At 60.0% G+C, this 56,765-nt stretch carries 54 protein-coding genes and 1 tRNA gene; 14 read left to right on the top strand and 41 right to left on the bottom strand.

All coding sequences use genetic code 11. The features are described 5' to 3' along the window. Nucleotides 1-200: 200 nt before the first annotated feature. Nucleotides 201-638, bottom strand: a complete 438-nt coding sequence (locus tag Q8O29_RS17690) for a universal stress protein (protein ID WP_305565188.1) — start codon at nt 636-638, stop codon at nt 201-203. A 169-nt stretch (nt 639-807) separates the two neighbouring features. Here Q8O29_RS17690 and Q8O29_RS17685 point away from each other — a divergent pair, with 169 nt between their 5' ends. Continuing rightward, nucleotides 808-1,887, top strand: a complete 1,080-nt coding sequence (locus Q8O29_RS17685) for a lipocalin-like domain-containing protein (RefSeq protein ID WP_305565186.1) — start codon at nt 808-810, stop codon at nt 1,885-1,887. Between the two features lie 62 nt (nt 1,888-1,949). Here Q8O29_RS17685 and Q8O29_RS17680 read toward each other — a convergent pair whose 3' ends face one another. Both Q8O29_RS17680 and Q8O29_RS17675 read right to left on the bottom strand, forming a co-directional pair. Further along, nucleotides 1,950-3,383 (bottom strand): UvrD-helicase domain-containing protein, encoded by a 1,434-nt coding sequence (locus Q8O29_RS17680; protein WP_305565184.1) that lies wholly within the window; start codon nt 3,381-3,383, stop codon nt 1,950-1,952. Then, nucleotides 3,376-5,082: an ATP-dependent endonuclease gene (locus Q8O29_RS17675; RefSeq protein WP_305565182.1), complete on the bottom strand. Its 1,707-nt coding sequence runs from the start codon at nt 5,080-5,082 to the stop codon at nt 3,376-3,378. Before Q8O29_RS17675 ends, Q8O29_RS17680 begins: the two co-directional genes overlap by 8 nt. 143 nt (nt 5,083-5,225) lie before the next feature. Here Q8O29_RS17675 and Q8O29_RS17670 point away from each other — a divergent pair, with 143 nt between their 5' ends. Next, the gene (locus Q8O29_RS17670) at nt 5,226-5,459 is read left to right on the top strand and encodes a hypothetical protein (RefSeq protein ID WP_305565180.1); all 234 of its coding nucleotides are present in this window, start codon (nt 5,226-5,228) and stop codon (nt 5,457-5,459) included. A gap of 423 nt (nt 5,460-5,882) precedes the next feature. Here the strand turns inward: Q8O29_RS17670 and Q8O29_RS17665 are convergent, their stop codons facing one another. The 12 genes from Q8O29_RS17665 to Q8O29_RS17610 all read right to left on the bottom strand — a co-directional run bounded on the left by Q8O29_RS17665 (nt 5,883) and on the right by Q8O29_RS17610 (nt 16,349). Beyond that, nucleotides 5,883-6,161 (bottom strand): hypothetical protein, encoded by a 279-nt coding sequence (locus tag Q8O29_RS17665; protein WP_305565178.1) that lies wholly within the window; start codon nt 6,159-6,161, stop codon nt 5,883-5,885. A gap of 283 nt (nt 6,162-6,444) precedes the next feature. After that, on the bottom strand, nt 6,445-7,725 hold the full coding sequence (locus Q8O29_RS17660) for a TRAP transporter large permease subunit (protein ID WP_305565176.1): 1,281 nt from the start codon (nt 7,723-7,725) through the stop codon (nt 6,445-6,447). Further along, a complete protein-coding gene (locus tag Q8O29_RS17655) occupies nt 7,722-8,291 on the bottom strand; it encodes a TRAP transporter small permease (RefSeq protein WP_305565174.1) in 570 nt (189 codons plus the stop codon). The genes Q8O29_RS17660 and Q8O29_RS17655 overlap by 4 nt, the downstream gene beginning before the upstream one ends. A gap of 83 nt (nt 8,292-8,374) precedes the next feature. Then, nucleotides 8,375-9,241 carry a sugar phosphate isomerase/epimerase gene (locus Q8O29_RS17650; RefSeq protein ID WP_305565172.1) on the bottom strand — a complete coding sequence of 289 codons (867 nt, stop codon included), beginning with the start codon at nt 9,239-9,241 and terminating at the stop codon, nt 8,375-8,377. Nucleotides 9,242-9,256: 15 nt separating this feature from the next. Further along, complete coding sequence (locus Q8O29_RS17645) at nt 9,257-10,138, bottom strand: VOC family protein (RefSeq protein ID WP_305565170.1); 882 nt, start codon at nt 10,136-10,138, stop codon at nt 9,257-9,259. Further along, nucleotides 10,125-11,030, bottom strand: coding sequence for a shikimate dehydrogenase (locus Q8O29_RS17640; protein ID WP_305565168.1), 906 nt, complete (start codon nt 11,028-11,030; stop codon nt 10,125-10,127). The genes Q8O29_RS17645 and Q8O29_RS17640 overlap by 14 nt, the downstream gene beginning before the upstream one ends. Nucleotides 11,031-11,061: 31 nt before the next feature. After that, nucleotides 11,062-12,072, bottom strand: a complete 1,011-nt coding sequence (locus Q8O29_RS17635; protein WP_305565166.1) for a TRAP transporter substrate-binding protein — start codon at nt 12,070-12,072, stop codon at nt 11,062-11,064. Nucleotides 12,073-12,178: 106 nt separating this feature from the next. Next, nucleotides 12,179-12,880, bottom strand: coding sequence for a TetR/AcrR family transcriptional regulator (locus Q8O29_RS17630; protein ID WP_305565164.1), 702 nt, complete (start codon nt 12,878-12,880; stop codon nt 12,179-12,181). A gap of 56 nt (nt 12,881-12,936) precedes the next feature. After that, nucleotides 12,937-13,434, bottom strand: a complete 498-nt coding sequence (locus tag Q8O29_RS17625) for a thioesterase family protein (protein WP_305565162.1) — start codon at nt 13,432-13,434, stop codon at nt 12,937-12,939. Between the two features lie 219 nt (nt 13,435-13,653). Beyond that, complete coding sequence (locus Q8O29_RS17620; protein WP_305565160.1) at nt 13,654-14,613, bottom strand: tripartite tricarboxylate transporter substrate binding protein; 960 nt, start codon at nt 14,611-14,613, stop codon at nt 13,654-13,656. A 48-nt stretch (nt 14,614-14,661) separates the two neighbouring features. Next, the gene (locus tag Q8O29_RS17615) at nt 14,662-14,964 is read right to left on the bottom strand and encodes a hypothetical protein (RefSeq protein ID WP_305565158.1); all 303 of its coding nucleotides are present in this window, start codon (nt 14,962-14,964) and stop codon (nt 14,662-14,664) included. A gap of 5 nt (nt 14,965-14,969) precedes the next feature. After that, entirely contained in the window at nt 14,970-16,349 is a 1,380-nt protein-coding gene (locus Q8O29_RS17610; protein ID WP_371134269.1) for an acyclic terpene utilization AtuA family protein, read from the bottom strand. Nucleotides 16,350-16,732: 383 nt separating this feature from the next. Between Q8O29_RS17610 and Q8O29_RS17605 the strand changes: the two genes are divergently transcribed. Further along, nucleotides 16,733-18,517: an ABC transporter transmembrane domain-containing protein gene (locus tag Q8O29_RS17605; protein WP_305565154.1), complete on the top strand. Its 1,785-nt coding sequence runs from the start codon at nt 16,733-16,735 to the stop codon at nt 18,515-18,517. 180 nt (nt 18,518-18,697) lie between these two features. Then, nucleotides 18,698-20,008 carry a Glu/Leu/Phe/Val dehydrogenase gene (locus Q8O29_RS17600; RefSeq protein WP_305565152.1) on the top strand — a complete coding sequence of 437 codons (1,311 nt, stop codon included), beginning with the start codon at nt 18,698-18,700 and terminating at the stop codon, nt 20,006-20,008. 122 nt (nt 20,009-20,130) lie between these two features. Here the strand turns inward: Q8O29_RS17600 and Q8O29_RS17595 are convergent, their stop codons facing one another. The 25 genes from Q8O29_RS17595 to Q8O29_RS17475 form a co-directional block, all read right to left on the bottom strand. Further along, nucleotides 20,131-20,631: a DUF1178 family protein gene (locus tag Q8O29_RS17595; protein WP_305565150.1), complete on the bottom strand. Its 501-nt coding sequence runs from the start codon at nt 20,629-20,631 to the stop codon at nt 20,131-20,133. A gap of 7 nt (nt 20,632-20,638) precedes the next feature. Beyond that, the gene (locus tag Q8O29_RS17590; protein ID WP_305565148.1) at nt 20,639-21,271 is read right to left on the bottom strand and encodes an NUDIX domain-containing protein; all 633 of its coding nucleotides are present in this window, start codon (nt 21,269-21,271) and stop codon (nt 20,639-20,641) included. Between the two features lie 2 nt (nt 21,272-21,273). Further along, nucleotides 21,274-21,573, bottom strand: coding sequence for a DUF2818 family protein (locus Q8O29_RS17585; protein WP_305565146.1), 300 nt, complete (start codon nt 21,571-21,573; stop codon nt 21,274-21,276). Between the two features lie 5 nt (nt 21,574-21,578). Beyond that, a complete protein-coding gene (nuoN, locus tag Q8O29_RS17580; RefSeq protein WP_305565144.1) occupies nt 21,579-23,081 on the bottom strand; it encodes an NADH-quinone oxidoreductase subunit NuoN in 1,503 nt (500 codons plus the stop codon). 23 nt (nt 23,082-23,104) lie between these two features. Beyond that, entirely contained in the window at nt 23,105-24,580 is a 1,476-nt protein-coding gene (locus Q8O29_RS17575) for an NADH-quinone oxidoreductase subunit M (protein ID WP_305565142.1), read from the bottom strand. A gap of 19 nt (nt 24,581-24,599) precedes the next feature. Then, the gene (gene nuoL / locus Q8O29_RS17570) at nt 24,600-26,648 is read right to left on the bottom strand and encodes an NADH-quinone oxidoreductase subunit L (protein ID WP_305565140.1); all 2,049 of its coding nucleotides are present in this window, start codon (nt 26,646-26,648) and stop codon (nt 24,600-24,602) included. Between the two features lie 93 nt (nt 26,649-26,741). Next, nucleotides 26,742-27,050, bottom strand: coding sequence for an NADH-quinone oxidoreductase subunit NuoK (gene nuoK, locus Q8O29_RS17565; RefSeq protein WP_188709032.1), 309 nt, complete (start codon nt 27,048-27,050; stop codon nt 26,742-26,744). Continuing rightward, nucleotides 27,047-27,694: an NADH-quinone oxidoreductase subunit J gene (locus Q8O29_RS17560; protein WP_305565137.1), complete on the bottom strand. Its 648-nt coding sequence runs from the start codon at nt 27,692-27,694 to the stop codon at nt 27,047-27,049. The genes nuoK and Q8O29_RS17560 overlap by 4 nt, the downstream gene beginning before the upstream one ends. Nucleotides 27,695-27,735: 41 nt before the next feature. After that, complete coding sequence (nuoI, locus tag Q8O29_RS17555; RefSeq protein WP_305565135.1) at nt 27,736-28,233, bottom strand: NADH-quinone oxidoreductase subunit NuoI; 498 nt, start codon at nt 28,231-28,233, stop codon at nt 27,736-27,738. A 139-nt stretch (nt 28,234-28,372) separates the two neighbouring features. Further along, entirely contained in the window at nt 28,373-29,446 is a 1,074-nt protein-coding gene (gene nuoH, locus Q8O29_RS17550) for an NADH-quinone oxidoreductase subunit NuoH (RefSeq protein WP_305565133.1), read from the bottom strand. Next, nucleotides 29,443-31,581, bottom strand: coding sequence for an NADH-quinone oxidoreductase subunit NuoG (gene nuoG / locus Q8O29_RS17545; protein ID WP_305565131.1), 2,139 nt, complete (start codon nt 31,579-31,581; stop codon nt 29,443-29,445). The genes nuoH and nuoG overlap by 4 nt, the downstream gene beginning before the upstream one ends. 5 nt (nt 31,582-31,586) lie before the next feature. Further along, nucleotides 31,587-33,008 carry an NADH-quinone oxidoreductase subunit NuoF gene (gene nuoF / locus Q8O29_RS17540; RefSeq protein WP_305565129.1) on the bottom strand — a complete coding sequence of 474 codons (1,422 nt, stop codon included), beginning with the start codon at nt 33,006-33,008 and terminating at the stop codon, nt 31,587-31,589. Nucleotides 33,009-33,011: 3 nt separating this feature from the next. Then, the gene (gene nuoE, locus Q8O29_RS17535; RefSeq protein ID WP_305565190.1) at nt 33,012-33,533 is read right to left on the bottom strand and encodes an NADH-quinone oxidoreductase subunit NuoE; all 522 of its coding nucleotides are present in this window, start codon (nt 33,531-33,533) and stop codon (nt 33,012-33,014) included. A gap of 18 nt (nt 33,534-33,551) precedes the next feature. Next, on the bottom strand, nt 33,552-34,805 hold the full coding sequence (locus Q8O29_RS17530) for an NADH-quinone oxidoreductase subunit D (RefSeq protein WP_305565128.1): 1,254 nt from the start codon (nt 34,803-34,805) through the stop codon (nt 33,552-33,554). Between the two features lie 204 nt (nt 34,806-35,009). Next, nucleotides 35,010-35,615 carry an NADH-quinone oxidoreductase subunit C gene (locus Q8O29_RS17525; RefSeq protein WP_305565126.1) on the bottom strand — a complete coding sequence of 202 codons (606 nt, stop codon included), beginning with the start codon at nt 35,613-35,615 and terminating at the stop codon, nt 35,010-35,012. An 8-nt stretch (nt 35,616-35,623) separates the two neighbouring features. Further along, a complete protein-coding gene (locus Q8O29_RS17520) occupies nt 35,624-36,103 on the bottom strand; it encodes an NADH-quinone oxidoreductase subunit B family protein (protein WP_305565124.1) in 480 nt (159 codons plus the stop codon). Nucleotides 36,104-36,165: 62 nt separating this feature from the next. Continuing rightward, nucleotides 36,166-36,525, bottom strand: a complete 360-nt coding sequence (locus tag Q8O29_RS17515) for an NADH-quinone oxidoreductase subunit A (RefSeq protein WP_305565122.1) — start codon at nt 36,523-36,525, stop codon at nt 36,166-36,168. Nucleotides 36,526-36,620: 95 nt separating this feature from the next. Continuing rightward, nucleotides 36,621-36,705 (bottom strand) — tRNA-Leu (locus tag Q8O29_RS17510). Nucleotides 36,706-36,819: 114 nt separating this feature from the next. Then, entirely contained in the window at nt 36,820-37,236 is a 417-nt protein-coding gene (secG, locus tag Q8O29_RS17505) for a preprotein translocase subunit SecG (protein WP_305565120.1), read from the bottom strand. Between the two features lie 33 nt (nt 37,237-37,269). Further along, nucleotides 37,270-38,028 (bottom strand): triose-phosphate isomerase, encoded by a 759-nt coding sequence (gene tpiA / locus Q8O29_RS17500; protein ID WP_305565118.1) that lies wholly within the window; start codon nt 38,026-38,028, stop codon nt 37,270-37,272. A 19-nt stretch (nt 38,029-38,047) separates the two neighbouring features. After that, on the bottom strand, nt 38,048-39,034 hold the full coding sequence (locus Q8O29_RS17495; protein ID WP_305565117.1) for an NAD(P)H-quinone oxidoreductase: 987 nt from the start codon (nt 39,032-39,034) through the stop codon (nt 38,048-38,050). Nucleotides 39,035-39,106: 72 nt separating this feature from the next. Then, nucleotides 39,107-41,224, bottom strand: coding sequence for a polyribonucleotide nucleotidyltransferase (gene pnp, locus Q8O29_RS17490; RefSeq protein WP_305565115.1), 2,118 nt, complete (start codon nt 41,222-41,224; stop codon nt 39,107-39,109). A 211-nt stretch (nt 41,225-41,435) separates the two neighbouring features. Continuing rightward, complete coding sequence (gene rpsO / locus Q8O29_RS17485; protein WP_188709046.1) at nt 41,436-41,702, bottom strand: 30S ribosomal protein S15; 267 nt, start codon at nt 41,700-41,702, stop codon at nt 41,436-41,438. 141 nt (nt 41,703-41,843) lie between these two features. Beyond that, nucleotides 41,844-43,025, bottom strand: coding sequence for a pyridoxal phosphate-dependent aminotransferase (locus Q8O29_RS17480; RefSeq protein WP_305565112.1), 1,182 nt, complete (start codon nt 43,023-43,025; stop codon nt 41,844-41,846). 139 nt (nt 43,026-43,164) lie between these two features. After that, nucleotides 43,165-44,451 (bottom strand): branched-chain amino acid ABC transporter substrate-binding protein, encoded by a 1,287-nt coding sequence (locus Q8O29_RS17475; protein WP_305565110.1) that lies wholly within the window; start codon nt 44,449-44,451, stop codon nt 43,165-43,167. Nucleotides 44,452-44,567: 116 nt separating this feature from the next. Here Q8O29_RS17475 and Q8O29_RS17470 point away from each other — a divergent pair, with 116 nt between their 5' ends. Then, nucleotides 44,568-44,969 (top strand): Hsp20/alpha crystallin family protein, encoded by a 402-nt coding sequence (locus tag Q8O29_RS17470; protein ID WP_305565108.1) that lies wholly within the window; start codon nt 44,568-44,570, stop codon nt 44,967-44,969. 23 nt (nt 44,970-44,992) lie between these two features. Here Q8O29_RS17470 and tsaD read toward each other — a convergent pair whose 3' ends face one another. Beyond that, entirely contained in the window at nt 44,993-46,030 is a 1,038-nt protein-coding gene (tsaD, locus tag Q8O29_RS17465) for a tRNA (adenosine(37)-N6)-threonylcarbamoyltransferase complex transferase subunit TsaD (RefSeq protein WP_305565106.1), read from the bottom strand. A 161-nt stretch (nt 46,031-46,191) separates the two neighbouring features. On the opposite strand from tsaD, the gene Q8O29_RS17460 reads away from it, so the two are divergent. The 9 genes from Q8O29_RS17460 (at nt 46,192) to Q8O29_RS17420 (ending at nt 56,452) form a co-directional block, all read left to right on the top strand. Continuing rightward, nucleotides 46,192-46,824, top strand: coding sequence for an ANTAR domain-containing response regulator (locus Q8O29_RS17460; protein WP_305565104.1), 633 nt, complete (start codon nt 46,192-46,194; stop codon nt 46,822-46,824). Nucleotides 46,825-47,184: 360 nt separating this feature from the next. Next, nucleotides 47,185-48,429, top strand: coding sequence for a CmpA/NrtA family ABC transporter substrate-binding protein (locus Q8O29_RS17455; protein WP_305565102.1), 1,245 nt, complete (start codon nt 47,185-47,187; stop codon nt 48,427-48,429). A 25-nt stretch (nt 48,430-48,454) separates the two neighbouring features. After that, nucleotides 48,455-49,417, top strand: a complete 963-nt coding sequence (ntrB, locus tag Q8O29_RS17450) for a nitrate ABC transporter permease (protein WP_305565100.1) — start codon at nt 48,455-48,457, stop codon at nt 49,415-49,417. Between the two features lie 158 nt (nt 49,418-49,575). Then, nucleotides 49,576-50,388, top strand: a complete 813-nt coding sequence (locus tag Q8O29_RS17445; RefSeq protein ID WP_305565098.1) for an ABC transporter ATP-binding protein — start codon at nt 49,576-49,578, stop codon at nt 50,386-50,388. A 111-nt stretch (nt 50,389-50,499) separates the two neighbouring features. Further along, complete coding sequence (locus Q8O29_RS17440) at nt 50,500-52,632, top strand: ATP-binding protein (protein WP_305565096.1); 2,133 nt, start codon at nt 50,500-50,502, stop codon at nt 52,630-52,632. Nucleotides 52,633-52,783: 151 nt separating this feature from the next. Continuing rightward, entirely contained in the window at nt 52,784-53,158 is a 375-nt protein-coding gene (locus tag Q8O29_RS17435; protein WP_305565094.1) for a response regulator transcription factor, read from the top strand. Nucleotides 53,159-53,167: 9 nt separating this feature from the next. Further along, nucleotides 53,168-53,626 (top strand): chemotaxis protein CheX, encoded by a 459-nt coding sequence (locus Q8O29_RS17430; protein ID WP_305565092.1) that lies wholly within the window; start codon nt 53,168-53,170, stop codon nt 53,624-53,626. Between the two features lie 152 nt (nt 53,627-53,778). Beyond that, nucleotides 53,779-54,996, top strand: coding sequence for a nitrate/nitrite transporter (locus Q8O29_RS17425; protein WP_305565090.1), 1,218 nt, complete (start codon nt 53,779-53,781; stop codon nt 54,994-54,996). A gap of 340 nt (nt 54,997-55,336) precedes the next feature. Continuing rightward, nucleotides 55,337-56,452 carry a response regulator gene (locus Q8O29_RS17420; protein WP_305565088.1) on the top strand — a complete coding sequence of 372 codons (1,116 nt, stop codon included), beginning with the start codon at nt 55,337-55,339 and terminating at the stop codon, nt 56,450-56,452. The last annotated feature ends 313 nt before the right edge of the window (nt 56,453-56,765 follow it).

Raw genomic sequence — 56,765 nt, 5'->3', positions numbered from 1 at the left:
TCTCGATCCTGCCAATTCCTTGAGCATCGCTTCCTGCGCCTGAGAAAGAATCAGTGCCGCACGTCCAGATTTCCTTGCCATAATCCGCCTCCGTCAAGAGTTGCAAATGAATTATGGCAATTATCTGCTATTATGTAACTTTATTGTTGGAACGAACTACTGGGAGCCTGTCGAAGCCTGCACCGCACTTGTCAACAAGCTCAGTGGGTAATGACGACCAGCACACTGCAGGGTGCGCTTTCAATCAGTGATTTCGACACCGAGCCACGCCACCAGCGTGCGGCCCAGCCGTCCAGGTGCCGGTGACCGACCACAATCAGATCGGCGCCGATCTTGCCGGCGTACTTGGCAATCTCGTCAACAGTTTCACCGAGCAGCACCTCGCCCGTGGCCTGGTGGCCGGAAACCGCGAGCTGGCTCAGACCCTCGTCGAGGATGTTTTTGTACTTTTCCTTCTCGGCTTCGGCCAGGCTGCGGTCGTAGACACCGCCCTCCACACCAATCAGGTCCATGTACAGCGGCGTGACAGCAATCAGTGTCAGCGAGGCCTGGCTCCACTGCGCCAGGTCGCGGCAATCGAGCAGGGCCTTCTGCCCGGATTTGGAACCGTCGTAAGCCAGCAATATGTTCTTGTACATGGTGTTGATCTCCAGGGTGGGCACCAGCGTATGCGGTGAAAAGATGCTTCAAAGGATAGACGCTCCATGGCCGGTGTGCAAGGCGGGATAGTCCTCGGGACCCTCTGCCTGACTCCCGCCGAGCGCGGCGGGAGTCAGGCAGAGGGTCCCAAACTGCGAGAATCTGCTCATGCACGCCTTGCTGCCGTCCGCCCTTCGCCGCCACCTGCTGCTGGCCGGCGGCGCTGCGGGCCTGCTCAGCGCCGCCGGCAGCGCACTGGCCCTGCCTGCAAAGCCATTGCAGTTTCCGCGCGATTTTGGTGCACACCCGGACTTTCGCACCGAGTGGTGGTACATCACCGGTTTTGCCAGCGCCGGTACGCGTACTTTTGGTTTCCAACTGACTTTCTTCCGCTCGCGCGTGGACGGCACGCAGGCCATGACCTCGAAGTTCGCCGCCAAACAACTGATTTTTGCGCACGCCGCCATCACCGATGTGCGGGGCAACAAGCTCTGGCACGACCAGCGCATCGCGCGCGAGGGTTTCGACATTGCCAGCGCCAGCATGCAAGCCATGGCCCTCAAGCTGCGCGACTGGACACTGCAAAGTCAGGGCACAACCCACACGGCCCGGCTGCCAGCGGCCGACTTTGCGCTGAACCTGCAATTCACCGACACCCAGCCGGTGCTGCTGCAAGGCCAACAGGGCCTGTCGCGCAAAGGGCCGGACGACAAACAGGCGAGTTATTACTACAGCCGTCCGCAGCTTGCCACGCGTGGCAGCCTGCAGCTCAAAGGCCAGACCTTTGAAGTCAGCGGCAAGGCCTGGCTGGACCACGAGTGGAGCCAGGAACTGCTGCACCCGAGCGCCGTGGGCTGGGACTGGATAGGCATGAACCTCGACGACGGCAGCGCACTGACCGCCTTCCGCCTGCGCGACAAGGACGGCAATGCGCTGTGGGACGGCGGCTCATTCCGTCCGGCCAAAGGGGATGTTTCCCCTTTCAGCCGCGGCGAAGTGATCTTCAAGCCGCAACGCCGCTGGAAAAGCCCGCTGAGCCAGGCCAGCTACCCGGTTGAGTGGACAGTCCGCACACCCGCCGGCATCTACACCGTGCGCGCCGTCATCGACAATCAGGAGCTCGACAGCCGCCAATCAACCGGCGCGATTTACTGGGAAGGCCTGAGCGAGCTGATAGACAGCAACGGTAAACGTGTGGGGCGCGGGTATCTGGAGATGACGGGGTATGCGGCGGTGTTGAGGTTGTGATGGGGTCTCCATCGGCTGATAACGGCAATATGTACTTATCGATAGTTAATTAAATTCGCTATTCAAACGACTGGGAGTGGCTTGCCCGTCAAAATGATAGTGAGGGACTTTGACCCCCGAGTCATTGCCACATAGAGATCCTTAGCGCCCAGCGAATCGGCATCCAGAATCACCGCATGGTCGTATTCCAGACCTTTCACAAGCAAGGTAGTGCCTATGAGTTTTCTATGGCTAATTGGCCCCCCCGTATGCCTCATCTCACGCTGATACAGATGTGCCGACTGAACGAGAGTCGCCCCTTCACCGTCTATGTGCAACTTCAAGACGTTCAAGAAGCGGTAGAGCAAATCTCGCCGGTAGGCTGAAGTCTCAGGGTTGGCTTTCAGCATCAAAACGAAGGCTCTGAGGTTCTTGCTCGTCGGAGCAGAGAGATACAGATTGGCCGCCTCAAGCAGCAAAGGGTATTTCGTCGCCTTCGTTTCCTTGGCGATATTGCCAAGCTTGGTGCCTGCCGTCAGAGTCTTATCAACCGCAGTGAAGCACTTTTTGGCAAAGTCCAACACAAGAAGGAAGCGACCCTTGGCTGTCGTCGCCACATCAAGCTTCTTGACGAACGTGAAGAGAGCCTTTCCCTCCACCTCTTCAATGGAAGAAAACCGTCCAGCCATCGTTCTTGCAAGAAGATGCGTCTTGTTCTTTGATTCCTGATCACCGCCATGCAGAGCGATGACGGAAGCGTTGTTCCCCAACAGATCGCAAAGAGACGAATACTGCTTGTTAGCCAAATACTGCGGATCGGTGTAGGTGCGCTTGACGCTGGCAGGCACACCATTGATGAGGTCAATCTTTTGGCCTTGTTCCAAGCTCTCTCTCACAGCCTTCAGCCAAGCACCAAGCTTTGGCTCTCCGGCATTGTCCCAGCGCCACGGCTTTTCCAACTGACCCAGGCATTTGAAGTGCGGATACACGTTGACGTGCCAGTCCACCGGCTTGCCGTCGTCAAATTCAAAAATGGCCTGCATCGGATCACCGAGGATGCGGCTTGGTAGAAAGTGGGCCAAAGCACACACAAGGGCATGCTGAAGGTCAGAGCAGTCCTGGTACTCGTCGACATACACGCCAGCGTAGGTGGATTTCAGGACATGGCCGATGAACTCTTTGCCAAGCAACACTGAACAACACTCGTAGAGCTTCGCCCATTGCTTGCTCGTTGGGTTCTCAATCTTCCAACCCGAAGTCTTCGGGTAGGCTAGGCACAGACGAAGGGACCAACTGGCAATCGTATCGATCTGGTACTTGGACGATGGCACACCGAGGGTACTCATCTTCGTCTTGATTGAATTCACGCCGGCAAACGTGTGGGTCAAGATCAACTGACGATGGTTGGCAGCTTTCACCGCCATGGCAATCAAGTGCGTCTTGCCATATCCAGCAGGAGCTATGACATATCCCTTGGTCGTGCATTCGCCCAATTTGATTGCAAGTCCCTCAGACATTTTCCGCCCAAGTCCAGAGTTTCCCCAGCTTTACGCCTATGTCTTTCTTGGCAAAATCTGCGCTCGCAAAGGCCGGAATCAACGTCTTGAACCACTGATCACCTCTGGTTGTATCCTTGAACCAACCTGCCGTCTTGGCCGCCAAGCCAATGTCTATTCGCAGCTTTTGGCTCTCTACCCACTGACCGATATCCTTATCCAAGTCGGCCATGAATCGTGAACGCACCTGGTCGTACGCTGCGAAGCTCAAAACGTCTTGCGCAAGCTTGACGCTTGCTATCACGCTAGGCCATGGCAAGTCCTGAAATACTCTTTCTTCCAAAGACAGCTTCCCGTCCCAGACAGTTACGGGAATTCCAAGGGCAACGAGATCGGCTACGTCAGCCGGTGAGAACTGGTCGTCGGCGTCAGCGTCGGCCAGCACCGCCACCTCATAGCAGAGCGACTTGAATGCTTTTGCCAATGCTTTGACCTTGCTGCCGCCCGCCGCATTGAGCAGTGAAAGGCCGTGGTATGAGAACGAATCTTTGCCCTTCCCTATCTGGTAGTCGTCAAAGCCTCTCAGGAAGCCGACTTCCGTGGCCCCCTCACAAACGAGGACCTTTTTTGCCAAAAACGCTTCAGTGCTGGACCGAATCTTCCCTTGAACCTCGTGTTCCTTGAGGCTCTCCGAGGCAGCCGAAATGATCTGAACTACACCTGCCTTGTTATGGACGATATAAAGCTCCTTGACGGTGAGCTCTCGCAGAACGACGGGCGAATGCGTGGTGAGGAAATACTGCCCACGCTTGTCTTCTCGCACATGCTTGAGAAGCCTGGAAATGCGATGAGGCTCCAGCCCGAACTCAACCTCATCAAAGAGGGTTATGTGACCTTCTTCGAGTCCCATTTTTTGAATGCCGCACAGGAGCATTCTCCGCGATCCCAACCCCAACTGACGCAAGGGAATGTCGCCGTCATGAAGAGCCAATCCACCAACTTTCAGGTTGATAGAACTTAAGTCTAGATGAGCCTTGTAAGTATCCAGCACGGGAACACCAAGAAGCTTCGCTATCCCCTGCGACTTCTCGGCAGCGGCGTCGAAGTTCTTCAGAGTGACAGGGCGGTCAACATCAAGGGATATTCGGGCCGTTCTGGAAGCATTTGCCAGAAGTTCATTCAAGCTTTGGGCTTCGGTGAGCTTGGCTAACGCCGTTCCAGTAGCCCATGAAAGTTGCCTTTCACTATAGGCACCAATCAATCCAACACTGACCTTGTCTCTGTCGGGTTGCTTGAACGGCACTCCTTCAGGATTGCGATCACAGAAAGCAACCCATTTAGGTTCTAGTTCTTTCCCAACAGTAAATCGTATCGTCAGAATGGGTTCGAGGTCGTCATCCGGCTCATCTGTGAGCTTAAGCGTCTTTGTGTCCCACCCCCGCAGACAATTCCCATATTTATTCAAAGAGCAGAACTCTTCAATCAGCTCACCAATTGATATTTCAATCACGATGGTGTTTTCGATTTTGCATTGGAAAAAATCGGCGTCGTTAAGTGTGAGATTCCAGTGAGGATAGAAAGCATACCGAATCGCTTCCAGAATGGTGGACTTGGAAGAATCGCCTTTACCGATCAAGCAAAAAATATCTGCCGTTGGCAGACTCCATTCAAGCTCCTTGACTCCGCGAAAGTTCTTGATTGATATTTTTCTGATTTTCATGGCCCGAGTCCTCCTGATGTCTATTTGTGATTGAGTTCAACCTATTCCTAAAGCCCAGAAGCGATTATTCTCTCAAACTGCCAGTCGTACCACCTTCATATGAGGATCATCCCCGACTGGTTCGCAACTACGGAGAAGCTCAAATGGCAAAGACCGATCAAGAGTATGTGGATATGGCGAAGACGCTAGCTGACTGCGACAACCTGATTGGAAACGCCATAGGGGTTGACAACGGCCAACTTGCCCTGTTGGCGCGGAAGAAGAAGATCGTCCTTCAAGCCGCCCAGCACGGCTCAACGAGCCAAGTTGACGTCGAAGCGTGGAACGGGATCTACGCCATCGAGGAATACCGTCGGTCGCAAGGAAAGCAACATTGACGCGCCAACTACACCCGCAGAGTCATTGACAACCGAAACGGTGACATCGTCGCAACGGTGGACGATACCGTATGCAGAGCCCAACCGACCGACGGCTTCCAAGAGATGATCGATGCCGGACTGGACGAATTTTTGTGGGAGAGGCTAGTGCTGCGTTTCCCGGAAAAATTTTCGGCACGCGCTATCGAGCAAGCTCGAGCTAGGTTATCCGAATAGCCCGGGCACCAGAAAAAGTAGCTGCAATGTAGTCCTCGCCGACCAGCAACCCGCCGGTTCCGATGGCCTCTTTGGCCTCAAATCAGTCGTCACCGCTAACAATCGATAACTACATATAGCCGATAGTGAGTTTGGCCGGTTCGCCGGTCCGGCTAGCAGGCGCGCCGCTTATGCGGCTGTATCCACCCGCGTGCCAGATTTTTTGCGCTATTTGCGCGGCGCACAAAACACATGTGTTTTGACAGTGGCAGCCCAGTTCTTGCCCATGTCTGTAAATTTGCATTCCGATTCCTGATACGACATGATCGCCTCGCGGGTGCGACAGGCGCGGATCGCCTTCTTTTCGGCCAGTCCGCGCGCGTTGTCACAGGCCATAGCTTTGGAAGGTGCCATCTGGACCGTTTCGTCCTTTACGCCCTTGTCGGCCCAAACAGCTGGGGATACCAGGCCCAGCAACACCACCAACCCCATGAACAGACGCTTCATACAGCCATGCTTTCAAAAATGGGGACTGCGATGGTCTTGGATGAAGTGGCTTGTCGCAGTCCCACCGTGGCCACCAGAATGGGCGGGTGACGGCAAGTCATTGTTGCTGCAAGCTGTGCCGGCCAAAAATCGCCCGAACCGGTGATTGCACGGTGCGCCCTGCTGTGTTAGCCAGGCTTTGCACCACGCGGCAACACCAACACACGCATGCCGTGGCAGCGTGGTGTGCCTGGAAGAAAAGCCCACACCCTTTGGACCCAAAGCCCAGGCAAGTTCAGCGACCCTAGCCGCTGAACCACTTCGCCGGCACGGTGACCAGCCAGGGAAAGGCCACCATCAGAAACATCACCGCAAACTCGGCCGCCATAAAGGGCAACACGCCACGGGTGACGTCGTCCATCTTCATCTTGCCAACACCGGCCACCACGTTGAGCACCGTGCCAACAGGCGGGGTCACCAAGCCTATGGAGTTGTTGATGATGAACATGACGCCGAAGTAAACCGGGTCAATGCCGGCCTCTCTGACCACAGGCATCAGCACCGGCGTCAGGATCAGGATGGTTGGCGTCATGTCCATGGCCGTGCCCACCACCATGACCAGCACCATGATTGCTGCCATCAGCAGGATAGGCCTGTCCATGACGGGCTTGAGCAAGTCCACAATCATGCCTGGCAGGTTGGCAACCGTGATCAGCCAGGCGCTGACCATGGCGGCGGCGATGAGAAACATCACAATCGCGCTGGTTTTGGCCGATGCTACAAATACCGCATACAGCTGCTTCCACGTCAGTTCACGGTAGATCACGGTGGATACAAAAAGCGCATACACCGCGGCAACCACGGCCGCCTCGGTCGGTGTGAATATGCCCATGCGCAAACCGACCAGAATGATCACCGGCAACACCAGGGCCCAGGTGGCCTGGCGGAAAGCGGTGGCAACTTCTGCCAATGATTTGCGTGGCGGCGGCACAATCGCCTCGCTTCTGACCAGCCATGCCCAGGTGACCCAGAGGGCGCCACCAATGAGCAGGCCGGGCACGATGGCCGCCATGAAAAGTTTGGAGATGGACACATTGGCGGCCACACCAAAAATCACCAGCCCGATGCTGGGCGGGATCACTGGCCCGATCACACCCACAGCAGCAATCAGGCCGCCGGCTCTGGCCTTGTCATGGCCGGCCTTGACCATCATGGGCAGCAGCAACGCGGTCAGGGCGGCCGCATCTGCCACCGCAGAACCCGACAGTGCCGACAGCAGGCAGCCCGCCATGATGGTCACGTAGCCCAGCCCGCCCTTGACGTGGCCGACCAGCGCCAGCGCCAGGTTGACAATGCGGCGCGACAGGCCGCCCACATTCATGATCTCGCCGGCCAGCATGAAGAAGGGCACAGCCAGCAAGGGGAAGCTGTCTGCACCGCCTATCAGGTTCTGCGCCAGAATCTGCGCGTCAAACAAGTCCAGGTGCCACATCAGGGCCAGGCCACTGGCCAGCAAGGCAAACGCAATCGGGATGCCAATGGCCATGGCCAACAGCAGGGAGCCGATAAAAACAACAATGGTCATGGTGCAGCGCCCCCTTTGACGGGTGCTGCGGCACTGGCCAGCAACTGCTGCAGTTGCACGGCCTCTTCGGACTCCTGGATCATGACCAGTTCGTCGTCAGACAGCTGGCCCGTGACGATGCGCCACAGGTCAAACAGCAGCAGGGGCATGGCCAGCACCGCAAACACACAACCCACGGACGACACAATCGCCATGGAAAAGCCGGTGGTCGGTGCCGATACATCCCAGTTGATCCGGGACTGGTCAAGGCTTCCCTTGAACAGCAGGATGACGATGCCCATCATGACCAGGTGCCCCACCACCAGGCAGAGCTTTTTTCCCCAGGCCGGCAAACGGCTGACCACCAGGTCCACGCCCAGGTGGCCGTGCTCACGCAGTGCAACAATGGCACCCAGAAAGGTGCCCCAGATAAACAGCCAGCGCGAGACCTCTTCCGACACGGTGATGCCGGAGTTGAAGCCATAACGCAGCACCACATTGCCAAAGACCAGAACCACCATCAGGGCCAGGCCCAGGGCAATGAGGAACTCCAGAAACTTGCTGATCCGGTCAATGATGTGTGTCACGCTGTCTCCTGGTTGGCGCGGCTGACCTGGCGCTGGTGGCTGCACGCTTCATGGCTTGTGTCGATCATGATGGACATGATGCCTCAGTACGCCGGCAGCGGCGTGGGCAGGTGCAGCACGTCTTCAGCCAGCCACAAGGCGCTGCGGCGCGCGCGCTCGGCCACCAGCGGCAGCGGCAGTTGCTGGTAGTCGTCGTTGAAAACTTCAAAGCTGTAGTCACCTCGGTAGCCGGTGCGCTGCAGCCGCAACACCAGGTCGGCGAGCTGCTCACTGTGCACGCCCTCCCCCGGAAACACGCGGAAGGTGCGGGCCGTGGTCATGCGGTCTTCAAACGTGGGGGTTTCGTGCCACATGAAATCCGACAGCTGCACCAGAAAAATGCGCGCCGGGTCGATGTCGGCGATGGCGTCCAGCGGCGTCTTGGCAGCAAAGATATGAAATGAATCCAGGCCCACGCCGAGATTCGGGCAATCGGCGCGCTCCACGATGTCCCAGGCGCTGGTGTACTCGTTGATCACGCGGCCCCAGGACAGGCCTTCGTAGGCAATGCGGATGTCATGCGGCAGCGCCAGCATGGCCAGTTTGCGCAGGTCGCGCGCCAGTTCGTCAGGCGCATCGGTGGCATGGGCAGAAGTGGATGAACAGGCCAGCAGGACGCGGCTTCCGAGCGCCGCGCACATCTGCAGCATGGCTTTGGCAATGTCCACCTTGTAGGCATGCAGGTGGCCCGACAGGCCCTCGAAGTCGCGCAGCACCTGAAAACCCGTGGGCCGCAACCCGCTTTGCCGGACCGCATCAACCGCAGCCTCCCAGCCTTGCGGATGGCCCACGAGGTCGCGAGCATTGAGCATGACCTGCGAGAAACCCGCGCGGCGGATGGCAGCCAGCTTGGCCTCCAGCGGCCCGGCCAGCGTGATGGTGTCCATCCCAAAACCATCGGTGAGTTTCATATCGGCCCGGCTGGCTCAGGCGCTGCGGCGCACCAGCTCGAACGTGACCGAGCCAAGCAAGGTCTGCGTCAGCGCGCCGTGGTCCTCGGGATGCAGTTTTTCTGATTCGACAAACGCCACCCCGCGGGCACGCAAGACGGCAACCGCGGCATGCACGTCGGGCGCACCCAGGCCGATACGGCGCAGGGATTCGGGTGTGCTGTCGGCTTCCATCATCGGATCAGGCTCGACCAGTTGCCACATGAACTGGCCGCAAGGGCTGCGCAAGAGCTTGCCCTTGGGCATGATGCCGAAGCGCTCCTGATCGGGGATGGGCACAAAACCAAACATCTCGCGGTAGAACGCGGTCCACTCGTCGCTGCGGTACAGGTTGATGTACTGGACCAGGCCGAAGTAGTCGAGACCGGCAAGCGCCGGCGGAGAGGAATCCACCGTGGGAATGGGCCTGAAGTCGATGTCGTAAATCGAAAAATCCTCATGCCGATCCACAAAGTAAAAGCGGCAGCCACCCGGGCCATGGATCGCCGGAATGTTGAGCTCCATCGCCTGCGCATGGGCGGGCACATCCCAGGCGCCCCGCTCTACGCACTGCGCGTGGGCTTTGCGCGCATCGCGGACCCGGAAGGCAACCGCCGACAGGGCCGGGTGGCCACCTTCCGATGCGCTCACGCGCGCATCGTCCGGGTGCGCGTTGACCAGCAGGTTCATCGCGCCCTGGCGGTAAAGGATGACCTCGCGCGAGCGGTGGCGCGCCACCGGCCTGAAGCCCATCAGCTCAAGAACCTCCCCCAGGGCCTGCGGCCTGGGCGTCGCGTATTCGATGAATTCGATGCCGGAAAACCCCAGCGGGTTGGGCAACTCGGGCAGCGCCTCGCGGCCGGCATCAAGCGGGTTCATGCGCAGCCCTGATTTTGTCGGGCGCCACCAGTTGGCGGAAGTGCGCCTCCATGCGCTGGGGGCTGGCCTGTCGGCCGGTCAACAGCTCAAAAGCACCGATGGCCTGGCCCACCGCCATGGTGCCGCCATCGACCACCTGGCATCCGCAGGCGCGCGCCTGGCGCAGCAATTCGGTCTCCAGCGGGAAGTACACAATTTCAGCCACCCACAGGTCGGGCCGCAGCAGCCGGGCCGACAGCGGCATGCCGGGCAACTTGTCCATGCCGGTGGGCGTGGCGTGGATCAGGCCAGATGCGCCTTTGAGCGCGCCTTCGGCATCCGGCACCGCCTGGCTGCGCGCGCCGTACATGGTGTTCAGCGCAGCCGCCAGTTTGCCGGCGCGGGAGGTGTCCGGGTCAACAATGAGGAGTTCGCCCGCCCCCATGCGTAACACCGCATGCGCAATGGCCGAACCGGCACCGCCCGCACCAAGCAGGACTACCCGGCTCAGCCCGGCCTCAGGCAACGCACGCTGGAAACCCCAGCGCCAGCCCGAGCCATCGGTGTTGTGGCCGATCAGGCGGCCGTCCCGCAACACCACGGTGTTGACGGCGCCCATGGCCGCAGCCTCTGGTGACAGCTCATCCAGGTAAGGCAAGACAGCCTGCTTGCAGGGATAGGTCACATTCAATCCGGCAAAACCCATCGCCCGGGCCGCTTCGAGAACCTGCGGCAGCATGGCAATGGCGCGCGCCGGCTCATGCAGATCGATCAGTTGGTAATGAAGACGTATCCCATGGTGGCGGGCCTCGGCCTCCTGCATCACCGGCGTGAGCGAGCGCCTGATGCCGGTGCCGATGAGGCCAGCCAGCATGCGGGTCTCTGGCGGTTCGGTGAAATCGACAGCGCCCATGGGTACCTCAGCGGCGACCGTTGCCCCCACTTTACTTGCGCAGCTTGGCCAGTTCGCCCATCAGGTCCTTGACGGTGCTTTCGCCGACGCTGGCCGCGTATTTGTCGATCACCGGCTTCATCTTTTCGCGCAGCTTGGCTTGCTCGGCGGGCGCCAGCTCGCTCACCAGCATGCCGGCTTTCTTCAGCTGGTCCAGCTGCGACGCTGCCAGCTCGCGCGATACCGCGCGCTGGTATTTGCCGGCCTCAAGGGCCGCATCCTGCAGTATCTGTTTTTCAGCAGCGCTCATGGTGTCCCAGACCTTCTTGCTCAAGATCACCGACTGCGGGTTGTACTGGTGGTTGGTGAGGGCCAGGTGTTTCTGGACTTCAGCGAAGCGGTTGGACAGGATGACGCTAATTGGGTTTTCCTGCCCGTCCACGGCTTTTTGCTCAAGCGCGGCATACAGCTCCGGAAAGGCCAGTGGTGTCGGGTTGGCGTCGAGTGCCTTGACCCAGTCGATGTTGATCGGATTCGGGATCACGCGCAACTTCAGGCCGGCGAGGTCTTCCACCTTGACAATCGGCCGACGGCTGTTGGTCACGTTGCGGAAACCGAGCTCCCAGTAGGCCAGCCCGACGATGCCTTTTTCAGCCAGCTTGGCATGCAGTGACGAGCCGAAAGGCCCGTCCACAATGGCATCGGCTTCGCGCGCCGTGGTGAACAGAAAGGGAAAGTCGTACACCGCAAACTCTTTGACCTGCGCCGCGAGGATGCCCGAGTTGAGGATGGTCATCTCGACCGTGCCGCCCTGTACGGCCGACACAGTCTGCGCGTCCCCGCCCAGGACGCCGCCGGGAAACAGATTGAGTTTGATTTTGCCGCCGGATTTGGCGGCCACAATTTCGGCCAGTTTTTCTGCGCCCATCACGGCCGGATGGCCCTTGGGGTTCTGCAAACCAACTTTGAGCGTGCGCTCTTTGATGTCTTGCGCTGCAGCGAGGCCGCTGCCAGCAACAAAGGTGACGATGACGGCCAGAGCCTTGATAAAGGTGTGTTTCATGCGGAGTCTCCTGTGGCGATGTGCCTGTTTGAGACCAAAATGTACTAACTAGTTAGTTTGGTGTCATCGGGGTTTCCCCTCGGGCCTTGAAAACAGGCCCCGGCCCTCAGGCGTTGACGAAGCGCACCACCATTTCGGCGATGTTGGCGCGGCGCGCGGCGACGGCGGCGCGGGACTCGAGGTCGCGCTTGAATATCAGCGAGAAAGTATGGTGATTGGACACGTTGAAAAAACTCAGTGCGCTGATCGACATGTGCAGATCGACCGGGTCCACCCCGGCACGAAAAACCCCCTGGGCGACCCCGCGTTCATACACCTCGCTGACCGCCTTGATGGCAGGCACGTTGAGCTGCTGAATGGTTTTGCTTTGCGCGAGGAACTCGCCGCGGTGGATGTTCTCGTTCATCACCAGGCGGATGAAATCCGGGTTGGCCAGCTGGTAATCGACCGTGAACTCCACCAGCTTTCGCAGGGCCAGCTCCGGCTCCAGGTCCTCCAGATGAAGCTGTGTCTCGATCGCCCGGATCCGGCTGTAGGCCTGCTCCAGTACGGCGATGTACAAGCCCTCTTTGCTACCAAAATAGTAGTAAATCATGCGCTTGCTGGTGCGGGTGGTTTCAGCAATCACATCGATCCGGCCACCAGCCAGGCCTTTTTCTGCAAACTCCCGCGTGGCCATGTCAATGATGTCCGCGCTGGTTCGCTGCGGATCGTTGGTCCGGTCCGGCGCCCGACGGGCTCGACCAGCTGGCACGGTCGCTTTTGCAGGGGAAGCTGCCCGTGTGCCGGATTTTTTGTTGCTGGTCATGCCCGAAGTTTAGAAGAAGTCCTTGTGCAGGCGGCGATGCCGCCCTGGACGGGTCATCACAAGGCAGCCAGGGTGTCCTCCCAGCGCTGAATCCACTGAGGCTGCTCGCCAGAAAAAGCGCCAAGCAACAGGCCGGGCGTTACCGTCACCGGCCCGTTTTTGAGCTTCATCTTCACCAGCACTTCGGCGTGCCGGGCCTCCCCGACAAAAAAGCCGTGGCTGAACCAGGCGCACCGGTTGTCTGCAAACACCACCTGGGTCTCTACCCTCACCCGCATGAACAGGCGTATGGGCTGGCTGAACTTGACCATCTGCGCAGCGTTGACAAAGCTGTAGCCGCTGGCCAGTGTTTTCTGGATGAGCCCGGTCTGCAGCATGTAATCGACCTGCGCCGACTCGGCGAGTTGCAGGTATTTGTCGCTTTTGAGTGTGGCGATGCCGGTGTCAAAAGGCGTGATGAAGAAGCGGGCCGATGTGCGCGCCTGCGGCAGCGCCGTGTTGTAGCGCCACAGCGCAAACAGAATGGTCAAGAAATTTCTGAGCAGACCTGACATCAACAGCTCCTGCGCCGGGGTGGCGCTGACCCGTCAAGTATCTCCCGCCCCGGGCCCGGTGTCTGAATTTATATGGAATTCAGGCCTCCAGCCCTTACGCTATTTGCAGCAACAGCTATCAAATACATAGCAAACTGGAGGCCGGGTCCGGCTGATCAGGCCCCGCTGACCGTTAGGGTTCTGACACGCGGCCCGCAGCCGCCTTGTCAGTCGGCTTGCTTATTGCGGCTCAATCTTCGCGTCGCGGATGGCCTTGGCCCACTTCACGGTTTCCATCGCGTTGCGCTGGGCCAGTGCTTCAGGCGTGCCGGGCTCCACCGCAAAACCGATGGCCGAAAATTTTTCCTGGATGTCTTTGCTTTGCGCGGCGGCATTGACGGCCTGGTTGAGCTTGGCGACGATGTCGGGCGGTGTGCCAGCCGGTGCAAACACCGCAAAGTAGGCGATCAGCTCGTAGTCTTTCAGGCCCAGGGCTTCGTTGACGGTGGGCAGCTCGGGGATGGCCGGTGAGCGTTTGGTCGATGTCACGGCCAGGCCACGAATCTTGCCACCTTTGACCTGGGGCAACATGACGGCAAAGTCGGCGGTGAACATCATCACCTGGCCGCCAATGAGGTCGGTCATGGCGGCAGGGCCGCTTTTGTAGGGCACGCTGGTGAACGAAATGCCCGTCATGCTGGCCAGCATTTCAGAAGAGACAAGCTGCGAGGTGCTGGCACTGGCTGAGGTGATGTGGCCTGCCTTGGTTTTACCCAGGGCCACCAGCTCACGCAGGTTTTTGGCGGGCACGTCGTTGTTGACGGCGACGATCAGCGGCACCGAGCCTATGTAACCCACCGGTGTGAAAGCGGTGTCCTGGTTGTAGGGCAGCGTTTTCATCAGGCTTTTAAGGGCAGCGTTGGTGCTGTTGGTGCCGATGAGAATGGTGTAACCGTCAGGTGCCGACTTGGCCACCGCGTCTGCCCCCAGCATGCCGTTGACGCCGGGCTTGTTCTCCACCACAACGGTCTGACCCAGGGTCTCCGTCATCTTGGCTGCAAAAGCACGGCCAATCTGGTCGGTGGCGCTGCCCGCAGCAAACGGCACGATGGCCTTGATCGGCTTGTTCGGGAAGGCCTGGCCAAAAGCGGTGAAAGAAAGGCTGGCCAGGGCCAGGAAAAGAATCGACTTGCACTTCATGGTGTTGTCTCCTGTATAAAAATTATAAAAACCGAAACCAACTTGCACTCATTCGACCGACATGCCGAGAATGGCCGAACTCAGGCATTTGCCGTGCGCGTCCAGCGCCAGCGACCGGGTAACGCCGCCGCCCAGCGCGTCGTGCAAAACAAAGTTTAAGGCACCCAGCTGGGGCAGCACATAACGGTCGACATCGCCTTTGACGATGTCGCCATAGTATTGGCGCACACGCTCGGCCGTGATGCAGCGTTCAATGGCGGCGAAGTCCTTCAGGTCGAAGGCAATGACAGAAATGGTGGACCGGTTTCCCTTGTCTCCGGTGCGGGAGTGGGCAATGTCGCGCAGCAGCATGTGTTTCAAAGCTCCATCGTTGTCACGCTGGTCCGGACAAGATCGCGCGGCACCAGCACCGACACCGCAGCAATCACCTCACGGACCGACTTGGTGACACCGCCACCACTGGCCGGACCGTTGAGGTACATCGCCTCTACCTCGTTGGCCACACGTTCCGCCTCTTTGCGGGTGGTCACACGCATGGCCACACGGGCCCGGACTTCGTAGGGCTCATAACCAGCGGCCAGGCTTGGGCCATGAATCGCATTCACGCCAATCAGCTCATAACGGCTGTCCAGCGCCTGAATGCCTGAGGCGTCCAGCCGCTGGCGTAGCACGTCCAGTGCAAGCTGGCCGCGCGCCTGCGCACCCAGGCCAGCGTAGGAGATTTGCCCCTCGCCGATAAAGCCGTCGCGGTGGCCCACGGTGACTTTCAGGCTGGCCGGGCGCTGGCGGCCCGTGGCGCCTTCAACACGCACCCTGTTGGGCGCCACCTGGGTCAGCGTGACGCCTGAAAAATCTGCCGCCACGTCGGGTTGCAGGTAGCTGGCGGGGTCTTCAATCTCATACAAAAGCTGCGCCGTGCAGGTGGCGACGGTGACACAACCGCCCGAACCTTCCACTTTGGTAATGATGGCGTGCCCTTCTGCCGACACTTCTGCGAAGGGAAAGCCCAGATTGGCCAGGTCGGGCACGTCGCGGTAACCCGGGTCGGCAAAATACCCACCGGTGACTTGCCCCGCGCACTCCAGCAGATGGCCGATAACGGTGCCCTGCCCCATTTTTTGCCAGTCCGACATGGACCAGCCAAACTCGTGGATGAGCGGAGCAAGAAACAGGGCGGGGTCGGCCACACGACCGGTGATGACCACATCCGCACCCCGTTGAAGTGCTTCTACCAGCGCCTCGGCGCCGATGTAGGCATTGGCTGAAAGCACCGAGCTGCCCAGCGACTGCAGCGCTGCGCCGCTTTCCATGATGGTCAACGCCTGCTCATGGATGAGCGGCAACACATCGTCTCCGTGAACCACCGCCACCTTCAGGCGGGCCAGGCCCAGCTCGCGCGCGATTTTGATGACTTCTTCGCCGGCTGCCTGGGGGTTGGCAGCGCCCATGTTGGTGATGATCTTCACGCCCTTGCTGGCGCATGAAAGCAGCACTGCCTCCATGCGGTCCCGGAGCAAGGGGTCAAAGCCAAGACGGGCGTCCTGGCTGCGCTCAAGCTGCGCCAGGGCGATGGTGCGCTCTGCCAGGCACTCGAACACCAGATAGTCGAGATCGCCCTTGTCTGCCAACTCGACGGCGGGCGGAATGCGGTCACCCGAATAGCCGGCGCCGGCGCCGATGCGAATGGTTTTGGGGGAGGTGTCGGTCACGGATGTCCTGGCTTGCAAGTTCAACATGGCAGCGTCGCCAAGGACGAACTATGAAGGAAGCAGAGCTAGCTGTAAATTCAATCTTGAATGGCCCGCCGTTGTTGCGGGCGACGACAGTGGCTCAGGCGACATGGCTCTCGGATCGAGTCCGGGATGACAAATGCTGGACGGTGACATGAACTGCTCTGTCATTGCGGGCAGAGCCTGTCCCGGACTCGATCCGGAAACCCGCAATCCATGCTCGTAGGCCCATTCAGGCGCGAGGTGCCGCAGACCCCGACTATTGAGCGTTTCAAAATTCATGACATTCAGAACGCTCAATCCCTCACCCCGACCCTCTCCCAGAGGGCGAGGGTGAAAACGGACCAATTCACTGTCGTGTATTTGAAAAAAATCAATAAACTCCCTCCATGGCTACTTCCTCCCCCTCTGACGCGCCCAAGGGCGCGCCCCGCTCACTGTCAGGCCTGCTGCCTTTTCTGCGCCCTTACCGCGGCAGGATTGTGCTGGCCGGGTTCTTTCTTGTCATGGCCGCCGTGGCCACGCTGGTGTTTCCGCTGGCCTTGCGCAGCCTGATTGATGGGGGCCTGAATGCGGCAGACAAGGGGGCGCAGGTGTTGGCGCTGCGCGAGCACTTCGTCGCCCTGTTCGCGGTGGCGGTGGCACTGGCGCTGTTTTCTGCCGGTCGCTTTTACATGGTTAGCTGGTTGGGCGAACGCGTGACGGCCGACCTGCGCAATGCGGTCTACGGCCATGTGGTACGCCAGAGCCCGGAGTTTTTTGAAACCACGCAGACCGGCGAGGTGCTGTCGCGCCTGACCGGCGACACCACGCTGGTGCAGACCGTGGTCGGTTCGTCGCTGAGCATGGGCCTGCGCAATGCAGTCATGGGCGTGGGCGCGCTCGGCATGCTGGTCTACACCAACCCCTACCTGATGGTCCAGGTGCTGGGCGTGCTGGTGTTGATCGTGCTGCCCTCGGTGTGGTTTGGCCGGCGCGTGCGCAAGCTTTCGCGCGCCAGCCAGGACCGGGTTGCCGACTCCAGCGCGATTGCCGCCGAGGTGCTTAACGCCATTCCGGTGGTGCAAAGCTACACCGCCGAGGCACGCGAGTCGGCGCGTTTTGATGCCTCGACCCAGGACGCCTTCGACACCGCCGTGCGGCGCACGCGCGCACGCTCGGTGCTGATTGCCTTCATCATCATCGCCACATCGGGCGCGCTGCTCTGGGGGCTGTACCAGGGCACGCAGGCCGTGATGCGCGGTGACATCACGGCCGGCCACCTGGGCCAGACCGTGGTTTACGTGATCATCCTGGCCGGCGCGACCGCAGTGCTCGGCGAGGTCTATGGCGATCTGCTGCGCGCCGCAGGTGCCACCGAACGCCTGATGGAGCTGCTGGAGACACGTTCTCCCGTCACTTCACCATCAAATCCAGCTCTAGCCCCCGCCGTGCTTGCGGGAAGTGCTATCAAATTCGAAGCGGTCGACTTTCATTACCCATCGCGCCCGCTGCAGGCGGCGCTTAGCGGTTTTTCGCTGGAGGTGGCACCGGGCGAAACCGTGGCGATTGTCGGGCCCAGCGGCGCGGGCAAAAGCACTGTGTTCCAGCTGCTGCTGCGTTTTTACGACCCGGCCTCGGGCCGCATTGAACTCGACGGTGTGCGAACCGCCGACATGGCGCTGCACGAGCTACGCCAGCGCATCGGCATCGTGCCGCAGGACGCGGTGATTTTTTCAAGCAGCGCGCTGGAGAACATTCGTTACGGCAAGCCGCAAGCCAGCGACGACGAGGTCAGGGCTGCGGCAAGTGCTGCGTTTGCGCATGAGTTCATCATGGCCCTGCCCGAAGGCTACGACACTTTTCTGGGCGAGCGCGGGGTGCGCCTGTCCGGTGGCCAGCGCCAGCGTATTGCAATTGCCCGCGCCATGCTGAAAAACCCGCCGCTGCTGCTGCTGGACGAAGCCACCAGCGCACTCGACGCCGAAAGCGAACGCATGGTGCAGGCGGCGCTGGAGTCGGCGATGAAGGGCCGTACCACGCTGGTGATTGCACATCGGCTGGCCACGGTGCAGCAAGCCAATCGCATCCTGGTGCTGGACCATGGCCGGCTGGTGGAGCAGGGCACCCATGCCGAACTGGTCGAGCGTGGCGGCATTTACGCCCGGCTGGCGGCGCTGCAGTTCAATGCCTGAGGCTCCGGCCGTCATGCCGGACTTGATCCGTGATTCATACCGCATGAACCACGGCTCTAAGCCTCCACCCTAAAACCCCTGTTATGCGTTTGTCGCATAAAGAAACGCCAAGCTGGCCTTGGACAGCGGCACGCCACACGCCTAAGCTCTGCGCATTGACCTTTCCACAAGGAGTTTTTCATGTTGCCAGCTTCCGGCCCCAATGCCGCCCCCGGCACCCATTGCCAGCCCTCATACCTGCAGGCCGACCAGCTCGGTCCCTGGGGCAACTACCTGCAACAGGTCGACCGCGTGATACCGCACCTGGGCAGCTTGGCGCGCTGGGCCGAAACGCTCAAGCGCCCCAAGCGCATCCTGATTGTGGATGTGCCCATCCACCTGGATGACGGCACGGTGGCGCACTTTGAAGGCTACAGGGTGCAGCACAACGTCTCACGCGGGCCCGGCAAGGGTGGCGTGCGTTTTCACCAGGACGTGACACTGTCCGAAGTGATGGCCTTGTCGGCCTGGATGTCGATCAAGAACGCGGCGGTCAACGTGCCTTACGGTGGCGCCAAAGGCGGCATTCGCGTTGATCCGAAGAAACTGTCGCGCGGCGAGCTGGAGCGCATGACGCGCCGCTACACCAGCGAGATCGGCATCATCATCGGCCCCAACAAAGACATCCCCGCACCCGACGTCAACACCAACGAGCAGATCATGGCCTGGATGATGGACACCTACTCGATGAACACCGGCTCTACTGCCACCGGCGTGGTCACCGGCAAACCGGTCGATCTGGGCGGCTCGCTGGGGCGGCGCGAAGCGACCGGGCGCGGTGTATTCACTGTGGGCGCAGAAGCAGCCAAACACATTGGGCTGGACATTGCTGCCTCCCGGGTGGCGGTGCAGGGCTTTGGCAATGTGGGCGGCGTGACCGGCAAGCTGTTTGCAGAGGCCGGTGCACGCATTGTGGCGGTGCAGGACCACGGTGGCACGATTTACCGCGAGGCCGGGCTGGACGTGCCTTCGCTGCTCAAGCATGTGGCGGAGACCGGCAGTGTGGCCGGCTTTGCGCAGGCCGAGAAAATTGCCGATGACAAGTTCTGGGAAGTCGATTGCGAGATCCTGATCCCCGCCGCGCTGGAGCAACAGATCACCAAAGACAACGCCGGCCGTATCAAGGCCCGCATGATCATTGAAGGCGCCAACGGCCCGACCACGCCCGAAGCCGACGACATTTTGCAGGAACGCAACATACTGGTGCTGCCCGACGTGATTGCCAATGCCGGCGGCGTGACGGTCAGCTATTTTGAATGGGTGCAGGATTTCTCAAGCTTCTTCTGGGACGAGGCCGAAATCAACGCGCGCCTGGTGCGCATCATGAAAGAAGCCTTCGCCGGTGTCTGGCAGGTGTCGCAGGACAACAAGGTCAGCCTGCGCACGGCGACGTTTATTGTGGCTTGCAAGCGCATCTTGCATACGCGTGAGTTGCGCGGCCTCTACCCCTGATCAGTTGAGCATTACTCCCCGGCTCCATTTCAGCAGGGGCCGCGGAACCGGCTTTGCCGGGCCGCAGGCGCAGCGGCCCCCGCTGGGGGCAGGGAGCTACGCGCAGTGAGCGACCGTGGGGGTCATTGAAGCGTCTCTTTCACGGCCGCAGGCAGCGGCAAGGGCATCACCTCAATGCCCTCCTCGATCAGTTCCATCGCTTGGGTCCGGCTGGCTTGGCCGCGGATGCTGCGCTGCTCGGCATCCCCGTAATGCATGGCGCGTGCCTCGTCGGCAAAGCGTTCGCCCACGTCTTCGGTGTTGGCCATGACCTGGCGCAAGGCCTGCAGAAACTCCGCCTGCCTGACGGAACCGTCGACAACCGGAGTGGCGTCGTGCGCTGAACTGATGGCAGCACTTGCGGCAGGTACCGAGAGCTCGCGCGAAGCGGAGGCTGCTGGCGACGCCTCAGCCACTGCGCCCAAATTGAGGCGGGGCGCACTCGGCATTTTCTGGATGGCGGGGTCGGCGCACAAGGGGCAGGTCACCAGGCCTCGAGCGAGTTGGCCCTGAAAATCATCTTCCGAGCCAAACCAGCCTTCAAAGGCGTGCTGGTACGAACACTGGAGATTGAGGACTTTCATGCCCTGATTATCGGGCCCTGTCCGGGCCAGCGCTGTCCTGCCAGTCCAGAACCCATGCACCCGACAAGACGTTTTGCAGCCAGAGCGCACCCGTCAGGGTCTTGCCGTCGGTGACACGGCCATCGCTGCACCATTGCAGCAACTCGGCCGGACTGGCCGTGAACACGTCGAGGAATTCGCCTGCATCAAGCTGGCGCTTACCGGCGGTCAGGTCCCTGGCAAACCAGATGTCGATAAACTCGGTGGAGTAGGAAATCACCGGGTGCATCACGCCAGCGCGGGCCCAACGGCGCGCGGTGTAGCCGGTTTCTTCCAGCAACTCACGTTGCGCACAGGCCAACGAGTCTTCGCCGACATCGAGCTTGCCCGCAGGCAATTCGACCATCACGGCATGCACGGGGTAGCGGTACTGGCGTTCGAGCACCAGGCGGCCGTCATCGAGCTGGGCGATGATCATTACCGCGCCGGGATGGCGCACATACTCGCGAGAAGCTTTCCTGCCGTTTGGCAAACGCACGGTGTCGCGAAAGGCATGCAGAAAATGCCCCTTGAGCAGTTCGTGGCTGGTGAGCGTGTGCTCCTGGAGGTGAGCGTCGTCTGCCTTGCCGGGAGGCGCCGAGGGCGAGTCAGCCGGCACCATGCTCAGCGGTGTTTGAAGAGGTGGCGGTAGACAAAGCCCGGAAAGGCGAAGGTGATAAACAACGTGCCAGTGATCGCATAAAACTCCCAGCCCTGCGGCGCGATCTGCCCAGCCCGCTGCTCCAGAAACAAGCCGATGCCGCCGACCACGAAGTACCAAAACACCATTTCGGCCACTCGCACCGCGAGCATCTTGGGTCCGGTCAGGGGAAATACCGCAAGCAGCCGGTTGCTGATAAAAGGCAGATTGGCGGCCAGCAAAGCCAGCGCCACCACCAGCCAGACTGAAAAAGTTTGCGTCATACGGTTCAAGTCCCCAGGGATTTAACGACACTGGCGATCGCTTGGGTGCACAAGGTCATCAGCCCACCGGGCATGAGGCCGAGCAGCAGCACCAGCGCACCATTGATGGACAGCACCACGCGGGCATCTGCCGGTGCATCAATGGCGGTCGGCATGCCGGTGTTGGGCGCATCAAAATACATCACCTTGACCACACGCAGGTAATAGAAGGCGCCGACCAGCGACATCATCACGGCAAACACGGCGAGCACGACGTACAGGGTTTGCTGCGAGGACACCAGCGCCTGCAGGACGCCCAGTTTGGCATAGAAGCCGACGACGGGCGGCACGCCGGCCAGCGAGAACATGCAGACGGCCATGACACCGGCAAACAGCGGGCTGCGCTGGTTCAGGCCGGCCAGGTCGGTGATTTCCTCGGATTCATGGCCAACCCGCGCGAGCAGCAAAATAATGCCGAAGACCGCAAGGGTGGTCAGCACGTAAGTGATGACATAAAACATGGCCGCGCCGTAGGCGGATTCGGCATTGAGCTGGTTGCCGTTGACCACACCGGCCAGCAAGGCCAGCAGCAGAAACCCCATCTGCGAGATGGTGGAAAAAGCCAGCATGCGCTTGAGGTTGGACTGCGCAATGGCCGCCAGGTTACCCACCAACAGCGAGCCTATCGCAAGGATGGCGAGCATCTGCTGCCAGTCGATGGCCAGTGGCAGCATGCCCTGCACCAGCAGACGGATACAGATGGCGAAGGCCGCGAGCTGCGGCGCGGCGCCGATCAGCAGGGTGATGGCGGTGGGTGCGCCCTGGTAAACGTCGGGCAGCCACATGTGGAAAGGCACGGCGCCGAGCTTGAAGGCCAGGCCGGCCACAATGAAGACCAGGCCGAACACCAGCACCGAGTGTTTCACCTGGCGGCTGGCAATGGCCTTGTAAACCTCGCCCACGTCCAGCGAGCCGGTGGCGCCGTACATCATCGACAGGCCATACAGCAGGAAGCCCGATGCCAGTGCACCGAGTACAAAATACTTCATCGCCGCCTCGGTCGCCGTGGCATTGTCGCGGCGCAGCGCCACCAGCGCGTAGCTGCACAGCGTCATCAACTCCAGGCCCATGTAGATCACCAGGAAGTTGTGGCCGGAGATCATCACGAACATGCCCAACAGCGCAAACATGGCCAGCGTGAACAGCTCGCCGCCGCGCAGCATCTGCCGATCTGCGGCATAGGGGCGCGCATACACCAGAGTGACCATCATGGCAATCGATGCGAAACACTTCAACCAGTTAGCCATGGGGTCGCTCACCACCATGTTACCGAAGCCGTAAACCGTGTTGCCGCCGATGGCATACGCCGCCGTCAGCGCGGCCACCACGGCCAGCGTCAACAGGGTCAGCACATAGGTCAGCGTGCGCTGCGGGCTTTTGACGCCCAGGTCCACCAGCAAGATGACACAAGCCATCGTCAACAGAACGATTTCCGGGTAAACCGCGATCCAACTGAGTTTGTCAATCATCTGAATTCTTAGGGAAGGGTTGCTTAGGGGAGCTTGGAGACAGCGACATGCTTGAGCAGGCTGGCCACCGAGCTGTCCATCACATCGGTGAAGGGCTTGGGATAAATGCCCATGACCATCACGGCTATCGCCAGCAGGGACAGCATCAGGAACTCGCGGCCGTTGATGTCGGTCAGGCCCTTGACGTCGTCATTGGTGACAGGCCCGAGGTACACCCGCTTGAACATCCACAGCGTGTAAGCCGCACCAAAAATCAGGGCGGTCGACGCACCCAGGCCGATCCAGAAATTGAACTTGATGGCACCCAGGATGACCATCCACTCGCCGACAAAACCGGCCGTGGCCGGCAGGCCGCAGTTGGCCATGGCAAACAGCAGCGCAAACGCGGTGAACTTGGGCATGGTGTTGACGACGCCGCCGTAACTCGCAATCTCGCGCGAGTGCACGCGGTCGTACAACACGCCGATGCACAAAAACATGGCGCCTGAGACAAAAGCGTGCGCGATCATCTGCACGATGCCGCCGGACACGCCGAGGTCGTTGAAGATGAAAAAGCCCAGCGTCACAAAACCCATGTGGGCCACCGAAGAATAGGCCACCAGCTTTTTCATGTCCTGCTGGACCATGGCGACCAGGCCCACATAAATCACCGCGATCAGCGACAGCGCAATCATCAACCAAGCCCATTCACGCGCGGCATCGGGTGCAATCGGCATCGAAAAGCGCAGGAAGCCGTAAGCGCCCAGCTTGAGCATGATGGCCGCCAGCACGGCGGAGCCGCCGGTAGGCGCTTCCACGTGCACATCGGGCAACCAGGTGTGCACGGGCCACATCGGCACCTTGACGGCAAAAGCGGCAAAAAAAGCGAAGAACAGGAAAGTCTGCGCCGAAGCACTCAGCGGCAGGGTGTACCAGGTGGTCAGATCAAAGCTGCCGCCAGACTTAACGTACAGAAAGATCAGCGCGATCAGCATTAGCAAGGAGCCAAGCAGCGTGTAAAGGAAAAACTTGAAGGCGGCGTAAATCTTCTTCGGGCCGCCCCAGATACCGATGATCAGGTACATCGGGATCAGCGTCGCCTCGAAAAACACATAAAACAACATGCCGTCGAGTGCGACAAACACGCCGATCATCAGTCCGCTGAGGATCAGAAAGGCCGCCATGTACTGGTTCACGCGGCTGGTGATGGACTCCCAGCTCGCGATGATGACGACCACGTTGATGAAGGCCGTCAGCAGCACAAACCACATCGAGATGCCGTCCACGCCGAGGTGGTAGTTGATGTCAAAGCGGTCGATCCATGCGGCCTTTTCGACGAACTGCATCGCAGCCGTGCCCAGTTCAAAGCCGCTGTACAGCGGCAGGGTCACCAGAAAACTGACCAGGGCGCCGATCAGCGCGATCCAGCGCACGCTGCGCGCCTGCTCGTCACGTCCGAGCGCCAGCAGCACGACGCCGAAAAAGATCGGCGTCCAGATGGCAAGACTCAACAATCCCATTTTTGTTATTCCTATTGGCTTACTTGTTGAGCAGTTCTTTGATCATCGGCCAGGTCGCGAAATAGCTGATCAGGATGAAGATGCCCATGATCATGGCCAAAGCGTAGTGGTAGATGTAGCCGGTCTGAACCTTGCGCACGACGCTGGAGACCCAGCCCACCAGTTTCCAGGAGCCATTGACCAGTGCGCCGTCGATCATTTTCTCGTCGCCGCCCTTCCAGAGGCCGATACCGAGTCCGCGAGCACCGCGTGCCAGCACGTTTTCATTGAACCAGTCCATGTAGTACTTGTTTTCGAGCAGTGTGTAGAGCGGTTCCACCCGGCGCTTGATGGCTGCTGGCAGCGCTGGGTTGACGATGTACAGGTAGTAAGCCAAGGCCACACCAGCGAGCGCGAGCCAGAATGGCGGCGCCGTCAGGCCGTGCAAGGCCATTTGTACCGGACCGTGGTAAATTTTGATCAACTCGGTCATGGCCGGATGTTTGTCGGCATTGACCGTGATCGCGTCTTTCAGAAAATCGCCGATCAGCATGGCGTCAATCGTCATGAAACCGATGACCACCGAGGGGATAGCCAGCAACAGCAGCGGCGCCGTCACCACCCACGGTGACTCGTGCGGAGCGTGATGCGTCTCGTGGCCATGGTGATCATCGTGATGGCCATCGTGGTGGGCATCGGGGTTCTGGTCAAAACGCTCCTTGCCATGAAAAACCAGGAAATACATCCGGAAAGAATAGAAGGCGGTCACAAACACCCCGGCCAGCACCGCAAAGTAGGCAAAGCCTGCGCCGGGCAGATTGCTGAAATAAACCGCTTCAATAATTTCATCCTTCGAATAAAACCCGGAAAACAGCGGCGTACCGATCAGGGCCAGGGAGCCAATCAGTGCCGTGATCCAGGTGATGGGCATGTACTTGCGCAGGCCTCCCATCCAGCGAATGTCCTGGTTGTGGTGCACCCCCATGATGACCGAGCCCGCTGCCAAAAACAGCAAGGCCTTGAAGAAAGCATGGGTCATCAGGTGGAAAACCGCCATCGAATAGGCCGAAGCACCGAGGGCCACCGTCATGTAGCCCAACTGCGACAGTGTCCAATAAGCCACCACAGGCTTGATGTCGTTCTGGATGATGCCGAGGAAACCCATGAACAGCGCGGTGATTGCGCCGATGACCATGATGAAGCTGAGCGCCGTGTCACTGAGCTCAAACAGCGGCGACATACGTGCCACCATGAAGATGCCGGCGGTCACCATGGTGGCCGCGTGGATCAATGCCGAGATCGGCGTCGGACCCTCCATCGAATCAGGCAACCAGACATGCAGCGGGACCTGCGCCGACTTGCCCATGGCGCCAATGAACAGGCAAATGCAGATCACGGTGATCAGCAGCCAGTCGGTGCCGGGAAGGTTGAGGCTGGCAATTTCGCCCGACTTCGCAAACACTTCGGCGTAGTTGAGCGTGCCCGTGTAAGCGGCCAGCAGGCCGATGCCCAGAATGAAACCGAAGTCACCGACACGGTTGACCAGGAAGGCCTTCATGTTGGCGAAGATGGCCGTCGGCTTGTTGTACCAGAAACCGATCAGCAGGTAAGACATCAGGCCCACCGCCTCCCAGCCAAAAAACAGCTGTAGCATGTTGTTGCTCATGACCAGCATCAGCATGGAGAAGGTGAACAGCGAGATGTAGGCGAAGAAGCGGTTGTAACCTTCGTCTTCTTCCATGTAGCCGATGGTGTAGATGTGAACCATCAGCGAGACAAAGGTGACCACACACATCATCATCGCCGTCAGGCCATCGACCAGAAACCCGATCTCCATCTTCAGGCCGCCGACCACCATCCAGGTGTAAAGCGTCTCGTTAAAACGCGCACCGTCGATCGCCACGCTTTTGAGTGTCATGGCCGAAAGAATGAAAGCCACCAGCACGCCGACGATGGTTAGCGTGTGCGACAGGCGGCGGCCTATCCAGTTGCCGCCGAAGGTGGTGCCGAAAATACCGGCCAGCACGGCACTGGCCAGCGGCGCCATCGGGACCGCAAGCAGCGTTGCGGCGGAAAGGGTTTGGCTCATGTTTTAACCGTCCGTCGGGCCGCCCCAAGGAAAAATGCACCCTCTCGGGGGGCAGCGTAGTACGCGAAGCGACAAGCGTGGGGGCTCATATTCTTATCCCTTGAGCGTGTTGAGTTCGTCGACGTTGATGCTGGACTTGTTGCGGAACAGCAGCACGAGGATGGCCAGACCGATGGCGGATTCGGCAGCGGCCACGGTCAGGATGAAAAATACGAAAATCTGGCCGGCCATGTCGTTGAGGTAATAGGAGAAGGCCACGAAGTTCATGTTGACGGCCAGCAGCATCAGCTCAATGGCCATCAACAGCACAATCAGGTTCTTGCGGTTCAGGAAGATGCCGATCACCGACAAGGCAAACAGGATGGCGCCCAAAGTCAGGAAATGTCCCAGCGTGACCATCATGCTTTGTCCTCTGTGGCTGCGACCGCCGGTGCCGCCACCGTTGGCTGGATCTTCACAAGGCTGACTCGGTCTGCGCTCTTGACGCGAATCTGGTCTGCCGGATTGATGTACTTGGAGTCCTTGCGCTCCCGCAGGGTCAGCGCAATCGCCGCAATGATGGCCACAAGCAGGATCACAGCCGCAATTTCAAGCGGGTAGACATACTCTGAGTACAGCACCTTGCCAAGCTCCTTGGTGTTGGACACCTGCTCCACCGCCTGCCCCGCCAGCGCGAGCGTGGCTTTCGGCTCCTGGCTCGGCCGGAAGCCACCGATCAGGACGGCCGCCATCTCGAGGGCAATCAGCGTGCCGACAGTGGCGGCGAGAGGAAAGTGCTTCCAGAAGTTCTTACGCACGCCGTCCATATTGATATCAAGCATCATCACGACGAACAGGAAGAGCACCATCACCGCGCCGACATACACCAGCACCAGGGTGATTGCCAGGAACTCGGCCTTCAGCAGTATCCAGACCGCAGCAGCCTGGAAAAATGCCAGCACCAGGTACAGGGCCGCATGCACCGGGTTGCGGGCGGTGATCACCTTGAATGCCGCAAACAGCAGCACCAAAGCGAAGACATAAAAGAGACCTGTTCTAGCGTCCATGTTCTGCAAATCTTTCTTGAGCCAGCATCTGTCTGGGTTGTTCAGCGGTACTTGGCATCCACAGCGCGGTTGGCTGCAATTTCTTTTTCGTAACGGTCGCCCACGGCCAGCAGCATGTCTTTGGTGAAGTAAAGGTCGCCGCGTTTTTCGCCGTGGTATTCAAAAATATGCGTTTCAACGATGGAATCAACTGGGCAGCTTTCCTCGCAGAAACCGCAAAAAATGCATTTGGTCAGATCAATGTCATAACGCGAGGTACGACGGCTGCCGTCTTCACGCACATCGGACTCGATGGTGATAGCCATGGCCGGGCACACCGCCTCACAGAGCTTGCAGGCGATACAGCGCTCTTCACCGTTTTCATAACGGCGCAGTGCATGCAGTCCGCGAAAGCGCGGGCTCAGCGGTGTTTTCTCTTCCGGGAACTGGATGGTGATCTTCCGGCTGAACATGTATTTGCCGGTCAGGGCCATGCCCTTAAACAGCTCGGTCAGCATGAAGCTGGAGAAAAAATCCTTGACGGAGGCGACGGCACTCATAATGATTTCCTGCGCAACTGAGGCATATAAGCAATTCTTTTCAAGCAGGGGCCGCGGAACCGGCTTAGCCGGGCCGCAGGCGCAGCGGCCCCCTCGGGGGGCAGTGCATTACACGAAGTGAAAAGCGTGGGGGCCATAGTCACTTCCAGATGTTGTAGGGCGTCTGCATCCAGGCCCCAACCACGACGAGCCAAACCAGCGTCACGGGGATGAAAATCTTCCAGCCCAAGCGCATGATCTGGTCGTAACGGAAACGTGGGAAGGTGGCACGCACCCAGAGGAACATGGTCACAACAACAAAGGTCTTGGCGCCCAGCCAGATCCAGCCAGGAATAAAGGACAGGAATTCAAACGGCGGGAGCCAGCCACCTAGAAACAGGATGACCGCCAGGATGGCGACCAGCCACATGTTGGCGTATTCGGCCAGGAAGAACATCGCAAAGGACATGCCCGAGTATTCGACCATGTGGCCGGCCACGATCTCCGACTCGCCCTCCACCACGTCAAACGGGTGGCGGTTGGTCTCCGCCAGGCCGGAGATGAAATACACGACAAAAATCGGCAACAGTGGCAACCAGTTCCAGGACAGAAAATTCATGCCGTAACCCACGCCCATGCCCTTGGCCTGGCCCATCACGATGTCGGTCATGTTGAGGCTGGCGGAAACCATCAGCACCACGACCAGGCAAAAACCCATCGCAATTTCGTAGCTGACCATTTGCGCCGAGGCACGCATCGCACCCAAAAACGCGTATTTGGAATTCGATGCCCAGCCAGCGATGATCACACCATAAACTTCGAGCGAAGTGATGGCCATCAGGAACAGCAGGCCCGCGTTGATGTTGGCCAGCGCCACATCCGGTCCGAAAGGAATCACCACCCAGGCGACCAGCGCCGGCATGATGGTCATGATCGGTCCCAGCACAAACAGGCCCTTGCTGGCCGCTGTCGGGATGATGATTTCCTTGGTCAGCAGCTTGAGCGCATCGGCAATCGGCTGCAACAGACCGAAGGGACCGATGCGGTTGGGGCCCAGACGGATCTGGGTAAAACCAATCGCCTTGCGTTCCCACAGGGTGAGGTAAGCCACGCAGCCCATCAGCGGCAGCAAGACGCAGACAATCTTGATCAGCGTCCAGATGACCGGCCACACCGTGCCGGGCCAGATACCGCCCATCAATCCCTGGCCAGCGTTGAAGAGAGTGTCAATCATGCGGCAACTCCTCCAGCAGCGACGCGCCGTGCATCGCCGGTCAACTGCAGCGACGTTGCGCGCCGCACCAGGCTGTCGAGCTGGTAAATACTGGCGACGACCGGAGCGCCCTGCCCTGCGGCCAATTGAATGGCCGATGTGGTGCTGTTGTCCAGGCTGCCCGCAGGCACCTGAGCCTGCTGTACGCCCTGTATCTGCTTGAGCACATCCTGCGAGGATTCGAATTCAAAACCGGGCAGCTCCAGCAGGTTCGCCAGCACGCGAAGCACCTTCCAGGCCGGCCGTGCCTCGCCCAGGGGCTTGACTACCGCATGGAAGCTTTGGACCCGGCCTTCGGCGTTGACAAAGGTCCCGGGTGTTTCGGTAAATGGCGAAATCGGCAGCAGCACATCGCTGAAGTCCATGTTGGCCTTGAAGGGACTCAGGGTCACGACCATTTGCGCGGCATTGAGCGACGCCTTGGCCGCAGCACCGGCTGCCGAATCGAATTCAGGTTCGGTGTTGAGCAACACCACCGCTTTGAGCTTGCCTCCCAGCATTTGCCCCGCGTCCATGCCCTTGCCTGACGGCAGGGCTCCTGCGAGTTGAGCGCCCACTGTATTGGCCGCTTCGGTCAGGTAACCCACGCTGGCGCCAGTTTGCGCAGCGATCCAGTTGGCCAGCGCCAGCAGGCTGCCGGCCTGGGCGTGATGTGCCGCAGCATTGCCCAGCAGTATGGCCTTGCGTTCGCCACCCATCAGGGATTTGGCGATGGCCTTGGCGGCATCTGTCGCCTGGCCCGAAGCGGGAGCGGCCACGCCCTTGTCCGCAGCAATCGCGGTGGCGACATCGGCCAGCGCCTGCGCCCAGCCAGCCGATCCGGCCAGCACAGGGTTGGCCACCGGCATGGCCCAGGCGTCGGCAAGCGCCAGCTCCGCTGCGGAATTGATAACACTCAAGGCGCAACCCTTGCGAACGGACTGGCGAATTCGCTGTGCAAACAGCGGATGGTCCTTGCGCAGGTTGGAGCCCACGACAAGCACACGCTGCAGTTGCGACAGGGAGGCAATGGAGGTGCCTAGCCAGCGCGCGCCGGCGTGTGGGGCAAATTCGGCGTTGCGCAGACGGTAATCAATGTTGTCGCTGCCCAGGCCACGCATCAGCGATGCCGCCAGGTACAGCTCTTCGAGCGTGCTGTGCGGGCTGACCAATGTGCCGATGCTGCCCGCGCCATGATCAGCCTTGATCTGCTTGAGGCCGTTGGCCACGTACTCGAGTGCGGCCTGCCAGTCCACAGCTTTCCACTGACCGCCCTGCTTGATCAGGGGACTTTTCAGGCGCTCATCGCTGCCCAGCGCTTCGTAAGAGAAACGATCCCGGTCGGCAATCCAGCACTCGTTGACATCTTCGTTTTCCAGAGGCACGACACGCATGACCTGGTTGTTCTTGACCTGGACGATCAGGTTGGCGCCGGTCGAGTCGTGCGGGCTGACCGACCTGCGGCGCGACAACTCCCAGGTGCGGGCGCTGTAGCGGAAAGGTTTGCTGGTCAACGCGCCCACCGGGCAAATGTCGATCATGTTGCCGGACAGCTCGGAGTCGACCGACATGCCGACGAAGGTTTCAATCTCGGCATGTTCGCCACGGTGCGACATGCCAAGCTCCATCACGCCGGCGACTTCCTGGCCGAAACGCACGCAGCGCGTGCAGTGGATGCAGCGGCTCATCTCTTCCATCGAAATCAGCGGCCCGACATCCTTGTGGAACACCACCCGCTTTTCTTCTTCGTAACGCGAACCGCTGCTGCCATAACCTACCGCCAGATCCTGTAGCTGGCACTCTCCGCCCTGGTCGCAAATCGGACAATCAAGCGGGTGGTTGATCAGCAAAAACTCCATCACACCCTTCTGGGCCTTGATGGCTTTGTCGCTCTTGGTGTGCACGATCATGCCCTGCATCACGGGCGTGGCACAGGCCGGCATGGGCTTGGGCGCCTTCTCGACGTCGACCAGGCACATGCGGCAATTGGCGGCGATGCTGAGCTTCTTGTGATAGCAGAAATGCGGAATGTAGGTGCCGGCCTTTTCGGCTGCATGCATCACCGTGCTGCCTTCGAGCACTTCCACTTTCTGACCGTCGAGTTCTATTTCAATCATAAAATTCAAGCGCTCCGCGCTTCTGTGCTCACCCTCTCCCTCTGGGAGAGGGTCGGGGTGAGGGCTTCAACGCGGGGTGATTTGATCATGGCCTCAAACTCATGACGGAAATGCTTGATCATGGCGCGCACCGGCATGGCCGCAGCATCACCGAGCGCGCAGATGGTGCGACCCTGGATGTTGTCGGCCACCGAGTTGAGCAGGTCCAGGTCGGTCTGCCGGCCTTGACCCTTGTGAATGCGGTCCACCATGCGCCAGAGCCAGCCAGTGCCTTCGCGGCACGGCGTGCACTGGCCGCAGGACTCGTGCATGTAGAAATAGGACAGGCGCTTGAGCGACTCGACCATGCAGCGACTGTCGTCCATCACGATCACGGCGCCCGAACCCAACATCGAGCCGGCCTTGGCAATCGAGTCGTAGTCCATGGTGCATTCCATCATGATGGAAGCCGGCAATACGGGTGCGGAGGAACCGCCGGGAATCACCGCCTTGAGCGTGCGGCCCTTGCGCACGCCGCCGGCCAGCTCCAGCAGCTTGCGGAAGGGTGTGCCCATGGGGACTTCGTAGTTGCCGGGCAACTCCACGTCACCGGACACCGAATAGATCTTGGTGCCGCCGTTGTTGGGCTTGCCGCATTCGAGGTAGGCCTGGCCGCCATTGCGGATGATCCAGGGCACGGCCGCAAAGGTCTCGGTGTTATTGATGGTGGTCGGCTTGCCGTACAGGCCAAAACTCGCCGGGAAAGGCGGCTTGAAACGCGGCTGGCCTTTTTTACCCTCCAGCGACTCCAGCAAGGCGGTTTCCTCGCCGCAAATGTAGGCGCCGAAGCCGTGCGATGCATGCAACTGGAAGCTGAAGGCGCTGCCAAGAATTTTGTCGCCGAGCAGGCCTGCGGCGCGGGCTTCTTCCAGCGCTTCTTCAAACCGCTGGTAGGTCGCGAAAATTTCGCCGTGGATGTAGTTGTAGCCAATGCTGATACCCATGGCGTAGGCGGCAATCGCCATGCCTTCGATCACGCTGTGCGGGTTGTACTGCATGATGTCGCGGTCTTTGCAGGTGCCCGGCTCGCCCTCGTCCGAGTTGCAGACCAGGTACTTCTGGCCCGGAAACTGGCGCGGCATGAAGCTCCACTTCAGCCCGGTCGGAAAACCGGCACCGCCGCGGCCACGCAGGCTGCCGGCCTTGACTTCGGCAATGACCTGGTCCGGTGTCATGCCCGGGCCATCGCCCTGCGCGAGAATCTTGCGAAGGGCCTGGTAACCACCACGCGCTTCATAGTCTTTCAGCCGCCAGTTATTGCCGTCAAGATCGGCCAGGATTTGCGGACTGATATGGCGACCGTGAAAGCTGGTCTGCACACCAGTGGCGGCGAACTGCGACAGCAGGTTTTGCGCTGCGGAATTGGCCATCTGGGCGGAAAGCGTCATGGTTTACTTCGCCTCTGCAGATGTGAGACCATCGATCAATTGGTCCAGCTTGTCATTGCTCATGAAACTGCACATGGTCAGGTCGTTGACCAGCATCACCGGAGAGTCCGCGCAGGCGCCCAGGCATTCGGACTGCTGCAGGGTGAACAGGCCGTCGGCCGTGCTCTCGCCCATGGAAATACCCAGTTTGTGCTCGAGATGCTGCAGCGCCTTGGCGCCATCGCGCAATTGGCATGGCAGGTTGGTGCAGACATTGAGTTTGTATTTGCCCACTGGCCGCTGGTTGTACATGTTGTAGAAGGTGGTCACCTCATGCACGGCAATCGGCGCCATGCCCAGGTAATTGGCCACGACCTTTTCGCTCTCGGCGCTGACAAAACCGAGTTCTTCCTGAACGATGGTGAGGCAGGCCATCACGGCCGACTGCTTGCCGTCCGCCGGGTATTTGGCAACTTCACGCGCAAAGCGCACGAAAGCCTGCTCGGACAACGAAGCTGCCGGCGCCTGTGTGTGTGCTGGAATCATGGTGGAACTCATGCGGTTTTAGCGGTCAATCTCGCCGAACACAATGTCCATGGTGCCGATCACGGCAACCGCGTCAGCAATCATGTGCCCGCGTGACATTTCATCCATGGCGGCCAGGTGCGGAAAACCTGGTGGACGGATCTTCAGACGATACGGCTTGTTGGCACCGTCGCTGACGATGTAGATGCCGAACTCGCCCTTCGGGTGTTCGACCGCAGCGTACGCCTCGCCCTCGGGCACGTGGAAACCTTCGGTGAACAGCTTAAAGTGATGGATCAGCTCTTCCATGTTGGACTTCATGGACTCGCGGTCGGGCGCGGCAACCTTGTGGTTGCTGGTGATCACCGGGCCGGGATTCACGCGCAGCCAGTCAATACACTGCTTGATGATGCGGTTGGACTGACGCATCTCCTCGACACGCACCAGGTAGCGGTCGTAACAGTCGCCGGTCTTGCCGACGGGGACATCGAAGTCCATCAGGCTGTAGACGTCGTAGGGCTGCTGCTTGCGCAAGTCCCAGGCAAAACCGGAGCCGCGCAACATGGGGCCGGTAAAACCAAGATTGAGCGCGCGCTCCGGAGACACCACACCAACACCCACGGTACGCTGCTTCCAGATGCGGTTGTCGGTCAACAGGGTTTCGTATTCGTCGACCAGCTTCGGGAACTTGGCGGTGAAGTCCTCGATGAAGTCCAGCAGCGAACCCTGACGGTTTTGATTCAGGGCTTCGATGGCCTTGGCGTTCTTGATCTTGCTGACCTTGTACTGCGACATGGTTTCCGGCAGATCGCGGTACACACCGCCCGGACGGAAGTAGGCCGCATGCATGCGCGCGCCAGAGACTGCCTCGTACATGTCGAACAAAGCCTCACGCTCGCGGAAGCAGTAAATCAGGATGTTCATCGCGCCGCAGTCGAAACCGTGCGCACCCAGCCACAGCAGGTGGTTGAGCAGGCGCGTGATCTCCGAAAACATCACGCGGATGTACTGCGCACGCACCGGGACGTCCACACCAATGAGTTTCTCGATGGCCAGGCAGTAGGCATGCTCGTTGGACATCATCGACACATAGTCGAGCCGGTCCATGTAGGGCAGCGACTGAATGTAGGTCTTGCTCTCAGCCAGTTTTTCCGTGGCGCGGTGCAGCAGCCCGATGTGCGGATCGGCGCGCTGGATCACCTCGCCGTCGAGTTCAAGCACCAGGCGCAGCACACCGTGGGCAGCCGGATGCTGGGGCCCGAAGTTGAGCGTGTAGTTTTTGATTTCAGCCATGTTATTAAAGCTCCCCCCCGAAGCGGCCTGCGGCCGCCCGGTGCGGCCGCCAGAAGCGGCAGCTCTTCGGAGCCGTCCAAGCCTGCGCAGGCAGGCTTGGAGCCGCGGCCTTCAGCCCCTCAAGGGGGCAACACCAGTGGCCCGGCAAAGCCGGTTCCACGGTGTTCGCTTGAACAAGCCCACCCACGGCAAAGTGCTTGTGCATCATGACGTCAGGTTTCCGTAGTTGTCTTCACGAATCACGCGTGGGGTAATTTCACGCGGCTCGATGGTGACAGGCTGGTAGATCACACGCTTCTGCTCGGGGTCGTAGCGCATCTCGACATAGCCCGTGGTCGGGAAATCCTTGCGGAAAGGATGACCGATGAAACCGTAGTCGGTCAGGATGCGGCGCAGGTCGTTGTGGCCGTCAAAAATGATGCCGAACAGGTCAAAGGCTTCTCGCTCGAACCAGTTGGCCGCATTCCACACATCGTTGAGTGAGGCCACGACAGGGAAGTCGTCGTCATCGCAGAACACCTTGAGGCGCACGCGCTGGTTCAAGCTGATAGACAGCAAATGCGTGGCGACGCAAAAGCGCCGGCCATCGTAGCGGCCATCCGCATACTCGGAGTAATCCAGGCCGCATAGATCGATCAACTGCTCGAACTGGCAGCCTTTGGCATCGCGCAGGATCAGGGCGGCAGCGGGGTAATCGGAAGCACTCACAACCACCGTGACCTCACCGAACGCGACAGTCACCCGTTTGGCTTTTTCGCCCAGGGCAGCCGAGAGGGTATCTGCGAGTTGCTCGGCAGAAGCGGGATGCAAGGGACCCATCAAGCCCTCGCAATGGTGTTGGTGCGGCGGATTTTCTGCTGCAACTGGATGATGCCGTACATCAGCGCTTCGGCCGTCGGCGGGCAGCCCGGCACATAGACGTCCACCGGCACAATTCGGTCGCAGCCGCGCACGACGGAGTAACTGTAGTGGTAGTAACCACCACCATTGGCGCACGACCCCATGGACAGCACCCAGCGCGGCTCGGACATCTGGTCGTACACCTTGCGCAAGGCCGGGCCCATCTTGTTGCACAGCGTGCCGGCCACGATCATCAGGTCGGACTGGCGCGGACTGGGGCGGAACAACATGCCGAAACGGTCGATGTCGTAACGCGCGGCACCGGCATGCATCATCTCGACCGCGCAGCAGGCCAGACCAAAAGTCATGGGCCACAGCGAACCGGTTTTGGCCCAGTTGACCACCGAGTCGTAACTCGTGGTCATGAAGCCTTCTTTGAAAACACCTTCAAGTGACATAAACCGTGCCTTATTCGTGGAACGCTGCGAACCTGTCGCGACAGACCCTCGGATTCTTATTCTTATTCCCAGTCCAGGGCGCCTTTTTTCCACTCGTAAACAAACCCCACGACCAGAATGCCCAGAAAAACCATCATCGACCAGAAGCCCACCGCGCCGATTTCCTTGAGCGCTACCGCCCACGGAAACAGGAACGCAATTTCAAGGTCAAAAATAATGAAGAGGATGGCGACCAGGTAGTAGCGCACATCGAATTTCATGCGGGCATCTTCGAAGGCTTCGAAGCCGCACTCATAAGGGGAATTTTTTTCGCTGTCGGGCTTGTTCGGACCGAGCAGCCGACCCAGCACCTGGGGCACCACGCCGACAGCCACGCCGACCAGAACAAACAACAGGACGGGAAGGTATTGGTCGAGGTTCATCGTCAATTCAACTTCTGGAAGCTGCTTTGCCTTGTGTCAGTGTGCTGTTCAAGCTGATCAGCCTGGCCCCCGCAGTCGTGATCATTGCCTGTAAGTGGTGCGGACGGCGAGACTCGAACTCGCACAGCTTTCGCCACTACCCCCTCAAGATAGCGTGTCTACCAATTTCACCACGTCCGCGGTTTTAAAGTGCCCGGATGGCATGAGGAACCTTGCGGTTTTCGCTTTCCGGACAGTCTTAGAGTTTACCCTGAAATTGCGTCGCTCCCTGTGGGAGGCGGCGTGTTCACCACTCTATTTCGTCGGAATTTGACCTGAGTCAGGAACACCCGGCGCAGGTGGCACAGAAGTCTTGGCTGGCGCGGGCACGGGCACTGCAGTGCCTGGAATCTGGGCGGCGCCCGAAGCCGGTGTTGCGGGTGCGGGGGCTGTCAGCGTGGAGCCTTCGAGCACGCTGGAGCCGGTCTGCGGACGGGCATTGCCAAAATAGGCCAGCGCCAGGGTGCAGACAAAGAACACCGCAGCCAGTACTGCAGTTGTACGCGACAGGAAGTTGGCGCTGCCGCTGGCACCAAAGAGGCTGCCGGAGCCGCCGCTGCCGAACGCGGCGCCCATGTCGGCGCCCTTGCCGTGCTGGACCAGGATCAAGCCAATCATGACCAGCGCGGAAAGCATTTGGGCCACCAGAACAACCGTCAGCAAAACATTCATATCAACTCCTAATTTAATACCGCACTCTTCCCGTCAGACGGGGGCTGCAGCAATAATTTTCAAAAAATCCGAGGCCTTGAGCGAGGCGCCGCCAATCAGGCCGCCATCGATGTCGGCCTGGGCCAGCAGCGAAGCGGCGTTGGCAGCATTCATGCTCCCGCCGTACAAAATCTTCACACGCGCCGCCTGATCGCTTGCCGCTTTGAGCTGTCTGCGCAGCACGGCATGTACGGCCTGCGCTTCTTCTGGCGTTGCGGTCTTGCCAGTGCCAATGGCCCAAACCGGCTCGTAAGCAAGGGCAATCTCGCTGATGCAGTGGCCATTGGTATGGATCACGGCCGCGAGCTGGCGCTTGACCACCTGCTCTGTTTGCCCGGCTTCGCGTTCGGCCAGCGTTTCACCGACACACACAATCGGTGTGATGCCGGCGGCCAGCGCGGCTTTGGCCTTATCGGCCACCAGCGCATCGGTCTCAGCGTGGTACTGACGGCGCTCGGAGTGGCCCACAATCACATAACGGCAGCCGAACTCCTTGAGCATGGACGCGCTGACTTCACCAGTGAACGCACCGGATGCCTGCCTGGACACGTCCTGCGCACCCAGATCAATTGCTGACAGGGCCGGCGTGGCCGCGATCAAGGCATGGACCTGCGCCAGGTAAGGTGCAGGCACGCAGACCGCGACCGCACACGCGGGCTGCGCGAGTAAACCGGCAGCGATGTCGCGCAGCAAAGCCTCGTTGGCAGCCAGGCTGCCATTCATCTTCCAGTTTCCTGCAATCAGTTTTTTCATGGTTTGCGTGCTTTATGCTTTACCAAGTCAACACGATTTTGCCGATGTGCTGATTGGACTCCATCAGCGCATGCGCCTGAGCCGCATCGGCCGCAGCAAAGGTGCCGTGGATCACCGGCTTGATGCTGCCTGTGGCCAGCAGCGGCCAGACTTTGTCATTGAGCGCCTGAGCAATCGCCGTCTTGAATTCGACAGAACGCGGACGCAGGGTGGAGCCGGTGATGGTCAGGCGCTTGCGCAGCACCAGGCCGGCATTAAATTCAGCCTTGGTGCCGCCCTGCACCGCGATGACCACCAGGCGGCCGTCCTCGGCCAGGCAGCCGATCTCGCGCGCCACATAGCTGCCGGCGACCATGTCCAGAATCACATTCACGCCCTTGCCGGCGGTCAATGTCTTGACCTCTTCGGCAAAATCAGCTGTCTTGTAATTGATGGCGTGGTCGGCCCCGAGCTTCAGGCAGGCGGCACATTTATCGTCGCTGCCAGCCGTCACGATCACGGTAGCGCCCATGGCCTTGGCGATCTGAATGGCTGTGACGCCGATGCCGCTGGAGCCGCCCTGGATCAGCAGCGTCTCGCCCTTTTGCAGGCGGGCGCGGTCAAACACATTGCTCCAGACTGTGAAAAAGGTTTCCGGCAGGGAAGCGGCCTCGATGTCGCTGAAGCCCTCAGGCACCGCCAGGCACTGGCCGACCGGCGCAACACACAGCTCGGCATAACCGCCGCCGGCCACGAGCGCGCAAACGCGGTCGCCCACTTTCAGGCCAGCTTGCGCCATGGCTTGCGCGTCGCCACTCACAATAGCCCCCGCCACTTCAAGGCCGGGAATGTCAGAGGCGCCCGGTGGAACCGGGTAGTTGCCGGTGCGCTGCAGCACGTCCGGCCGATTCACACCGGAGGCCGCGACACGGATCAGCAACTCGCCCGCGCCCGCCACGGCATCGGGCCGCTCGCCCAGACGCAGCACGTGCGGCGCACCATAAGAAGTGATTTCAACTGCTTTCATGGAGATTTTTAAGTATTTTGTGGCTGCAGCCCATGTCAGATATGGGTTTTCAGCTACAAAATCAATAGCAAATTAACCTTGATCCTGACCTTGCGCGGGACGGTCCAGCAACGCCTTCATGGACAGCTTGACCCGGCCTTTTTCGTCGGTCTCAAGAACCTTGACTTTGACGATTTGCCCTTCGCTCAGGTAGTCGGTGACGCGCTCGACACGCTCGTGCGCGATCTGGCTGATGTGCAGCAGGCCATCTTTGCCAGGCAGCAGATTGACCAGCGCACCGAAGTCCAGGATCTTGGTGATCGCGCCTTCGTACACCTTGCCAATTTCAACTTCGGCAGTGATCTCGGCGATGCGGCGCTTGGCTTCGTCGGCCTTAGCGCTGTCGTTCGACGCGATCGTGATCGTGCCGTCTTCCTCGATGTTGATCTGCGTGCCGGTTTCTTCGGTCAGCGCGCGGATGACGGCGCCGCCCTTGCCGATCACGTCACGGATTTTCTCAGGGTTGATTTTCATCACATACAGGCGCGGTGCGAAGTCAGAGACCTCGGCCTTGGCCTCGCCCATGGCTTCCTGCATCTTGCCCAGAATGTGCATGCGGGCTTCCTTGGCCTGGGCCAATGCGACCTGCATGATCTCTTTCGTGATGCCCTGGATCTTGATGTCCATTTGCAGCGCGGTGATGCCGGCAGTCGTGCCGGCCACCTTGAAGTCCATGTCGCCCAGATGATCTTCGTCACCCAGGATGTCGGTCAGCACCGCAAAACGGTTGTCTTCCTTGATCAGGCCCATGGCGATACCCGCCACGTGGGCTTTCATCGGCACGCCGGCGTCCATCAGCGACAGGCAGCCGCCGCAGACCGATGCCATCGACGAGGAGCCGTTGGACTCGGTGATCTCGCTGACCACACGCATGGTGTACGGAAACTCTTCTTTGGTGGGCAGCACCGCAATCAGTGCGCGCTTGGCCAGACGGCCGTGACCGATTTCGCGGCGTTTCGGGCTACCAACACGGCCGGTTTCGCCGGTGGCGAACGGAGGCATGTTGTAGTGCAGCATGAAGCGGTCTTCGTAGTCGCCCGACAGGGCATCGATACGCTGCGCGTCACGCTCGGTGCCCAGCGTGGTCACGACCAGCGCCTGGGTTTCGCCACGCGTGAACAGGGCTGAGCCATGGGTGCGCGGCAGCACGCTGTTGCGGATTTCAATCGCGCGCACGGTGCGCGTGTCGCGGCCGTCAATGCGCGGATCGCCGGCCAGTATCTGGCTGCGCACGATTTTCGCTTCGATGTCGAACAACATGCTGTCAACAGCCACGGCGTCAAATTCGACACCCTCCGCCTTGAGGCCTTTCCTGGTCCAGGTGGTCACTTCACGCGTGGCGTGGGTACGGGCCTGCTTGTTGCGGAGCTGGTAGGCAAGGACCAGTTTTTCTTCGGCCAACGCAACCACCTTGGCGATCAGCACGTCATCTTTAGGAGGTGCCTTCCAGTCCCAGACCGGCTTGCCGGCGTCACGAACCAGTTCGTGAATCGCGTTGATGGCGATGTTGCCCTGCGCATGGCCAAACACGATCGCACCGAGCATGATTTCTTCGGACAACTGCTTGGCCTCGGACTCGACCATCAGCACGGCGGCTTCGGTACCGGCCACCACCAGGTCCATGGTGGAGTCTTTGAGCTGGGTCTTGCCGGGGTTCAGCACGTACTGACCATCGATGTAGGCCACGCGCGCAGCGCCAATCGGGCCGTTGAACGGGATGCCGGAAATCGACAGGGCTGCGCTGGAAGCGATCAGCGCGGGGATGTCGCCTTCGACTTCAGGGTTGAGCGACAACACATGAATCACGACCTGCACTTCGTTGAAGAAGCCTTCAGGAAACAGCGGGCGGATCGGGCGGTCGATCAGGCGCGAGGTCAGTGTTTCAAACTCGCTGGGCCGGCCTTCGCGCTTGAAGAAGCTGCCGGGGATGCGGCCGGCGGCGTAGGTTTTTTCGAGGTAATCGACCGTCAGGGGAAAGAAGTCCTGGCCCGGCTTGGCATCGGTCTTGGCAACCACGGTCGCCAGCACCACGGTGCCGTCCATATCCACCAAAACAGCGCCGCCGGACTGGCGTGCGATCTCGCCGGTTTCCATCGTGACCTTGTGCTGGCCCCACTGAAAGGATTTGGTAACTTTATTGAAAATGCTCATGGGTTCTATCTCCACTAGTTTCAAGCACTTGAGGCAGTGCAGAAGGCCCGGAGTGGTGGCAGGCAGAACACGATGCCATTCCACAAAATGCCTGCGATTTCAGGTCTTTTCTTGTGGAATGACACAGCGCGTGATCGTTTTGCCTTGCTCCGAAGTAAAAAGCGCCTGAGTCAGAAGAACCAACTCAGGCGCTTTGCAGTCGTTTTACCGATTATTTACGCAGGCCAAGCTTGGCAATCAACGCCACATAACGGGCGGCGTCCTTGGACTTCAGGTAATCCAGCAGCTTGCGGCGGCGGCTCACCATGCGCAGGAGGCCGCGGCGACCGTGGTGATCCTTGGCGTGGGTTTTGAAATGGGGCATCAGTTCATTGATGCGGCCGGTCAGCAGGCCGACCTGAACTTCCGGGCTGCCGGTGTCATTGGCAGCGCGTGCGTTGGACTGAACGATCTCAGCCTTCACGGATTTTGCAATCATGGATTTTCCTTGTGTAACTTGCGAGCGGCCCAGTGTTCCCGAAGTGGGAGTTGACCGGAGCCGTCGTGTTCTGCAGCGTGTGCCTCATGCGAGACGCCCGCTTTTTGTGCAGAGCTTTGGATTATAGCCCAGCCAGCTTTATCAGCGCCGAGCCAGCCAGCCCCTCAGCCGGTTGACGCCTTCACCCAGCCGCGCCCGGTCCTGGCTGGCAAAACACCAGCGCAGCCAGCCCTGCATCACAGGCGAGCGGTCGACACTGAAGGCATCGCCCGGCGCCAGCCCCAGCCCGGCCTCAATGACCAGCCGTTTGGCCGTCTCGAACGCATCGCCCTGCCCGGCCAGCCGAAAAAAAACATACATGCCGCCCGGCGCCGGGGACAGCTCGACCCCCGGCACAGCCTGGAGCAGCGGCACCAGCGTGTCCCGGCAGCTTTTCAGGTGCGCCACGACCTGCGGCGTGACCTCGTCCGTCCGCTGCAGGGCCACCACGCCCGCACGCTGGATGAAAACCGGCGCGCAGGAGGTGTTGAACTCGATCAGCTTGCCCATGTGGGTGGTGGCCGACGCCGGCAGCACCAGCCAGCCCAGGCGCCAACCTGTCATCAGAAAACTCTTCGAGAAACTATGGGCAACCATCAGCCGGTCATCGGGCGCCGCGATATCCAGGAAACTCGGGGCGCATCCATTGGGGCTGCTTTCGTAATACAGGCGCTCGTAGACTTCGTCAGCCAGAATCCAGGTCCCCGTCTTGCGGCAATGCGCCAGCAGCACCTGTTGCTCGGCGCGGCTCAGGGTCCAGCCGGTCGGGTTGTTCGGTGAGTTGACGATCAGCAGTTGGGTCCGTGTCGTCACGGCCGCCAGCAACTCGTCCATGTCAAGTTGCCAGCGGCCCGCGACCGGTTGGAGGCTCACGCAGCGCACCCGCGCGCCCATGATGACCGGCTGCGCGGTCAGGTTGGGCCAGACCGGTGTGACTGCCACCACCTCATCGCCGGCATCGACCACCGCCTGGACGGCGAGCATCAGCGCATTGACACCACCCGAGGTGACGGCAATCCGGTCGGCCCCCACGGGCGCCGCCCCCTCACAGCGTAAGTTGCTGCAATAAGCGGCGATGGCTTCGCGCAGTTCAGCCAGCCCCAGGTTGTGGGCATAAAAGGTCTCACCCTGCTGTAGCGACGCGATGGCAGCTTCACGAATAAACGAAGGCGTCGCCTCGTCACTTTCGCCAAACCAGAATTTCAATACATCGCCGCGCCCCAGACCGGCATTGGCCACCTGGCGGATCATCGATTCTTGGAGGTTTAAAACGGTTTGACGCATTGGATACTTTTAAATGCAAAGATTTTGAACAAGGAGATCAGGAGGTAAAGGAGGAATACACGAGGGAAAGTTTTAGATGTTTTCTCTGCCTTTTCTTCCTCCTTGACCTCCTGATCTCTTTGTTGAAATACTTATGTTTTCATGGCCGAATCATTTTGCAGCTGTGCGCCTGTTCGGACCGCGCTGCATCAATGGTCTTGATCACGCGAAAGCCGTAGCCCGAACCTTCCACATCGAACTTGACGCCGGGTGCACCTTGTTTATCCATGACGGCCACCAACAGAGGCTGCTGGAACTGGTGGTCGGCCGCGCGCATCACGCCCTTGTGGCCGGCAAACAGCACGCTCGCCTTTTCAAGCTGGGCAGCGACCGCCGCAGATTCCAGGCTGGCGGCTTTTTCGATGCTCTGGGCCAGTGCTTCCACCATCAACTGCATGCGCATGTGAACGTAGTCGTCCTGCGGCTTGGGAAAGCGTTGGAGGAAGGACTGGTAGAAGGCTTCGGACTGAGCGCTTGGTGCGTTGGGAAACCAGTCGGCCACAGCGATAACTTTGCCCACGCCAGCTTCACCCAGCACCGTAGGCACACCCAGCGCATTGCCGTAGAAGGTGTAGAACTTGCCTTCAAAGCCCACTTCCCTGGCGGCCTTGACCAGCAGAGTCAGATCGTTGCCCCAGTTGCCCGTGAGCACCGCCTGCGCACCGCTGGCCTTGATCTTGGCCACATAGGGCAGAAAGTCCTTGACGCGGCCCATGGGGTGCAGCTCATCACCGACGACTTGAATGTCCGGACGCTGCAAGCCCAACTGTTTGCGCGCTTCCCGCACCACCGCTTGACCAAAACTGTAGTCCTGCCCGATCAGGTAGACGCTTCTGAGCGCCTTGTCGTCCTTGAGCACATCCATCAAGGCCGCCATGCGCATGTCGGCATGGGCGTCGAAGCGAAAGTGCCAGTAGCTGCATTTTTCATTCGTCAACACCGGGTCAACCGCCGAATAATTCATGAACAGCACCCGTTTGGCCGGTTCGCGTTCATTGTGTTTGTTGATCGCATCAATCAGCACTGCAGCGATGGCTGAGGAGTTGCCCTGGGCCACCAGGGTGATGCCGTCGTCAATCGCCGACCGCAGCGCCGACAGGGCCTCTTCATTTTGACCCTTGCTGTCGTAACGCTCAAACACCAGCGGCCGGTTGCCGCCGGACAGCTTGATACCGCCGCGCGCATTGACACGCTCAGCCGCCCACACCAGGTTGCGAAACACCGCCTCGCCGGTATTGGCAAAAGGGCCGGACAGGCTTTCGATCAGTGCCACGCGCACAGGGGCCTGAGCAGCGGGTGTTTGCTGCGCCGCCACGCCCAGTGAGAACACGCCGGCGATTAGGGTCAGTGCCGTCCGTTTCAAGAGCTGTGGAGCAAAAAAATACATTCAAAAATTTCCTTGAAATAACTTGCGACGCGCCTACCTGCTGTGCATGCGGCGATCACGGTTGAGAGCCGCGAAGTGTAAGGGGGATTTTTTCTCCGCCAACCCAAGGAGTTCACATGTTTTATTCACTTGCCAACCGTCCTGTCCGCAGCCATCAGCGTCCCGCCTCTCAAGTGGTGAGCAACCTTGCCCTGGAAAAATTTCTGGATGACACGCTGGGCTCGTTGTCCGGCGCCCGTTCCACGCCATCGGCCAGCGTTGAAGATGGCGACAAGGCCTACTCGCTGCAACTTGATGTTCCGGGTCTGACCAAAGAACAGCTCGATATCGGCATCGAAGCCGATGTGGTGCGCGTCACCAGCAAGGCCGACGCTGCCCGCACGGTCAAGGCCGCCTGGCGCTTTCCGCTGGAAATCGATGTGACCGCCAGCACAGCCAAGCTGGAAAACGGGGTTTTGACGCTGACCCTGGGCAAAAAAGTCCCGGTCAGCAACGTGGCAACACTAACAATCGCCTGAGCCCCCAGCGGGGCAACAGGGCATCAGGCGCTTATTTCCGCCAGACCCCAGCGCGGCTTCACGTCAAAGGTGTAGCCGCGCTGCACGCTTTCCAGTCCGGCCTGCAAGCGCATGCCGGCGGCCAGCGCAATCATCGCGCCGTTGTCGGTGCACAAATGCAGTTCGGGGTAGTACACGCGGATACCTCTCTTGCCGCAGGCCAGGTTGAGCTGCTCACGCAGCAAGGTATTGGCACCCACCCCGCCGGCCACCACCAGACGCTTCAGGCCGGTCTGCTCCAGCGCCTTCAGTGATTTTTTAACCAGCACTTCAACAATCGCCGCCTGAGTGGAGGCCGCCAGATCGGCCCGTGCTTGCTCGCCCATGGGTTCTCCGAGCTTTCTGGCCTGGGTCAGCACCGCCGTTTTCAGGCCAGAAAATGAAAAATCCAGATCGCCGCTGTGCAGCAGGGGTCGGGGCAACTTGAAGGCCTGGGCGTCACCACCCTGCGCCAGCTTGGCCAGATGCGGCCCACCGGGGTAAGGCAGGCCGAGCAACTTGGCCGACTTGTCAAAAGCCTCACCGGCGGCATCGTCAATCGTCTCACCCAGCACCGCGTAGCAGCCAACACGGTCCACCTGCATCAACTGGGTATGACCGCCCGAGACCAGCAGAGCTACAAACGCAAATTCGGGCGGATCCTGGCTGAGAAAAGGCGACAGCAGATGCCCTTCCAGATGGTGCACACCCATCACCGGCTTGCCAAGCGCCGCAGCCAGCGAACACGCCACACCGGCGCCCACCAGCAGCGCGCCGGCCAAGCCAGGCCCGCGCGTGTAGGCCACTACATCAACATCCTTCAAGCTTCGCCCGGCATCGGCGAGTACCTGTTCAGTCAATGGCAACACGCGCCGGATATGGTCGCGGCTGGCCAGCTCCGGCACCACACCGCCATAGGCCTGATGCATCGCAATCTGGCTGTGCAAAGCGTGTGAGAGCAAGCGCGGCACACCTGCGCCAGAGGCATCCACCAGCGCAACACCGGTTTCGTCACAACTAGACTCAAATCCGAGAACTAACATCGTTCAAGTGTAAGGTTTGGGGGACTCTTCCACACCAGTAGGGGCCGCGGAACCGGCTTTGCCGGGCCGCAGGCGCAGCGGCCCCCTCGGGGGGAAGGAAGCTACACGCAGTGAGCGACCGTGGGGGCACGCATTGGCTTAAATCTTGCTGCTAATCTGGTATGACCCCTTCCCAGTCCCTGCGCCTGGTCATCATTGCTCCGGATCTGCTGGAAGGCATCGCCACGGACAGCGACGCCAGAGCCCAGGCCGAACGCTCCCGGCAGTTGCGCATTAGCCTGCTGGAAAACGGCTACAACATCGTCGCTGTGCTGCCCGCAGACACCTTTCTGTATGAGCGCCTGGCGCAGTTGCAACCAGACATGATCATCGTGGACGCTGAAAGCGAGGCGCGCGATTCGCTGGAGCATGTGGTCATGGCCACACGCGACGCGCGGCGCCCGATTGTGCTGTTCACCAACGACAACGACACCAGCCATGTGAAAGATGCGGTCGCAGCCGGTGTGTCTGCTTACATCGTGGCCGGCTTGTCGCCCGAACGCATACGCCCCATCCTCGAGGTGGCCATGGCGCGGTTTGAGCATGAGCAGGGCCTGCGGCGCGAGCTGGCCGACGTGAGAACCGAGCTGCAAGACCGCAAAATCATCGACCGCGCCAAAGGCCTGCTGATGCAAAGGCAAGACCTCACCGAAAAAGCGGCCTATGACAAGCTGCGCAAGGCCGCGATGAACAAGGGCTTGCGCCTGGGCGAGGTAGCGCAGCGCATGCTGGACGCTGCCGACTTGCTGGGCTGAGACGACTTGCATCACGCCGAAATGGTGCAATGCACAAATACAGTGCAGACCAGAAAAACCCTTCTGCCCGCTGCATCCGCACCTTCACTTGCTATTATTTTAATAGCTGCTTGCGCCCGCCAATAAAGGGCTACAGGCCTATTTAATCATTAACTGCTGGCCAGACCGAGTGAAAACGGAATTGGCACAGGTTTTGCTCTGAGATAAAGCACCAGGTATTCCACTTCAACGGCGAAGCGGCATGCCTTCATGAACAAAGGCGTTCGCACCCTGCATTCACATCATTTGTGTTTGTCCGGGTCGAGCGCCTTTTTTGTTTTTTGTTTTTTGCTTTTATTTTTCACTTCTGGAGCCCCGACCATGACCGAACTGCTGAAATCTTCGCTGACAAGACGGACTGTTTTGCAGGTCGCAGCCGTAGGCGCCACCGGAATCAGCCCGGCGCTGCGTGCCGTTGTCTATGCGCAAGGCTCGGACGCACCCGAGAAGAAAGAGGTCAAGATCGGCTTCATTCCACTGACCGACTGCGCCAGCATTGTCATGGCATCGGTTCTGGGCATTGACAAAAAATACGGCGTCACCATTGTTCCGAGCAAGGAAGCCAGCTGGGCCAGCATCCGCGACAAGGTAACAACCGGTGAAAACGACATGACCCACATGCTGCTGGGCCAAGCCTACGGCGTTCATCTGGGCGCGGGTGGTACGAAAAAAGACATGGCCGTGCTGATGACGCTCAACCACAACGGCCAGGCCATCACGCTGAGCAAAAAACTTGCTGATAAAGGCGCGGTGGATGGCCCATCGCTTGCCAAGCTCATGGCCACGGACAAACGTGAATACACCTTTGCGCAAACCTTCCCCACCGGCACGCACGCCATGTGGCTTTACTACTGGCTGGCGGCCAACGGCATCAACCCCATGAAAGATGCCAAAGTCATCACCGTGCCGCCACCCCAAATGGTTGCCAACATGCGCGTCGGCAACATGGACGGCTTCTGCGTGGGCGAGCCCTGGAATCACCGCGCCATCATTGACGGCATTGGCATCACGGCGCAAACCACGCAGGACATCTGGAAAGACCACCCTGAAAAGGTGCTCGCCACCACGGGCGACTTCGCCAAAAAGATGCCCAACACCTGCCGCGCCGTGACGGCTGCGATTCTTGAAGCCGGCAAGTGGATAGATGCCAGCCTGAGCAACAAAACCAAAATGGCAGAAACGATTGCCGACAAGAGCTATGTCAACACCAGCGTCGATGCCATCAACCAGCGCATTCTGGGCCGCTACCAAAACGGCCTGGGCAAAACCTGGGATGACCCGAACTTCATGAAGTTCTCAAGCGATGGTTTCGTGAACTTCCCCTACCTGTCTGACGGCATGTGGTTCCTCACGCAGCACAAGCGCTGGGGCCTGATCAAGGACCACCCGGACTACCTGGCTGTTGCCAAACAGATCAGCCAAATCGACATTTACAAGCAAGCCGCCACAGCGGCCAAGATCGGCATACCCAAGGACGCCATGCGCTCCAGCAAGCTGATGGACGGCGTGGTCTGGGACGGCAAAGACCCAGCCAGGTACGCCGACAGCTTCAAAATCAAAACTTGATTTAACACAGCCCAAGGAGAGCGCCATGGTTGCTGCTGTTTTTCATGAAAGCGCATTACTCCCTCGCCCGCAAGCGGGAGAGGGCAGGGGTGAGGGTTCTGGTGCAAGCGCTGGCGCAGCCGCTGGGAGCCCCCTCACCCCAACCCTCTCCCCTGCTGGGGAGAGGGAGCAATTGGCCAAGGTGGCCGCTTACAAGCCGCCCCGCGATATGTCATTTTTATGGCTGGGCATCATGCCGCCCGTTTTGGGCTTTGGCCTGCTGGTATTGCTGTGGATGGCGATATCCATCACCACCAAAGGCAGCATTCCATCGCCGGCGGATACTTTTGCCCAGGCGGTGAGTCTTTTCAGCGACCCCTTCTACAGCAAGGGGCCAAACGACCAGGGCATAGGCTGGAACGTGTTGTCATCGCTCCAGCGGGTGGCGATGGGTTTCGGCCTGGCCGCAGTCGTAGGCATTCCGGTTGGCTTCATGATTGGCCGCTTTAAATTTCTGAGCAGCATGTTCAACCCGCTGATCAGCCTGCTCAGGCCGGTATCACCACTGGCCTGGCTACCCATTGGGCTGCTGGTGTTCAAGGGTGCCAATCCGGCGGCGATATGGACGATTTTTATCTGCTCCATCTGGCCCATGATCATCAACACTGCCGTCGGCGTGCAGCGCGTACCGCAGGACTACATGAACGTGGCGCGGGTGCTGAACCTGAGCGAATGGAAGATCGTCACCAAAATCCTGTTTCCCGCCGTGCTGCCCTACATGCTGACCGGTGTGCGCCTGGCCGTAGGCACCGCCTGGCTGGTGATTGTGGCGGCTGAAATGCTGACCGGTGGAGTCGGCATTGGCTTCTGGGTCTGGGACGAGTGGAACAACCTGAACGTCAAAAACATCATCATCGCGATTTTTGTCATCGGCATCGTAGGCCTGGTGCTGGAGTTTGCGCTGATCAAACTGGCTACCGCGTTCACTTTTGAGGAAGTAAAGAATTGAAGTCATTCACCGCAGAGGCGCCGAGAACGCAGAGGAAACAAGTCAGAGGAAGAACAAGACATTTTTTACGCTTTTCCTCGGCGGCTCTCTGCGTTCTCTGCGCCTCTGCGGTGAAGGCAATCCGAATCCCCCCCCCTCAGTAACCCAAGGTGCTCACCATGACCTCCTTCACCACCAAGTACATCGAAATCCAGAACGTTGAACAAACCTTCAAAACCAAAAAAGGCCCGTTCTGCGCATTGAAAAATATCAACCTCACCGTAGCCAAAGGTGAGTTTGTGGCGCTGATCGGCCACTCGGGTTGCGGCAAGTCCACCTTGCTCAACCTGATTGCCGGGCTGACCACCCCCACCGAGGGCAGCCTGCTTTGCGCCAACCGCGAAATCTCCGGCCCCGGCCCGGAGCGCGCGGTGGAGTTTCAGAACCACTCGCTGCTGCCCTGGCTCACCTGCTTTGAAAACGTTTACCTCGCGGTTGAGCGGGTATTCAGTGCGACAGAAAACAAAGCCCAGCTCAAAGCCCGCACCGATGCCGCGCTGGCCATGGTCGGCTTGAGCCCGGCGGCGCAGAAACGCCCGGGCGAAATTTCAGGCGGCATGAAGCAGCGGGTAGGCATCGCCCGGGCGCTGTGTATGGAGCCCAAAGTGCTGCTGCTCGATGAACCTTTCGGTGCCCTCGACGCATTGACCCGGGCCAAGCTGCAGGACGAGCTGCTGCAGATCGTGGCCACCACGCAGAGCACCGTGGTCATGGTGACACACGACGTGGACGAGGCGGTGCTGCTGTCGGACCGGATTGTGATGATGACCAATGGACCATCGGCCACCATCGGCGAGGTGTTGCAGGTCGATCTGCTAAGGCCACGCTCGCGGGTTGCGCTGGCCGAAGACATCCGTTACCTCGGTTACCGCAAAGCCGTGATCGATTTCCTCTATACCCGGCAGGGCCATGTGGAAAAGTTGAGCGCCTGAACCGTCGTTAACCGTGTGCCGGCTACAGCCCGGTGAGTGCCAGATAAGGTGACACGCAGCGCTGGCGGGAGCCCGCACGCCTGTCCAAAAAAAAACAACCGGAGGACTGCCATGTACGCTGCAATACCCGCTACCGACACCCTGGTGGTCGCACCATCCAGAACCGCTGCGCGGCGCAGCGGCGCAGCCCGCAAAATCAGTTTCACTTCTTTTGGCAAATACCGCGTCATCATCATTGCGGTGGCCTTGTTCCTGCTGTTCGACCTCGGGGTTCTGGTCCTGAACTTCTACACCTCGTTCCAGATTGCAGAAGATGCGCTGGGCGTCAACCTGTCTGGCCGCCAGCGCATGTTGTCGCAACGCACCGCCAAGTCCTTGCTGGCAGTGGATGCGGCACGCAGCAAAGGCCTGCCGGTTGGCCAGGACCTCGACGAGCTGAAAGGTGCTGTCCGGCTGTTCGACGCATCGCTCAAGGGTTTCCAGGGCGGTGCCACCGTACCCGGTGGCGACGGCAAACCGGTCTTCCTGAAGGCAGCCGAAGGCGACAAGGCGCTGGACATCCTGAAAAAAGCACAGGACATCTGGACGCCCTACCAGCAGAAGCTACAGCCGGTATTGACCGACACCGCCTCTGATGCGCAGCTGCAGGACGCGGTGGACTACGCCAGAGCCAACAACCTGAAACTGCTGGCGCTGATGAATGAGCTGACCACCACGCTGGAGGCCGTGGCGTCGGACCGAGCCACCGCGCTGCGCCGGGTGCAGACCGTCGGCATCGTCCTGGCACTGCTCAATTTCGCGTTTATTTTGTTCAAGTTTCTGCGCCGCCTGAACACCTCGGATGCCGCCATCGAAGCCGCCACCGAAGAGAACCGCGAGATTCTCACCAGTGTGCGCGAAGGTCTGTTCCTGCTCACACCAGAACACCGGCTGGGCACGCAGCTATCACGCTCGGCCCACGCACTGTTTGGCAAAACACTGGTTCCCGGTCAAAACTTTTTTGAGGTGCTGGCCACGTTGGTGTCCCAAAAAGCCCTGACCGATGCGCGCAACTATGTCGAGTTGCTGTTTTCACCCCACGTCAAAGAGCAACTGGTGCAGGGCATCAACCCACTCGCCGAGGTGGAACTTACGGTCAAGAACCGGCTGGGCCAGGACACCCAGCGCTACCTGTCCTTCCACTTCAACCGCGTGCACGAGGGCAGCGCCGTGCGCCACCTGCTGGTCACCGTGCAGGACATCAGCCAGAAAGTAGAGCTACAGGCGCGGCTGACCGGAGAACGCCAGCGCTCGCAAAAAGAACTGTCGATGATGCTCAAGGCTTTTGAGACCGACCCGGCCATGATGCGCGGCTTTGTCGAACGTGCCGAAGCCTCGCTGCTGGAAGTCAACGACCTGCTGCGCAGCACGTCCTCGGCCGCCTCGGAAGCCCAGGTGCTTAAAGCCATAGACGGCGCCTACCGCCGCATACACGCCATCAAGGGCGATGCGGCTTCGCTGGGCCTGGAAATCCTTGCCTCGCTGGCGCACCAGTTCGAAAACGAGCTGCAAAAACTCAAGGACAGCGGTGCTGCTACCGGCGACGCTTTGCTGGCCCTGCCCTTGCCGCTGGAAGACCTGCTGTCCAAAGTGGCCGCGTTCAAGGCGATGAGCCTGAAAAGAGCAGGCGATCCGGCACTGACCGAGCTTGCGCCGCAGGCGCTGAACGCCAGCTTGACGCAGTTGGCCACCGATGTTGGCATCGACTGCGGCAAACGCATCAACGCCACCGTGCGCATGAACAGCGCCATGGATATGCCCAGCGAAAAAATGGACATGGTGCGGGAAATCGCCATCCAGCTGGTACGCAACGCGGTGGTACACGGCGTGGAAGCGGCGCCAGCGCGGCTGGCCGCCGGCAAAACACCCGAGGGACAGGTGGCGGTGAACCTTACCCGAGACGAAAGCGGCCAATGGCAGCTCAGTGTTCGTGATGACGGTGCCGGGCTGAATGCGGCCCATGTTCGCCGCCGCCTGCTGAGCCTCGGCTGGTACACCACCGAGCAGTTGCAAAGCTTCAGCGACAAGCAAATCGTTGCCCACATTTTCAAGCCCGGTTTTTCCACCGCTGCTGCTGCAACGTCGCATGCAGGGCGCGGCGTCGGTCTGGATCTGGTGCAGGCCAACGTGCAGAAGCTGGGCGCGCGACTGTTGCTGGCCAGTACTCCGGGGCAACACACCGAGTTCAAGATCTGCTTTGCTTGATATGGCCCCCACGCTTGTCACTTCGTGTACTGCGCTGCCCCCCGAGGGGGCCGCTGCGCCTGCGGCCCGGCAAAGCCGTCTCCGCGGCCCTGGCTGGTGAAGACGGTGCCCCCACGCTCGTCTTCAAAAACATGCAAACCGGGAGGATCTTATGCGTCTGATGATTGTTGACGACTCCAACATGATCCGCACCCGCATCTCGCGCGTGGTGCAAAGCGGTGGCCTCAAGGGCATCGTGCTGGCGGGCCTGGCCAGGAACGGCCGCGAAGCATTGCGCCTGGCCCGGGCGACCCGGCCCGATGTCGTGACCATGGACCTGACCATGCCCGAGATGGACGGGATTGAATGCATCACGGAGCTGCTCAAAATCGACCCGAAAATCAACATCCTCGTGGTCAGCGCCCTGAGCGACAAATCAACCGCCATCCAGGCACTCAAACTGGGCGCACGCGGCTTTGTGGCCAAACCCTTCACCGACGAAGAGCTGCAGATGGCGCTGCTCGACGTTGCAGAAGTTCATCATTAGGAGCCCGCTGTGGCCACACTCACCGAAACCGATCTCAAGCTGTTTGTCGACTCCATCAGAAATTACCTGTTAGTCACCACACGGCAGGAACCCGTGATCACGTCTGCCTTTCTGGGCACCGGCGACATCGAGGGATTTGAATTCAACGGCATCGTCACCTTTGCCGGCAGCCACAACGGCCATGTCGTCGTTTCCATGCCGGGCAAGCTGGTGCGCGAAATTCTGCTGCTGCAGCATGAAACCGATCTGGGTGACAGCAACCTGCTCGACGCCGTCGGTGAAATTGCCAACACGCTGGCAGGCAACGCGCGCAAGGCGCTGGGGCCGGAGTTGCAGATTTCGGTTCCCATCAAGCTACAGGGCGCTCAGGGCATCAAGGCCAGAGTACGCACCCGCCCTTATGTGATCACCCTGCGCTGGAGCCACTACGCCGCCATGGTGTGTGTGGACATGGAGCGCAAGCACTGACAGCTCGGAAATGCCCACAATTTGTGCGGTGCACCAAAAGAAGCCGGAGGCCCGTCTGAATTGCGCCGCCGGGGTGCGTTTTTTGCGCCCCAAGGTGGCACGTTTCTCGCACTGTTTCTGTGAATACACTTTTCACAGAAAGAGCTTGCACCATGACGGGATTCTGGAATTTTCTCAAGGCTGGCCATGCGCCCACACTGGGTGCGGCATTTTTCTTCTTCACATTTTCGTGCGGCATCTGGGTGATGAACGGGGCCATGGCGCCTTTCATTTCCGAAACCTACCAGCTCTCGCCGACTGAAAAAGGCGTGATGCTGTCCATCCCCATCTTGGCCGGGGCCTTGATGCGTTTTCCGCTGGGCCTGCTGGCCCAGTACATAGGCCGAAAAAACGCCACGCTGGTTGAGATGGCCCTGATCATCGTGGCCCTGCTGTTTGGCTATTTTGTGGTTGACTCCTACAGCAGCCTGCTGGCCATGGGCGTGTTGCTGGGCATTGCCGGGGCCAGTTTTGGCGTAGCGCTCAGCCTGGGTTCCGGCTCGTTTCCAGCACGCCACAAAGGCCTGGCCATGGGCCTGGTTGGTGCCGGAAATGTGGGCACGGCCATCTCGGTGCTGGTCGCGCCGGCCCTGGCCCAGCGCTTTGGCTGGCAGTCTGTGTACGGCATTGCTGCCGTGGCCATGCTGCTACCCATGGCCGCGATGGTCCTTTTTGCCAGGGAACCGGACGATGTGGACCGCCACGCCACCCTGCGCGTTCATGTGGCTTGCCTGTTCGAAAAAGACGGCTGGGCCTTCAGCCTGATCTACGCGGTAACTTTCGGCGGCTTCATCGGGCTGGCAACCTTTTTGCCATCTTATTACTACGACCAGTTCGGCGTAAGCAAGGTGCAGGCCGGGCAGCTTTCGATGCTGGCCGCCTTCATGGGCGCGGCACTGCGCATATTTGGCGGCTGGATCTCCGACCGCTGGGGCGGCGTGAACACCCTGAGCGTGGTGCTGCTCACGATCACGTTGACTTTGGTTTTATGCGGTCTGGCCGGCAACTCGCTGGTAATCACCACACTGCTGTTCATGCTGTGTTTTTCGGCCCTGGGCGCAGGCAACGGCGCGCTGTTCCAGCTGGTGCCGTTGCGCTGGCCTCTGGCCACAGCGGTAGCCGGGTCCATGATTGGCGAGATTGGCGCGCTGGGCGGCGCTCTGGTGCCCAATGCGATGGGCTTGTCGAAACAGTACGCGGGAACTTACATGTGGGGCTTCTTCTTTTTTGCAGCGCTTTCGCTGGGCATGCTGGTAATGCTCAGGGTCATGCAAATACGCTGGACCCGCACCTGGGCTGAAAAGGGGGGGCGAGCGCGTAGCGCTCACTGAGTGAAGCGAAGAAAAGTGCATCGCACTTTTGCCCACCTTTTCAGTGCAGGCTAACTTTTCGCAGAAAAGTTAAGCGCAGCGGGCCGAAGCTAAAAGGGGGGCCGCGCACGCAGTGCGTGATCGGCGCCGCCAATACCAGAGTCGCGCGTGACACGCCGTTGCGAGGAGAATTTTGCACGTTTTAAGCCTTTTGCCCATATCCGGCGGGCGCAAGCAGCTATCCATTTAATAGCAACTGGATGCCAACCCCCGCAGGTCGCGCCTCGACAGGGTCTCCAGGATCAGGCGCAGGCGCTGGTAAGCTCCAAACCTGCCGATTTATCTTTACTGGAAAAAAGCAATGGCCCTGATTGTGGCAATCGATGATGACGAGACGATTCTGGAACTGATTGCCGCAGCCTTGCGCTTTGAAGGCTACGAGGTGATGGAGGCCAACAACGGCGCTGCGGGGCTGGCCATGGTGCGGGACTACCGGCCCGACCTGGTGGTCAGTGATGTCAACATGCCAGAGATGGACGGCTTTGCCATGCTGCATGCGCTGCGCGCAGACCCGGCCATCCAGGCCACCCCTGTCATCCTGCTGACCTCGCTGCAGGAGCGCGAACATGTGCGCAGCGGCATGACCAGCGGCGCCGACGACTACCTGACCAAACCTATCGTTTTTGACGAATTGCGCGAAGCCGCCGCCGCCCAGCTCAACAAACAACTGATGCGCCAGTCGGCACAAGCCAAGGCCACCGGCACAGCGATTGCTGCGGCCCTGAACACCCAGAAAAATCAGCTGAGCCGCCTGTACGAGGAAAAACTTCTGTCCGAACTGGGCGACAAATGGCCCACAGCGGAATCAGCGGCAGAAGACGCCAGATTTGCCAATGCTGCCGTGCTGTTTGTTGACGTGGTCAATTTTTCCGCTTTCAGTGAAAAACTCAGCAGCACCGAGCTGAGCAATGTGGTGCGGCAGTTCTACAACAATGCCGGCGACACGGTTTATCTCTTTGGCGCCTACCACATGCAATTCGTCGGCGAAGGCCTGTTGGCCGTGTTTGTGGACAGCACCGACACGGAAACCGTCAACAGCAGCCTGCGGGCGACCCGTGCCGCCCTGGGTTTGATCGATGCGGCGCAGCGCGTACAGGGTTTTCTGGCGAGTCATTTCCCCGGGCGCACGCTGCCGCGTTTCGAGGTCTGCGTCGGCTTGAACAGCGGCGCGGTGACGCTGGCAAGGCTGGAAGACCCGCTGCGCGGCAAGTCCCAGATCCTGCCGGTCGGCGACACCGTCAGCGCCAGCTTGCTGCTGCAAAAACAGGCGCACCAGGCGGGCTGGAAAATTGCCGCCAGCGCCAGCCTGCTGCGCGAGGTGGCGGGCTCGGTCCAGACCGGCCGCCGCAAGCGCTTTTCCCTGCCCGGGCGCAGCAGCGCGATGGACGCTGCAGAGTTGCTGGGGCTGTCGCTGTAGGCACTGAGACTTTCATCATGCAGCACACCTCAATGGCGTCCGTTCGCTCTGAGCATCCAGCGTACAGCCCGCGACAAACTCCCGCGCCGATTCGATTGCGCCTATCGCGTCAACCAGCAACTTGGGGATTTTGTCGGTCATAGATGACGGTGCGCTGGCTGTCCACGGCCTGCCTGATTCCATTTCCACAACATTAGTGCAATAATATCCTCCATCATACTTGATGGAGAAAGTCATGGCACGTCCAGTTACCGGGGATGATGAGACGATCGAAATTGCGCAAATAGCGATCTCGCAAGCCACAACGATGGAT

Source organism: Polaromonas sp., from assembly GCF_030689685.1.
Taxonomy (GTDB): Bacteria; Pseudomonadota; Gammaproteobacteria; order Burkholderiales; family Burkholderiaceae_C; genus Polaromonas.
Note: the sequence above shows the minus strand (reverse complement) of the source record. Positions and strands in the feature narration are given on the sequence as shown.

Bases quoted from the DNA above. Each gene is read 5' to 3' on its own strand.
- Q8O29_RS17690 (WP_305565188.1), bottom strand. From the start codon at position 638: ATGTACAAGAACATATTGCTGGCTTACGACGGTTCCAAATCCGGGCAG.
- Q8O29_RS17685 (WP_305565186.1), top strand. From the start codon at position 808: ATGCACGCCTTGCTGCCGTCCGCCCTTCGCCGCCACCTGCTGCTGGCC.
- Q8O29_RS17680 (WP_305565184.1), bottom strand. From the start codon at position 3,383: ATGTCTGAGGGACTTGCAATCAAATTGGGCGAATGCACGACCAAGGGA.
- Q8O29_RS17675 (WP_305565182.1), bottom strand. From the start codon at position 5,082: ATGAAAATCAGAAAAATATCAATCAAGAACTTTCGCGGAGTCAAGGAG.
- Q8O29_RS17670 (WP_305565180.1), top strand. From the start codon at position 5,226: ATGGCAAAGACCGATCAAGAGTATGTGGATATGGCGAAGACGCTAGCT.
- Q8O29_RS17665 (WP_305565178.1), bottom strand. From the start codon at position 6,161: ATGAAGCGTCTGTTCATGGGGTTGGTGGTGTTGCTGGGCCTGGTATCC.
- Q8O29_RS17660 (WP_305565176.1), bottom strand. From the start codon at position 7,725: ATGACCATTGTTGTTTTTATCGGCTCCCTGCTGTTGGCCATGGCCATT.
- Q8O29_RS17650 (WP_305565172.1), bottom strand. From the start codon at position 9,241: ATGAAACTCACCGATGGTTTTGGGATGGACACCATCACGCTGGCCGGG.
- Q8O29_RS17645 (WP_305565170.1), bottom strand. From the start codon at position 10,138: ATGAACCCGCTTGATGCCGGCCGCGAGGCGCTGCCCGAGTTGCCCAAC.
- Q8O29_RS17640 (WP_305565168.1), bottom strand. From the start codon at position 11,030: ATGGGCGCTGTCGATTTCACCGAACCGCCAGAGACCCGCATGCTGGCT.
- Q8O29_RS17635 (WP_305565166.1), bottom strand. From the start codon at position 12,072: ATGAAACACACCTTTATCAAGGCTCTGGCCGTCATCGTCACCTTTGTT.
- Q8O29_RS17630 (WP_305565164.1), bottom strand. From the start codon at position 12,880: ATGACCAGCAACAAAAAATCCGGCACACGGGCAGCTTCCCCTGCAAAA.
- Q8O29_RS17625 (WP_305565162.1), bottom strand. From the start codon at position 13,434: ATGTCAGGTCTGCTCAGAAATTTCTTGACCATTCTGTTTGCGCTGTGG.
- Q8O29_RS17620 (WP_305565160.1), bottom strand. From the start codon at position 14,613: ATGAAGTGCAAGTCGATTCTTTTCCTGGCCCTGGCCAGCCTTTCTTTC.
- Q8O29_RS17615 (WP_305565158.1), bottom strand. From the start codon at position 14,964: ATGCTGCTGCGCGACATTGCCCACTCCCGCACCGGAGACAAGGGAAAC.
- Q8O29_RS17610 (WP_371134269.1), bottom strand. From the start codon at position 16,349: ATGTTGAACTTGCAAGCCAGGACATCCGTGACCGACACCTCCCCCAAA.
- Q8O29_RS17605 (WP_305565154.1), top strand. From the start codon at position 16,733: ATGGCTACTTCCTCCCCCTCTGACGCGCCCAAGGGCGCGCCCCGCTCA.
- Q8O29_RS17600 (WP_305565152.1), top strand. From the start codon at position 18,698: ATGTTGCCAGCTTCCGGCCCCAATGCCGCCCCCGGCACCCATTGCCAG.
- Q8O29_RS17595 (WP_305565150.1), bottom strand. From the start codon at position 20,631: ATGAAAGTCCTCAATCTCCAGTGTTCGTACCAGCACGCCTTTGAAGGC.
- Q8O29_RS17590 (WP_305565148.1), bottom strand. From the start codon at position 21,271: ATGGTGCCGGCTGACTCGCCCTCGGCGCCTCCCGGCAAGGCAGACGAC.
- Q8O29_RS17585 (WP_305565146.1), bottom strand. From the start codon at position 21,573: ATGACGCAAACTTTTTCAGTCTGGCTGGTGGTGGCGCTGGCTTTGCTG.
- nuoN (WP_305565144.1), bottom strand. From the start codon at position 23,081: ATGATTGACAAACTCAGTTGGATCGCGGTTTACCCGGAAATCGTTCTG.
- Q8O29_RS17575 (WP_305565142.1), bottom strand. From the start codon at position 24,580: ATGGGATTGTTGAGTCTTGCCATCTGGACGCCGATCTTTTTCGGCGTC.
- nuoL (WP_305565140.1), bottom strand. From the start codon at position 26,648: ATGAGCCAAACCCTTTCCGCCGCAACGCTGCTTGCGGTCCCGATGGCG.
- nuoK (WP_188709032.1), bottom strand. From the start codon at position 27,050: ATGATGGTCACGCTGGGACATTTCCTGACTTTGGGCGCCATCCTGTTT.
- Q8O29_RS17560 (WP_305565137.1), bottom strand. From the start codon at position 27,694: ATGGACGCTAGAACAGGTCTCTTTTATGTCTTCGCTTTGGTGCTGCTG.
- nuoI (WP_305565135.1), bottom strand. From the start codon at position 28,233: ATGAGTGCCGTCGCCTCCGTCAAGGATTTTTTCTCCAGCTTCATGCTG.
- nuoH (WP_305565133.1), bottom strand. From the start codon at position 29,446: ATGATTGACACTCTCTTCAACGCTGGCCAGGGATTGATGGGCGGTATC.
- nuoG (WP_305565131.1), bottom strand. From the start codon at position 31,581: ATGATTGAAATAGAACTCGACGGTCAGAAAGTGGAAGTGCTCGAAGGC.
- nuoF (WP_305565129.1), bottom strand. From the start codon at position 33,008: ATGACGCTTTCCGCCCAGATGGCCAATTCCGCAGCGCAAAACCTGCTG.
- nuoE (WP_305565190.1), bottom strand. From the start codon at position 33,533: ATGATTCCAGCACACACACAGGCGCCGGCAGCTTCGTTGTCCGAGCAG.
- Q8O29_RS17530 (WP_305565128.1), bottom strand. From the start codon at position 34,805: ATGGCTGAAATCAAAAACTACACGCTCAACTTCGGGCCCCAGCATCCG.
- Q8O29_RS17520 (WP_305565124.1), bottom strand. From the start codon at position 36,103: ATGTCACTTGAAGGTGTTTTCAAAGAAGGCTTCATGACCACGAGTTAC.
- Q8O29_RS17515 (WP_305565122.1), bottom strand. From the start codon at position 36,525: ATGAACCTCGACCAATACCTTCCCGTCCTGTTGTTTGTTCTGGTCGGC.
- secG (WP_305565120.1), bottom strand. From the start codon at position 37,236: ATGAATGTTTTGCTGACGGTTGTTCTGGTGGCCCAAATGCTTTCCGCG.
- tpiA (WP_305565118.1), bottom strand. From the start codon at position 38,028: ATGAAAAAACTGATTGCAGGAAACTGGAAGATGAATGGCAGCCTGGCT.
- Q8O29_RS17495 (WP_305565117.1), bottom strand. From the start codon at position 39,034: ATGAAAGCAGTTGAAATCACTTCTTATGGTGCGCCGCACGTGCTGCGT.
- pnp (WP_305565115.1), bottom strand. From the start codon at position 41,224: ATGAGCATTTTCAATAAAGTTACCAAATCCTTTCAGTGGGGCCAGCAC.
- rpsO (WP_188709046.1), bottom strand. From the start codon at position 41,702: ATGATTGCAAAATCCGTGAAGGCTGAGATCGTTCAGTCCAACGCACGC.
- Q8O29_RS17480 (WP_305565112.1), bottom strand. From the start codon at position 43,025: ATGCGTCAAACCGTTTTAAACCTCCAAGAATCGATGATCCGCCAGGTG.
- Q8O29_RS17475 (WP_305565110.1), bottom strand. From the start codon at position 44,451: ATGTATTTTTTTGCTCCACAGCTCTTGAAACGGACGGCACTGACCCTA.
- Q8O29_RS17470 (WP_305565108.1), top strand. From the start codon at position 44,568: ATGTTTTATTCACTTGCCAACCGTCCTGTCCGCAGCCATCAGCGTCCC.
- tsaD (WP_305565106.1), bottom strand. From the start codon at position 46,030: ATGTTAGTTCTCGGATTTGAGTCTAGTTGTGACGAAACCGGTGTTGCG.
- Q8O29_RS17460 (WP_305565104.1), top strand. From the start codon at position 46,192: ATGACCCCTTCCCAGTCCCTGCGCCTGGTCATCATTGCTCCGGATCTG.
- Q8O29_RS17455 (WP_305565102.1), top strand. From the start codon at position 47,185: ATGACCGAACTGCTGAAATCTTCGCTGACAAGACGGACTGTTTTGCAG.
- ntrB (WP_305565100.1), top strand. From the start codon at position 48,455: ATGGTTGCTGCTGTTTTTCATGAAAGCGCATTACTCCCTCGCCCGCAA.
- Q8O29_RS17445 (WP_305565098.1), top strand. From the start codon at position 49,576: ATGACCTCCTTCACCACCAAGTACATCGAAATCCAGAACGTTGAACAA.
- Q8O29_RS17440 (WP_305565096.1), top strand. From the start codon at position 50,500: ATGTACGCTGCAATACCCGCTACCGACACCCTGGTGGTCGCACCATCC.
- Q8O29_RS17435 (WP_305565094.1), top strand. From the start codon at position 52,784: ATGCGTCTGATGATTGTTGACGACTCCAACATGATCCGCACCCGCATC.
- Q8O29_RS17425 (WP_305565090.1), top strand. From the start codon at position 53,779: ATGACGGGATTCTGGAATTTTCTCAAGGCTGGCCATGCGCCCACACTG.
- Q8O29_RS17420 (WP_305565088.1), top strand. From the start codon at position 55,337: ATGGCCCTGATTGTGGCAATCGATGATGACGAGACGATTCTGGAACTG.